This is a genomic window from Mycobacterium sp. NS-7484 (assembly GCF_001953975.1).
Lineage (GTDB): Bacteria > Actinomycetota > Actinomycetes > Mycobacteriales > Mycobacteriaceae > Mycobacterium.
Window position 1 is genome coordinate 55913 of sequence record NZ_MBEJ01000091.1, and the last position, 43829, is coordinate 99741.

A 43829-nucleotide genomic window follows, 5' to 3' on the forward strand; every position below is an offset into this window, starting at 1 on the left:
TCGGTCGTCGAGGTCATCCTGGCCTACGTCACCTACAACGCGGTGTACGCGATCTCCAGCTTCCCGGCCGGGCTGCTGGCCGACCGGATCGGGCGACTACCGGTGTTCGGGATCGGCCTGGTGTTCTTCGCGATCGGTTACGCCGGGTTGGGGCTGACCACCGACCCGCTGGTGGCCTGGCTGCTGATCGGGTTCTACGGCCTGTTCACCGGTTGCACCGACGGGGTCGGCAAGGCTTGGGTGTCGTCGCTGGTCGGTGCCGATCTGCAGGGCAGTGCACAAGGAGTTTTCCAGGGGCTCAGCGGTTTTGCCGTGCTGGGCGCCGGGGTGTGGGCCGGGCTGGCCTGGACTGCCGTTCCAGGTCAGCCCGGCCAGTTGCCGCTGTTGATCTCTGGGATCGGCGGCGCGGTGTTCGCGGCCGGGTTGCTCGGCCGCGCGATGTTCACCCGGCGGCGGTGACGTTCACGGAATCGAGCTCGAAGGGCGGTTCGCCGACGCCGACGATCGAATGCGTGCCCTGCGAGGTGCGTTCGGTGATGCGGGCGTCGACCGTGCGGGTGCCGATGCTGATCCGGACGGCTCCCGGGGCCAGCGTGTCCGGTGCATCGAGGATCGTTCCGCGCCAATGGAATCGGCCGTCGATCGGAACGAGATGACCGGCCAACCGCACGTGGACCCGGCGGTCACCGCCTCCGGCGTCGAGAATGGCGAACCCGTCGTACACCTCTTCGGTCACGCCGTCGTCGGCATCCGCGGGACCGGCCGGCAGAGCGGTGTGGCCGTCTGGGGTGCGAGGCGGCAGGAAGCCGGCCCGCCGCCACATCCGGCGACCGATGCGACCCATCAGGCCGACCTCTTCGAGGAAGGCCGCCAGCGGGGCGAAGCCGGAGATCTGCACGTCACGGCGGTGGGCGCTGGCCCGGGCCATGCGACGGGCCGCACGTGCGTCGAGACCGACCCGGGCGTACTGCACCTTGTTGGTGAACAGGTAGCGGAAGAACGGCCCGCCTGCGCCGTTGAGGTTGGCCACCCAGGCCCGCTTGTACCAGGGCATCGACGGCGTGCGCTTACGCAGCCCGTCGCGCGCGAATTGGATGTGCCGAGCTTCCTCGGTGACGTGAATACGCATGAGCCGCTGCACCATCGGCTGCAGCTCGGGGTCGTCCATCATCTGACGCTGCAGCGAGTCGAAGATCTCCTCACCGACGAGCGCGGCCACCCACAGCACCGAGCCGCGGAAGACGAACGGCAGCGAGTTGATGATGATGCGCTGGTAGAGCCGCGGGCGCACCGGCTTGGCGCCGATCTTGTCGATGGCCTTGCCGAACATCACCATGTGCCGGGTCTCGTCGCCGAGTTCGGTGAGCTCGTAGTGGGTGGAATGCGAGGTCGGATCCTGATGCATCATCTTGCGCAGCAGTGACTGGTTGAGGATGTTCTCGAACCAGATGCCCGCCGACAGCGTGTTGGCCAGCTCCTGTCGGGACAGCTCGATCTGCTCTTCACGGGACATCTTGTCCCACAACGGGGTTCCGTACAGTGACACGATCCGCGGCGGCAGGAAGAACTTGTCCGGGTCCAGCGGTGCATCCCAGTCGATGTCGACGACCGGCGCGTACGACTTGCGCACAGACCCCTTGAGCAGGCGCTCGGAAAACGCGTCCCGCGTCGCGGTGGTGGCCGAACCGGTGGATCTGACGGAAGCTGTCACCGTTGACGTCCCTTCATCATGTGCCCCCTTGGCTCGACGGTAGGTACCGACAACGCGAGATGTCAATACCCCGGGTACCGGATACTTCGAGTACCCGGTTTCGTTTCGGTTAACCTTCCAGGCGTGCGTCGTATCCACGTCATCGGAATCGGGGCCGGTGATCCGGACTTCGTGACGGCCCAGGCCATTTCCGCGCTCAACGACACCCAGGTGTTCTTCGCGATGGACAAGGGCCCGCGCCGCGGCTCGACTGATGAGCTGGTCGCGGTACGCAAGCAGATCTGCGACCGGTTCATCACCGATCCCGACGGCTACCGGTTCGTCGAACTGGTCGACCCGCCGCGCGCCGCGGCCGACGACGTTGCCGGCTATCGCCAGGTGGTGGCCGACTGGCATGCCGAGCGCGCCCGGATCTGGGCGGCAGCCATCGAAACCGAACTCGGGCCCGACGGCATCGGGGCCTTTCTGGCCTGGGGCGACCCGTCGCTGTACGACAGCACGCTGCGAATCCTGGACACAGTGGCCGCGTACGTGGATTTCGAGTACGACGTCATCCCGGGCATCACCGCCATCCAGGTGCTGACCGCCCGGCATCGCATCCCGCTCAACGACGTCGGCGAACCCGTGCTGATCACGACCGGCCGTCAATTGCGCGAGCACGGATTGACCGGAAGCGCCGTGGTGATGCTCGACGCCGACTGCTCATTTCAGCAGTGCCCGCCACAGACCCGGATCTGGTGGGGCGCCTATCTGGGCACGCCGGATGAGTTGCTCTACGCGGGAACGGTCGGCGAGATCGGCGACGAGATCGTAGCTGCGCGTGCGGACGCCAGAACCCGCCATGGCTGGATCATGGACACGTACCTGCTGCGCTCGGCAGACTGAGCGCCCATGAGCTCATTTCTGCTGCGCGCCGCATTGACCGGAGTAGCCCTCTGGGTGGTCACCCTCATCGTGCCGGGGATGAGCTTCGTCGGCGGCGACTCGACGATCTCCAGGGTCGGCATCATCTTCGTCGTCGCGGTGATCTTCGGACTGGTCAACGCGTTCATCAAGCCGATCGTGCAGATCCTGTCGATCCCGCTCTACATCCTCACCCTCGGCCTGTTCCACATCGTGATCAATGCGCTGATGTTGTGGATCACCTCGTGGATCACCGACAACACCACCGGCTGGGGCCTGCATATCGATCAGTTCTGGTGGACCGCCATCTGGGCGGCGATCGTGCTGTCGGTGGTGAGCTGGCTACTGTCGTTCGTCAAGGCCGTCGCGTAGGACCGAAACCTGTTCTCGCAGCGCCTCGGCGGTGTCGGCGGCCGCGCGCATTCCGGTGTCGGTGCCGCCGTCATGCTCAGCGGCCCAACACGCGGCCAACGTACGGTACGCGAGCTGTTCGGTAGCCACCACCGTCGGCCACATCCCTTCGGCCCCAAGGCGTTGCGTTGCCGATCCGCCGACACTCGCGTCGTAAGCGGGCAGTAACTCCATCACCCGCAGTTGCAGATCACGACGTTCGGCCCGGGCCGCCGGGGAGCTGACGTCTGCGGCCGCCAGGTGCGGCAGCGTCGCGGTGATCGCCTCCAACGTGCCGGTGATCGCCGTGGGCAGGCCGGTCGGATGGCGCAGACGTTGGGTGGCCCAGTACACCGCCAACGCCACCGCACAGCCGATCAGCGTGTCGCTGCCGCGGGTGAGCAGCAGCTCGCCGAGGTTCGCGACGCGCACGCCGCCGGAGGCGATCGTGAGCGCGGCGGGCGTGATGAACACGACGGCCAGGGTGTAGTTGCGCACCACGTACATCTCGATGACGAACTGCAGGGCACCGATCACGAGCACGAGCCATAAACCCTGCGGGTGCAGGGCCAGAATCGCCCCGGCCACGCCGAGCCCCAGCCAGGTGCCCAGTGTCCGCTCGACGCTGCGGGTCAGCGTGCGCTGCCAGTCGAAGCCCTGGTGCAGCATGAGGACAGCGGCCGCCATGGCCCAGTACGCATGCGTCATCGTCAGGGCCTGCGACATCAGCACCGCGATGACGCCCGAGATCAGCACCGCCACGCCGACCCGCGCGGCCAACTGCAGGGACACCGAACCCGGCGTCACCGCCCGGCGCAGCAAGCGCAGCACGCTCGGCCGGCCCAGCGGAACCCCTTCGGCGCCATGCTCATCGGTGACCGCGTCGGCGGGCACCGTGGCCAGGTGCCGGGCCAGGGCGGCGCCATCGGGCGGAGCGGGCACACCCATGTCAGCGGCCCTCATCGCCTCGGCGAACAACACGTGCAGGCGCCGGTTGACGACCCGCAACCGATACAGTGCCCGATCGGGCTTGGGTTGCACCGGTTGGTAGTTGACCAACGTGACCCATGCGGCGTGCAGCAACAACGCCGCTTTATGCCGGGTATCGCCCGTGGGGTTTTCGATGTAGGCCGCGACGGCGCCCGCGGCCGCGGCCACCGCGGCCTTCTCGGGACCGCGGGGCCGAACCAACGCGCCCGACATGTGGACCAACCAGGCGAACGCGCCGCCGGCCAACACCAGCGTGGCGTGATGGGCCGGGCTCAGGTGCAGTGTCGCCGGCGTACCGGTGCCGGCCGCGCAGGCCAGCACCAACATGTACGCCCCGGGCGGTCCGACGGACAGGGCATGGCAGACCAGGGTGGCCAACGCGGCGATGATCGTCACCGTCAGCACGCCCAGCCACGGCGCCGAGGACGCCCAATCGCCCAGCGCCACCGCGGCGGCAAAGCACACCGCGATCACGGCGAGATACGCGCCGCGATTCAGGTAAGGGCGACCACTGCCGTACAGCGAGGTGAATCCACCGATGGTGGCGATCAGACCGGCGGTGGTGTCACCGGCCAGCCAACCCACCAGAACCGGTACTGCCATGCAGATTCCGGCGCGCAGGGCGAACGGCCAGCGACGCGGGACACTGTTGATCACGAAGATGCCGCGCAGGGGATGAGTGGTCGCTCGGGGAGCCGGGCGGTCAGACATGTTTACAGCATGCGCGGCGTTTCGCTGACACACTGGACCCATGCCCGAACTGCCCGAAGTCGAGGCGCTAGCCGATCATCTACGCCGGCACGCCACCGGCCGCGAGGTCACCCGGATCGACGTGGCCGCGTTGTCGGTGCTCAAGACGTTCGATCCGCCGACGACGGCGCTGCACGGCCAGACCGTGACCGGGGCGAACCGCTGGGGTAAGTACCTCGGTCTCGAAGTCGGCCCCTGGCACCTGATCACGCATCTGTCGCGGGCGGGTTGGCTGCATTGGTCGGACAAGCTGTCGCCGACGCCGCTCAAGCCCTCCGGGAAGGGGCCGATCGCGCTGCGCGTACATCTGGACGAGGGGGTCGGCTTCGATCTGACCGAGGCCGGAACCCAGAAACGGCTGGCGGTGTGGGTGGTCGGCGATCCGCTCGATGTCCCGCAGATCGCCTCGCTGGGCCCGGATGCCCTGTCACTCGATGCCGCCGGACTGGAGAGCGTGCTCGCCGGGAATTCGGGCCGGATCAAGACCGTGATCACCGATCAAAAGGTGATCGCCGGCATCGGCAACGCCTACAGCGACGAGATCCTGCACGTGGCCAAGCTGTCGCCCTTCGCCACCGCGGGCAAGCTCACCGATGCCCAACTCGGTGCGCTGCACGACGCGATGATCACGGTGCTCACCGATGCGGTGTCCCGGTCGGTCGGTCAGCAGGCCGCGACGTTGAAGGGGGAGAAGAGGTCCGGCCTGCGGGTGCACGCCAGGACCGGGCTGCCGTGCCCGGTGTGCGGAGACACCGTGCGGGAGGTGTCTTTTGCCGACAAGTCGTTCCAGTACTGCCCGACGTGTCAGACCGGCGGCAAAGTGCTGGCCGACCGGCGGATGTCCCGGTTACTCAAGTAGCGGTCCGCATTTTTGACAGTTGTCTAACTCGGTTATCCTGCAGCGATGACCCGTCAGAAGATCCTCATCACCGGCGCCAGCTCTGGACTGGGCGCGGGCATGGCCCGCCAGTTCGCGGCCAAGGGCCGTGACCTGGCGCTGTGTGCTCGCCGCACCGACCGGCTCGATGAGCTCAAGGCCGAGCTGGCCGATCGGCATCCGTATATCAAGATCGCGGTCGCGGCGTTGGACGTCAACGACCACGAGGCGGTGCCGCGGGTGTTCGGTGAGTTGTCCGAGGAACTGGGCGGCATCGACCGCGTGATCGTCAACGCGGGGATCGGCAAGGGCTGGCCGCTGGGCGAGGGTAAACCGTGGGCCAACAAGGCCACCATCGAAACCAATCTGATCGCCGGACTGGTGCAGATCGAAACCGCGCTGGAGATGTTCAAAAAGTCCGGCAGCGGTCATCTGGTGCTGATCTCGTCGGTGCTGGGCAACACGGGTGTGCCCGGCGGGAAGGCCGCCTACTGCGCGAGCAAGGCCGGTATGACCTCGCTGGGCGAGTCGCTGCGCGCCGAGTACGACAAAGGGCCGATCCGGGTGACCGTCGTCGAACCGGGCTACATCGAGTCGGAGATGACGGCCAAATCGGCGACCACCATGTTGATGGTCGACAACGAGACCGGGGTGCGGGCCATGGTCGAGGCCATCGAGAAGGAAAAGGGCCGCGCCGTGGTCCCGCGTTGGCCGTGGGCGCCGTTGACCCAGGTGATGCGCTTGCTGCCACCGAAGTACACCAAGCGCTTCGCCTGAGCCGTCCGCGTTAGGTCAGGGAGCCGGAACCTGCACGCAGCCCACGCCGGGAAGGCAACCGCCGCCACCGCCGGGGCCGCCGCTACCGGTGGGTCCGCCGGGGATCGAGCCGCCGCCGCCACCGGGGCCGCCGCTACCGGTGGGTCCGCCGGGAATGGAGCCGCCGCCGCCACCGGGGCCGCCGCCGCCGGTGGGTCCGCCGGGAATGGAGCCGCCGCCACCCTCGGGACCACCGCCGCCGGTGGGTCCGCCGGGAATGGACCCGCCGCCACCTTCGGCACCGCCACCGCCGGTGGGTCCGCCGGGGACTGCGCCTTCACCACCGGTGGCCGGAGCCGGCGACGTCTCCATCGTGGTGGTGACGGTTGTGGTGGTCAGTGACGATGTCGTCGGGGCGGTGTCTTCACTCGAACCGCACCCCACAAGCAGCGGTGCCGCGGTGAGCGCCACGCCCATCCCGACTGTCATCGACCACTTTCGGAGGGATGGCCAGGTACCGCTCGTGCAGGTCGTCAAGGTGAGCCGGTTTGTTGACATCGTGGAAACTCCAGTTCGGTCGGGCCACATTTACAGATAGCGGCCCCAGGGTTCCCGCTGAAGATCATGTTGAATCATCCCGAATGATCCAAGCCACTGTCGGTCGACGCGAGGTTTGAGCCCGAAACGAACGCGGGTAGCCCACTGGCATGTCCACAAAGTTGATTTCCACGATGTTGTTCACCGGCGCTGCGGCGGGTGCCGTGGCCTTCGCCCCGGTGGCTTTCGCCGAGCCCGGACCGCCGCCGCCCGCCCCGCCGGCGCCTGGCTGCTACAACCCGGATGGCACGCCGTGTACTCCGTCGGCCGGCCCGCAGGGCGCGGGCGCCGAGGTTCCCGGTGGCCCCGGGGCTCAGGCCGGGTCTGACGGCCACGTCTCGGCCGGTGTGCCGGGCGGACCGTGGGCCGAGGCAGGGCCCGGTGGCGGCGTCGCCTGTGTGCCGGGCGGGCCGTGCCGAACCATTGATCTTCCCGGCTGAGCCGGGATGACGGTCAGACCCTAGGCCGAGCGCCCGCGCTCTTCTGCTAGACCGAGCGCCCGCGCTCTTCTGCTAGACCGAGCGCCCGCGCTCGACTCGATACCGGCGCACCAGCGCATCGGTCGACGAATCGGATTGCCGCTCAGGTGACTCCGGTTCGGTGATCACCGGCAGCAGGGCCTTGGCCTGGGTCTTGCCCAGTTCGACACCCCATTGATCGAAGGAGTCGATGCCCCAGATCACTCCCTCGGTGAACACCTGGTGTTCGTACAGGGCGATCAGCTGACCTACCACCGACGGCGTCAATCTCGTCCCCAGGATTGACGTCGTCGGTCGGTTTCCGGGCATCACCTTGTGCGGGACGACGTCAGCCGAAGTCCCTTCGGCGGCAATGTCTTCGGCGGTTTTCCCGAACGCCAGCACCTGGGTCTGGGCGAAGAAGTTGCTCATCAGCAGGTCATGCATGCTGCCGGTGCCGTCGGCCGTGGGTAGGTCGTCGGTGGGCTGGGAGAAGCCGATGAAATCGGCAGGCACCAACCGGGTGCCCTGATGCAACAGCTGATAGAAGGCATGCTGGCCGTTGGTTCCCGGCTCGCCCCAGAAGATCTCGCCGGTGTCAGTGGTCACCGGGGTGCCGTCCGACTGCACCGACTTGCCGTTGGACTCCATCGTCAACTGCTGCAGATAGGCGGCAAACCGCGACAGGTCGTTGGAGTACGGCAGCACCGCACGCGTCTGTGCGCCAAAGAAATTCGAGTACCACAGACCGATCAGGCCGAGCAGCGCCGGCGCGTTCTCGATCAGCGGTGCGGTGCGGAAGTGCTCGTCGACCAGGTGGAAGCCCGCCAGGAATTCGCCGAACCGCTCGCGGCCGATCGCCGCCATCACCGACAGCCCGATCGCCGAGTCCACCGAGTACCGCCCACCGACCCAGTCCCAGAACCCGAACATGTTGTCGGTGTCGATTCCGAACTCACTCACCAGCTTCGCGTTGGTCGACACCGCGACGAAGTGCTTGGACACCGCCTCGTCACCCAGGGCGTCGACCAACCAGCGGCGTGCGGCGGTGGCGTTGGTCAGCGTCTCCAGCGTCGAGAACGTCTTCGATGCGACGATGAAAAGCGTTGTGGCCGGGTCCAAGTCGGCCAGAGTGGCGACCAGATCGGCCGGGTCGACGTTGGAGACAAAGCGGGCGGCGATGCCGGCGTCGACGTAGTGGCGCAGCGCGTCGTACACCATCACCGGGCCCAGGTCCGATCCGCCGATGCCGATGTTGACGACGGTCTTGATGCGTTCGCCGGTGGCGCCCGTCCAGTCACCGTTGCGCAACCGGTCGGTGAATTCGCCCATCCGGGCCAGCACCTCGTGTACGTCGGCGACCACGTTCTGGCCGTCGACGGTCAGCGAGGCATCGGCAGGCAACCGCAGGGCGGTGTGCAGCACCGCGCGGTCCTCGGAGGTGTTGATGTGCGCACCGGCGAACATCGCATCGCGTCGGGCCTCCAGTCCGGCCGCGCGGGCCAGATCGGTGAGCAACTCCAACGTCCGGCGCGTGACGCGGTGCTTGCTGTAGTCGATGTAGAGATCGCCGACGGTCAGTACCAACTCGGTTCCGCGGTCGGGATCCTCGGCGAACAGATCCGTCAGGTGGACATCCCTGATCTCGTCGTAGTGCTTCGACAAGGCCTGCCAGGCCGGGGTTGCGGTGATGTCAGCACTCATTCTGTTGACCATAGTGCGGCGCTCGAATCGAAGGTGTACATGATTGATGTATGGCCTTTGAAGACTTGATTTCATCCGTGCCCACGGGACTGTGGATCGGCGGTGAGGAGCGCCAGGCCGCGTCGACGTTCAACGTGCTGGACCCGAGCGACGATCAGGTGCTGGCCACGGTCGCCGATGCCACCCCCGAGGACGCGGTCGCTGCACTGGACGCAGCGTGTGCCGTGCAGGCCGAATGGGCCGCGACCGCCCCCCGCACCCGCGGCGAGATCCTCCGTTCGGTGTTCGAGAAGATCACCGAACGGGCCGACGACATCGCCGCGTTGATGACGCTGGAGATGGGCAAGGTGCTCGCCGAGAGCAAGGGTGAGGTCACCTACGGCGCCGAGTTCTTCCGCTGGTTCTCCGAGGAGGCGGTGCGCATCGCCGGACGCTTCACCCCGGCCCCGGCCGGCACCGGCCGCATCTTGGTCACCCAGCAGGCCGTCGGCCCGTGTTACGCGATCACGCCGTGGAACTTCCCGCTCGCGATGGGCACCCGAAAGATGGGCCCGGCGTTCGCCGCCGGCTGCACGATGATCGTCAAACCCGCGCAGGAAACTCCGCTGACCATGCTGTTGCTGGCCAAGCTGATGGACGAGGCCGGCCTGCCCAAAGGCGTGCTCTCGGTGCTGCCGACCACCGACCCCAGGGCGGTCACCACCGCGCTCCTTGACGACGGCCGCCTGCGCAAGCTGACGTTCACCGGCTCGACCGGGGTGGGCAAGGCCCTGGTGAAGCAATCCGCCGACACCCTGCTGCGCACTTCGATGGAGCTCGGCGGCAACGCGCCGTTCATCGTGTTCGACGACGCCGATGTCGACGCCGCGGTCGACGGCGCGATCCTGGCCAAGATGCGCAACGGTGGCGAGGCCTGCACCGCGGCCAACCGCTTCCACGTGGCCAACTCGGTGCGCGAGGAGTTCACCGAGAAACTCGTCAAGCGGATGAGCGAGTTCACCCTCGGCAAGGGCATCGACCCGTCGTCCACGTTGGGCCCTCTGATCAATTCCAAGCAGGTCTCCACCGTCACGGAACTGGTCTCGGATGCGGTCTCGCGCGGCGCGACCGTCGCGGTCGGCGGCGTCGCCCCCGGCGGCCCGGGCAACTTCTACCCGGCCACCGTCCTCACCGATGTGCCCGCCGACGCGCGGATCCTCAAGGAGGAGGTGTTCGGTCCGGTGGCGCCGATCACCGGGTTCGACACCGAGGAAGAGGGTGTGGCCGCGGCCAACGACACCGAATACGGCTTGGCCGCTTACGTTTACACCCAGTCACTGGACCGGGCGCTGCGGGTGGCCGAGGGTATCGAGTCCGGCATGGTCGGCATCAACCGCGGCGTCATCTCCGATGCGGCCGCACCGTTCGGCGGCATCAAGGAATCCGGATTCGGCCGTGAGGGCGGGTCGGAGGGTATCGAGGAATACCTCGAGACCAAGTACATCGCGCTGACCAAGTAACCCACGCAGAATCTCCCGTCGCGCCTTCCCGATTCGGCGCCCGAGTCCCCCTAAACTCTGGGGCTCAAGGCCAAGACGGGAGGCAATGACGTTGACTGCGGCGCCAGTCCGTGCTGCCGGTCGGCGTCGGCGTGCCTCCATCCGGCGGGACATCCCCGCGCTCGACGGCATCCGCGCGATCGCCGTGGCCCTGGTATTGGCCGGCCACGGGGGAGTGCCCGGCGTGGCCGGCGGGTTCATCGGTGTCGATGTCTTCTTCGTGCTCAGCGGATTCCTGATCACCTCGCTGTTGCTCGACGAGTACCGCCGCACCGAACGCATCGACCTCAAGGGCTTCTGGATCCGGCGGGCCAAGCGTCTGCTGCCGGCGATGGTGTTGATGACGTTGGCCGTGGTGATCGCCCGCGACCTGTTCCCGTCCGACGCGGTGGCCTCACTTCGCGACGATGCGGTCGCGGCGTTCTTCTGGATGGCGAACTGGGTGTTCGTCGCCGGGAACACCGACTACTTCAGCCAGGGTGCCACCCCGTCGCCGTTGCAGCACACCTGGTCGCTCGCGGTCGAGGAGCAGTACTACGTCATCTGGCCGCTGCTGGTGCTGGCCGCGGCCCTGGCGCTGCGCCGGCGTCGCCCGCAGGCAGTGCGTGCGGCCGTCTTCGTGCTCGCGGTGCTCGGCGTCGTCGCCTCGGCGGTCGAGGCGATCCTGCTGTCCGGCGATGACAGCCTGCTCAACCGCGTCTACTTCGGTACCGACACCCGGGCCCAGGCCCTACTGGTGGGCGCGGCCGCCGCAGCGCTGCTGGTGCGGGACTGGTCGGCACTGACCGTGTCGGGCACGTTGATCCGGGCCCGGTGGCGACGGTGGGTGGCCTGGACGCTCCCGGTGCTGGGCGTGCTCGTCCTCGGTGCGGCCGCGCATCTGGCCACCGGAAGTGCCGCCGAATTCCGCCATGGCCTGCTGATCGTGGTGGCCCTGGGCGCGGTGCTCGTCGTGGCGCCGGTCGCGCTCGATCAGGACGGTTACGTGGCCCGCGCGCTGGCCTGGTATCCGCTGGTCACCCTCGGGGTCATCTCCTACGGCGTCTACCTGTGGCACTGGCCGATCTTCCTGATCCTCAACGGGGAACGCACCGGCCTGTCCGGTTGGTCCCTGTTGGCGTTGCGGTGCGCGGTGACGATCGCGGTGTCGTGGGTGTCGTGGTGGGCGATCGAGCAGCCGATCCGGCACTGGCGCCCGGAGCATGTGCCGATGTTGCGTCTGGCCGGGGCCACCGTGGCCACCGCGGCGGTGGTGACGATGACGGTCGTCCCGGTGAGTGTGCCGACCCGCCCCGCGGGCCCCGACGTGTTGGCCGCCGCCGCTTCCGAACAGGACGTCGGCGCCGAACGGGCCGTTCCGGTGGGACCGCCGCCGGCGTTGCCGCCGGGCACGCGGACCGTCGCCGTCTTCGGTGACTCGGTGGCCTGGACCCTGATGCGGTATCTGCCCAACACCCCGGGATTCCACTTCAGCGACTACACGACGATCGGCTGCGGCATTGCCCGCGGCGGGCCGTACCGGTCGGCCGGCGAGACGCTCAACCAGAAACCGGAATGCGATTCCTGGCCCGAGCGCTGGGCACAGCGGATCGAACATGACCGCCCCGAGACCGTGCTGCTGATGATCGGTCGCTGGGAGGTCGTCGACCGCACCTGGCACGGACGCTGGGCGCACATCGGCAACGACGGCTACGACGCCTACCTCAAGAGCGAGCTGCAACGCGCACTGGACATTCTCAGCTCGACCGGCGCCCGCGTGGTGGTGACCACGGCGCCCTACAACCGGCGCGGTGAGCGGTCCGACGGAACGCTGTATCCGGAGGACCAGCCGGGCCGGGTGCAGACCTGGAACACCATGCTGCGCAACGTGGCCGCGAAACGGCCGAACGTCTCGGTGCTGGATTTCAACGCCAAGCTGAACCCGGACGGCAAGTACACCGCGAAGATCGACGGGGTGCGGATGCGCAGCGACGGCGTCCATCCGACCGCCGAGGCGGTGAAGTGGCTGACGCCGTGGTTGATCGACTCGCTGAAGACGCCCGCGAAGTAAGGCTCAGTGGCCGGGTCTAATGGCCGAGGCGGCTGGGTCTAATGGCCGAGCCGGCCGCGGCCGAGCTGGAGCAACAGGATGGCCAGGTCTTTGCCCTCGGGCCCGAGCACGCTGTACCGCTCGATGACCTGCATCTCACGGTTGTGCACCAGCCGGGTCCCGCCGGACGCCATCCGGGCCTTGCCGATCTCCTTGGAGACCTCGGCGCGGCGCTGTACGGCCGCAAGGATGGTGGCATCGAGTTCGTCGATCTCGCGGCGCAGGTCATCAATGTCGGGCACGGTTCGATGGTCCCAGGCAAGCCCGTGCCAACGCAAAACTGTCCCCGCTCGGCGGTAAGTTTGAACTCAAGATGACGCTCGCTACCGAAACTGATGCACTTCTCGACGGCCTGAACCCGCAGCAACGCCAGGCGGTGCTGCACGAAGGGTCGCCGTTGTTGATCGTCGCGGGCGCCGGCTCGGGCAAGACGGCGGTGCTGACGCGCCGCATCGCCTACCTGTTGGCGGCCCGTGACGTCGGGGTGGGCCAGGTCCTGGCCATCACGTTCACCAATAAGGCCGCCGCCGAGATGCGCGAGCGCGTGGTAGGGCTCGTCGGCCCCAAGGCCCGCAACATGTGGGTCTCGACGTTCCACTCCACGTGCGTGCGGATTCTGCGCAACCAGGCCTCGTTGCTGCCCGGGCTGAACTCCAACTTCTCGATCTACGATTCCGACGATTCCCGGCGCCTGCTGATGATGATCGGCAAGGACATGGGCCTGGACACCAAGCGGTACTCGCCGCGCCTGCTGGCCAACGGCATCTCGAACCTGAAGAACGAGCTGATCGGGCCCGAGCAGGCCGCGGCCGAGGCCTCGGAAGCCGCCGAGGAGATGGCGGGCATCATCGCCCAGGTCTACGGCGAATACCAGCGCCGGCTGCGGGCGGCCAACGCGCTGGACTTCGACGACCTGATCGGTGAGACGGTCGGCATCCTGCAGGCCTTCCCGCAGATCGCGCAGTACTACCGGCGCCGGTTCCGTCACGTGCTGGTCGACGAATACCAGGACACCAACCATGCCCAGTATGTGTTGGTGCGCGAGCTGGTGGGCCATCACCTCGACGAGCACGACGGCGTGCCGCCCTCGGAGCTGTGTGTGGTGGGCGACGCGGATCAGTCCATCTACGCGTTCCGCGGCGCGACGATCCGCAACATCGAGGACTTCGAGCGCGACTACCCGGACGCGACGACGATCCTGCTGGAGCAGAACTACCGCTCCACCCAGACCATCCTGAACGCGGCCAACTCGGTGATCTCCCGCAACACCGGTCGGCGTGAGAAGCGGCTGTGGACCGAGGAGGGCGAGGGCGAGCTGATTGTCGGCTACGTGGCCGACAACGAGCATGACGAGGCCCGCTTCGTCGCCGAGGAGATCGACGCCCTGGCCGACAGCGAGGGCCTCAAATACGGTGATGTCGCGGTGTTCTACCGCACCAACAACTCCTCGCGTGCGCTGGAGGAGGTGTTCATCCGCGCCGGCATTCCCTACAAGGTCGTCGGCGGGGTGCGGTTCTACGAGCGCCGCGAGATCCGCGACATCGTGGCTTACCTGCGGGTGTTGGACAATCCGGGGGACTCGGTGAGCATGCGCCGCATCCTCAACACGCCGCGCCGCGGCATCGGGGACCGCGCCGAGGCCTGTGTGGCCGTCTACGCCGAGAACACCGGCTCCAGCTTCAACGACGCGTTGCAGGCCGCCGCCGAGGGCCGGGTCCCCATGCTCAACAGCCGCTCGGAAAAGGCGATCGCGAGCTTCGTGCAGCTGCTCGACTCGTTGCGCGGCAAGCTCGACGACGAGCTCGGCGATCTGGTCGAGGCCGTGCTGGAGCGCACCGGCTACCGCCGTGAGTTGGAAGCCTCCAGCGACCCGCAGGATCTGGCCCGGCTGGACAACCTCAACGAATTGGTCAGCGTCGCACACGAATTCAGTACTGACCTGGCCAATGCCCGGGCCCTGGCCGAAGAGGAGCCGGTCGACGAGGACATCCCGGACACCGGCGTGCTGGCCCAGTTCCTCGAGCGGGTGTCGCTGGTGGCCGATGCCGACGAGATCCCCGAGGACGGCGCGGGTGTGGTGACGATGATGACGCTGCACACCGCCAAGGGGTTGGAGTTCCCGGCCGTGTTCGTCACCGGCTGGGAGGACGGCATGTTCCCGCACATGCGGGCCCTGGGCGATCCCAACGAACTGTCCGAGGAACGCCGGCTGGCCTATGTCGGTATCACCCGGGCCCGCAAGCGGCTGTACCTGTCGCGGGCCAAGGTGCGCTCGTCGTGGGGCCAGCCGATGCTCAACCCGGAATCCCGGTTCCTGCGGGAGATCCCGGAAGACCTGATCAACTGGCGGCGCGTGGAACAGCCGTCGTCAGGACTGAGCGCCCCGGTCGGCAATGCCGGGCGATACGGCACGCCACGTCCATCGCCGTCGCGGCCGGCCGCCGCCCGCAACCGGCCGGTGATCACGTTGACCCCCGGCGACCGCGTCACCCACGACAAGTACGGGCTGGGCCGGGTCGAGGAAGTCTCGGGTGTCGGCGAATCGGCGATGTCCCTGATCGACTTCGGCAGTGCCGGCCGGGTCAAGCTCATGCACAACCACGCGCCGATCCAGAAACTCTGAGCCGTTGACTCTGCGCTGACGACGTTGGTCGCACTTCTGCGTCGCCTACGCAGAGTCAACGAGCGGCGTGATGCCAGGGCTCGTCCGCCAACACCGCCGGGGCCGGCAGGCGTGGTTCGGCCAGGGGTGGAACCGCGGTCAGCACCGGGTTCTGGTCCAGCCGTGACCCCGCGGTGCGGCCGCCGCCCCAGCCGACCATCGCCCGGTACCCGCCGAACAACCCGACGTCCCGCACCACGGTTTCGGACGCGTGGGGACTGTCGGCGCCGACGGGGGACGACACCGGGGAGACGTAGAGCGCGTCGGTGGGGCAGTAGGCCTCACACATGAAACAGGTTTGGCAGTCGGACTGGCGCGCGATCACCGGCACCCCGTCGGCCCCGCGGTCAAAGACATCGGTGGGGCACACCTTGATGCAGACGTCGCATTTGATGCATGCCGTCGAGCTGACGATCTCGATCATGCCACCGCCTCCGCCGAAACCAGCCGGGGCGCAACGGGATCCGGTGTAGTCCAGACCGTGTCCAGGCCGCCGACCAGGATGCGGTGCTCGTAGTGGTGATCGGAATCGGGCAGGTCTTCGCGGCGGTGCAGACCGCGGGTCTCGGGGCGGGCGAGGGAGGCGGCGGTGATCCACCGCGCCACGGCCACCATGGCTTGGGCCTGCCGTTGCTTGTAGATTTCCCGGGCCGGCACCGGGGCCAGGCCGTCGGCGATGTCGCGCCACACACTCTCCAGCGCCGCGGCCGATTCGACCAGCCGCTCTGCGGTTTTCAGATAGCTGCGCTGCGGCGGCAGGATATGTGCCTGGGCGGCGGCCACCACCTCGTCCACGGTCGGTGCCCCCGAACGCGACGGTCGCACCGGTGTGGCCCACCCGGCCGGATGGGCCCGTCGACCGCGGCTGAACTCGGCGGCACCGCGGCCGGCGAAGGTGCCCGAGGCGATCGCCCAGGACCCGTTGCGGCTACCGCCGCCCGACAGTGAGCCGGTGATAAGTTCGCGGGTCGCGGCATCACCGGCGGCGTACAGTCCGGGAGCTGTTGTGGCGCAGTCAGGTCCGGTCAGGCGCAGTCCACCGGTGCCCCGCACCGATCCCTCGTAGACCATCCGCACCGGGTAGGCCGTGGTGAACGGGTCGATGCCGGCCTTGTCCAGCGGGAGGAAGTAGTTCGGCTGGGCATCGCGCATGGTCTGGCGGATGTGTTCGGGTGCCCGGTCCAGCCGGGCGAAGACCCGTCGGCCCTGGGTCAACGCCCGCTGCGCGTCCTGGCGTCCGCTCAGCCCGCGCTGGGTGGTGAAGGGCCGGCCGTGCTCGTCATAGAAGCTGCCCCACTGCAGCATTCGGCCCTTGGTGTGCACACCCCATTCTGGGGCCAGCGCGTAGGCGGTGCAGAACTCCATGCCGGACAGGTGCGCCCCGTGCTCGGCGGCCATCAGCAGGCCCTCGCCGGTGTCGACGTTGGTGCCGAAGGTTCCGGACAGAAACGCCGTCCCGCCCGTGGCGAGTACGACGGCACCCGCGGCGATCTGCCATGGGCGGCCGCCGTCCTGACGGGCGATGCCGGTGGCGCCGGTGATGACGCCGTCGCGGTCGGCGGTGAGCTCGAGCGCCGGGTGATGGTCGAGGATCCGCACCCCGCTGCGATGGGCTTTGCGACGCATGCGTCGCATGTACTCCGGGCCCTGCAGGCTGCTGCGCATCTCCCGCCCGTCGGCACCGACCGGAAACGGATACCCCCATTCGGAAAGGTGTTCGAGCCGGTCCCACGAGGTGGCCAGCACCCGGGACATCCACTCCGAGTCGGTGATCCGGCCCGCGGCCAGTTCGCGTTCGCGCACGGATTCTTCCCGTCGCGGGCCAGGTGGGATCGCCCACAGGTTGTTGCCGCCCGCGGCCGTCGCTCCGCTGGTGCCGCAGTACCCCTTGTCCACGAGGATCACCCGGACCCCGGATTCGGCGGCGGAGACGGCCGCCCAGGTCGCCGCGGGCCCACCGCCGATCACCAGGACATCGGTGCTCAGTGCGTCAGTGTCAGTGGGAGCCGTCATGGCCCACCTCCTCTCGAACACCGAGTTCGGCGAGCAGGACGCGGCGTAGGTCGTCGAAGCCGTCGTCGCTGCGGGTGCGGGGGAAGGGCAATTCGACGTGCCGGTCGAGTGAGACCCGCCCACCGGAGAGCACCACCACGCGGTCGGCCAGCAGGATCGCCTCGTCGACGTCATGGGTCACGTGCAGCACCGCCATGTGTCGGCGGGCCCACAGCTCGTGCAGCAGCCCGTACATCTTGAGCCGGGTCAGCGCATCGAGCGCCCCGAACGGCTCGTCGAGCAGTAGCAGATCGGGTTCGCGCACCAGCGCCCGCGCCAGCGAAACCCGTTGCGCTTCACCACCGGACAGGGATAGTGGCCAGGCTTTGACCTTCTCGGCCAGCCCCACTTCCTCCAGCGCGGCGCGGGCCCGCGCGGTACGGCTGGGCGCGTCGGGTCCGGCGTCGGACAGGGCGAACGTCACGTTGGCCAGCGCACGCCGCCACGGTAGAAGACGTGGATTCTGGAACACCACGGCGCGAGACCGGGGTACCAAAACCGACCCGGTGACGTCGTCGTCGAGGCCGGCCAAAACGCGCAGCAGCGTGCTCTTGCCCGATCCGGACCGGCCCAGCATCGCGACGAATTCACCGTCGGCGATGTGTAATTCGAGGTCCTCGAGCACCTGCTGGTCACCGAAGGCCTTCCGCAGTCCGTGTACCTGCACCACCGGTGCGTTCACGAGACGCCTTCGAAGCCGTTGCGCCAGGACAACAGAACCCGCTCCAGGACCCGCACCAGCGTGTAGGAGAGGAGGCCGGCCACCGCGTAGATGACGATGACCAGCAGTGAGACGTCGAACTGCAGGTTGGTCTGTGCCCGCGACATCAGGTAGCCGATGCCTTCGGTGGTGTTGATCATCTCGGCGAAGATCAGGCTCAACCACGCACTGGAAAGTCCGAGCCGCAGGCCCACCAGAAAGTTCGGCATCGCGCCGGGCAGGATCACCTGGGTGATGAGCGTGGTCCGCGACGCCTCCAAGGTCTGGGCCATCTCGACCAATTGCCGGTCCACGCCCCGGATTCCGGAATAGGTGTTGATGTAGATCGCGATGGCGACCCCGGTGGTGATCAACACGATCTTGGGTCCCTCGCCGATGCCCATCCAGATGATCAGCAGCGGGGTCAGCGCGAAGTTCGGGACGGCCTTGAGGATCTGCATCGTCCAGTCGAGCAGGTCTTCACCGGTGCGGGTGAGTCCGGCCGCCACGGCCAGCAGGACGCCGATCACGATGCCCAGCAGGGTGCCGGTGAGCACCCGGACACCCGAGGCGCCGACGTGGGTGGCGAGTTGGCCGTCGCTGAGCAGCCGCCACGCGGTGGCCGCCACCTGCGCCGGTGGTGGGAACAGGTCGGTGTTGAGAAGCCCGGTGCCCGAGCCGATGGTCCAGACCGCCAGGATCAGGACCGGACTCATCAGCCGGCGCACCGGCCGGGGGGTTCGTGCCCACAAGCCTTTTCGGTGGTTGCGGTCCCCGACGACCTCGACGAGTTCAGGACTCGCCGACGGCGCCCGGACGGCCGTCGCGCTCGTCATGACTGACCCCCGGCCCACTCCCGCACCGAGTACTCGTGGTCGAACGACCCGTCGGCGTTGAGGAACGTGTAGGCGGCGTCGAGTTGGTCCACACCGACTGCGGGGAACGGCTCGGTGTTGAATTCCTCTGGGCGCGTCGACTTCTGGACGAACTGCAGATCGGTGTCGTCGGTCTGTGCGACCCACGTCAGATAGTCGTCGAAGTTCTCGGTGATGTCGCGGTTGACCGCGGTGACTGCCTGCTGCCAGGCCTCGGTGAACCCGGGGTGGGCGTCGGTGAACGAGCGCAGCGCGATGTTGGTGCCGGTGCTGCCGAACCCGTGACGCGACAGGCTGTCGATGATCGGGAAACCTTTGGACTCCAACTCGGCGGCGCTGGCGCCGGTCAGGATCGTCGCATCGATCTTCCCGGAGCTCAGCCCGGCGATGGACTCGGGTGTCGGCACGTCGCGCACGTGGATCTGGCCGGTGAGTCCGGCGGCGTCGATCAGTTGGCGGGCGGCGCGATCACGGATGGTGCCCTGTGGGGCGGTGATGTCCTTGCCGACCAGACCCTTGATGTCGGTGGGGCCCCCTTTGGCGCCCACCAGCCAGGCGTCGCCGTTCACCGAATCCAGGGACAACAGAACCACTTTCGGGTCCCGGCTGCGGGCCCGTAACGCCGGGTTGTCGCCGATGGCCGCGACGTCGACGGCGCCGGCGAACAGGGCCGAGGCGACATCGCTGCCGGACTGGAAGAACGAGTATTCGATCTTGCCGACCCCGGCCGATTTGAGCTGCTCGGTCAGGATGCCCTGGCGATCACCCCAGCCCAGCGAGCCGGCCGGGGTCCCGGTCACCGAGGTGGCCCCGACGCGCAGGGTATAGCCCGACGCCTCGTCGTCCTCACTGCTGCAGGCGACTGCGGTGGCGAGGAGGGACAGCACAAATGCGGTGCGCAGCAAGCGGTTGAACATGGGCAGCGGACCTCCGGGAGGGTCAGGAGTGAACACACGCGAATCGGACCCAGTAGACGCCTCGTCGGCAATTGCGGGCGACGGTTTGGATCAGGCTGGTTGCAACGGCGATTGACCGGCGGGTGGTCGCACAGTACGTTGGAACAACTATTTGGTACGGACGACGGAGAGCCGGATCGGTGACGACTCAACATGTGATGGAGCTTTACTACGACCCGTTCGACAACGACATCGACGACAACCCGTATCCGGTCTGGAAGCGGATGCGCAGCGAAGCGCCGTTGTACTACAACGAGAAGTACAACTTCTATGCGCTGAGCCGGTGGGACGACGTCGCGCGGGAGCTGCCCAATTGGCAGGTCTACCGGTCCGGGCGAGGCACCACTGCCGACATTCTGTTCAGCGGTATCGAGGTGCCGCCGGGCATCCTGCTGTTCGAGGATCCGCCACTGCACGACCTTCACCGTCGACTGTTGTCCCGGGTGTTCACGCCCCGGCGGATGCTGGCCGTCGAGGACCTGGTGCGTGGGTTCTGCGCCAAGGCTCTCGACCCACTGCGCGAGCAGGACGGGTTCGACTTCGTCGCCGACCTCGGGGCGTTCATGCCGATGCGAACCATCGGCTATCTGCTGGGCATCCCGGAGGAGGGTCAGGAGCAGATCCGCGCGGGCACCGACAAGAACATCGCGCTCTCCGACGACACCACCGACGTCAACGCGACCGTCTTCGCCGACGCCCTGGCGATGTTCTCCGAGTACATCGAATGGCGGTCCACCCATCCTTCCGACGACCTGATGACCGAGCTTCTCAACGCCGAGATCGACGAACCCGACGGGACCCGGCGCAAGCTGGAACGTACCGAGGTGCTGGCCTACACCGCGATGATCGCCGGCGCGGGCGGCGAAACCACCGCCCGGCTCATCGGTTTCATGGGACAGCTGCTCGGCGATCATCCCGACCAGCGACGCGAACTCGTCGCCGATCCGAGTCTGATCCCGGGTGCGGTCGAGGAGACGTTGCGTTTCGAACCGCCCTCACCGGTGCAGGCCCGGTATGTCGCCGAGGATGTCGAGCTCTACGCGCGGGCCATACCCGAAGGCTCGTACATGTTGCTGCTCAACGGATCCGCCAATCGGGACGAGACCAAGTTCACCGACCCCGACCGGTTCGACATCCACCGCAAAGGTGGGCACCTGAGCTTCGGGCAGGGTCTGCACTTCTGTCTGGGCTCGGCGCTGGCCCGGCTCGAGGCCCGCGTCGCCATCGAAGAGGTGCTCAAACGGTGGACCGATTGGGAAGTCGACTACGCCAACGCTTTTCGCGCGCGCACCTCCAGTGTGCGTGGGTGGGCGCGCATGCCGGTCACGTTCTAGGGGTACGCGTTCTTGCGGCTGCCGCCAACACCGCGGTGACCACCGGCACGGTGAGCGTGAGGACAACCACTGATGCGTTTCGGGGTGCGAAGATCGTGAGCAGGTCGGCGGCTCCGATCTCATAGAAGACCCGGCCCAGGTCGGTCCAGCCAAAGATGGCCTGCGCCACGGTGATGATGCAGCCGGCGATCACGACGTAGCTGCCCGCAGCGACTCCGAGGAAGAGCAGCACCGCGCCGACAACCAGCACCGCTGCCGCTAGGGCTGAGACCGTCAGCGGCTCGATCATCGCCAGCGCCCACGTCGCGCTCGGCGTCGTCGGCAGGAGGTCGGTCAAGTCGGCGATGTAGAGCAGGCTGGAGTCGAACTGCCTCTTGGCTTGCCACAGGTGGTAGGCGGCGATCGCCATCGCCAGAACCGCGACGAGCAAGGTGGGTGCCCGACTGCCGCCGAGCTCCACCCCCTCAGGATCGTCGGCAACGGAACGGGTTTCAGTCCCCGCGAGGGCCAAGACGACCAGCGTGATGATCGACACGCCGAACCAAACCCAACGGGTCACACCGAGTGCCCCCTGGTCCGTCCACACCAGGAAATCGCGGCCGACCCATATCGCGAATTCGATCAGCGACAACCCAATCACCGCAGCACAACCGACGATCACCAACGTACGACCCCGAGGGTTGCGCCGGCTCGACAACGCCGCGCCGGCGAACAGCGTCGCGGTGACCGCAACGAGTGCGATCAGGTTGAGGATCGAGTGGCTTACCCGCAGTGGATCGGTGCTGAAGCCGTAGCCCATGACGTACCAGGCCATGATCAGCGCGCGCAGCGTGGCGGCGATGCCCAACAGGCCGCCGATATATGAAAGGACTACCACCGCCATCGCACCGGGACGCATTGCGTCAACCTAACAGCGGCCGCAGCCGCGTCGGACACTACTTGTCGCGCGCGGCCCAGCGCCCCGTCGAGGGCAGGACTGTGAACAGGATGGCAGCCAGCGGGAGCGCCGGCATCGCATAGACGACGGGATGCAGTTGCGCTCCCGCGATGAACAAGCTGCCGAAGATCAGCAGGCCGATCACCGCGCCGACGACGACCAGCAGCCGGCCCATCCGGCGCCGCAGCAACAATGCGATGAGCCCGACGATGGTTGCTGCGGCCGAGATCGCCGCCAGGAAACCGATGGCCACACAGAACAATCGGTCGGTGCGCCACCAGCCGGCGATCAGATCGGTGGCGATGACGCCGGTGGCCCAACCACCGAGGATGGCCAGGGTGGCGGCCGCGATCGCCGTTCGGGGATCGGTGCTCGCCGACATGCGGGGGATGATCGTGGGCCGGGCGTGCGGGACGTAGCTTGTGACGGCTTCGTCGGGCAGGTCGCCGATCAGGCCGGTCTGTGGTTCCTCGCCGGCTGCGCTGGGAATGGCGCCGGTGGGATGACGGCGAATGATGCTCGTCTTGGGATCGGCGCCAACCGGTTCAGGCCGGGAAAGTGGGGCCTGCGGCTGTCGCCGGATGATGCGGGTGCGGTCGTCGTCTTCGTCGGGTTGATCGGCTGGCAGCTGGCCGTCGTCACTCACTCAGCCAACGTAGCTGCCGACGCTCAGTCCTCGCTTGGACAGCCACGGCACCGGGTCGATGCGGTTGGTCCCGTTGAGCAGCACCTCGAAATGCAGGTGCGGACCCGTGGAGTAGCCACGGTTGCCGACGGTGGCGATCTGGTCACCGGCCATCACGCGGTCGCCCACGCTGACCAGCCAGGTGTTGATGTGGCCGTAGAGCGTGACGGTGCCGTCGGAATGGCGGATCTTGACCCAGGCGCCGTAACCGGCCGTCGGACCGGCGGCGATCACCACGCCGTCGGAGACGGCGGCGATCGGGGTGCCGATGGGGCTGGCCAGGTCGATGCCGGCGTGCAGGACGCCCCAGCGGTAGCCGAAGTTCGAGGTCCAGACGTAGCCCTTGGTCGGCATGACGAACAGCGGGCGGGACAGCCGGGCCTCGCGTTCGGCGCGCTCCTGGGCGAAGGCGGCGGCCTTGGTGATCTCCTCGGCGTGCACCGGGGAGTCGGCGGTCGAGGCGACCGAGACGATCTGCATGCCGTCCACCGAGCCGGTGACCGAGGCACCTTCGATCTGGGTGCCCTCGGACGCCAGGATGGTGTCGTCGGCCTGCGTCTCGGGGGTGCTGCCGAACGAGTAGGCGCCGGCGGCGGATGCGCCCGCGGCCATCGCGGCGATCATCAGGCGGCTCTTGAGGGCGCCGGCGGGCTCCTTGCGGTGGGCACCGCCGCGGCGGCCGGAAAGATTGATGACGTCAGTGGCGGCCATACCGTCGCTCACGTCGGTGTGGCTGTCGCGGTAGGCGTGGCTGGAGGTGCGCGCTCCGCGTGACGACGAGCCGCGCTCACTGCCGGCGTCGGGACGGAACCGCGACGGCACGGCCAACCGGACCGGAACCAGATCGTCGGTGTCGTTTAGATCGTCGAGTTCGGGGGCATAGATGACGCTGGAGCCGTCATCAGAGGCGTCGTCGAAATCGTCGAACGCACTGAACGGAATGATGTCGGTGATCTCCGCGGCGTCGAGTTCGTCCGGAGACAGTGGCCTGCGCTCGCGTGCGCTCGTCGGCACTCCTCGTGGAGCTGCGGACGAACGGTGCTGCGGCAAGACTCGAGAATCCTTCTTCGTCGTGACCTGAACGTGATCTGGACCAGAGGCACGTTAACCAAATCCCAATGATGGTGGCAACTCCTGTGTGTATTCCGCGCTGGAATGTGATCCGTATCACCCGCCATCGGCGGTGAGATCTACCACATGAGCCGGAGGCGGTGCCAATCCATCACTGCGCGGTGGATAAAGTTCCCCCGGGCCCGTCAGAGGTACCGGACCGGGCAGCTTCGATGCGCGCGCTCGAAGCGAAGCAGACAGACAACGCCTATCTAGGAAGCACATGGATCTCTTCGAATATCAGGCGAAAGAGCTGTTCGCCAAGCACAACGTCCCCACAACCCCGGGCCGCGTGACCGACTCGGCCGAGGACGCCAAGGCGATCGCCACCGAAATCGGCAAGCCCGTGATGATCAAGGCACAGGTGAAGGTCGGCGGCCGCGGCAAGGCCGGCGGCGTGAAGTACGCAGCCACCCCCGAAGATGCGCTCACCCACGCGCAGAACATCCTCGGTCTCGACATCAAGGGCCACGTCGTCAAAAAGTTGCTGGTGGCCGAGGCGAGCGACATCGCCGAGGAGTACTACATCTCCTTCTTGCTCGATCGCGCCAACCGCACCTACCTCGCCATGTGCTCGGTCGAGGGCGGCATGGAGATCGAAGAGGTTGCCGCCACCAAGCCCGAGCGGCTGGCCAAGGTTCCCGTCGACGCCGTCAAGGGAGTCGATCTGGCCTTCGCGCGTGAGATCGCCGAGAAGGGCCACCTGCCCGCCGAGGTGCTCGACGCCGCCGCGGTGACGATCCAGAAGCTGTGGGAGGTGTTCGTCAAGGAGGACGCCACCCTGGTTGAGGTCAACCCGCTGGTGCGCACCCCCGACGATCAGATCCTGGCGCTGGACGGCAAGGTCACCCTCGACGCCAACGCCGACTTCCGTCAGCCCGGCCACGCCGAGTTCGAGGACAAGGACGCCACGGATCCTCTGGAGCTCAAGGCCAAGGAGAACGACCTCAACTACGTCAAGCTCGACGGCGCCGTCGGCATCATCGGAAACGGTGCGGGCCTGGTCATGTCGACGCTGGACGTCGTCGCCTACGCCGGTGAGAAGCACGGCGGCGTGAAGCCGGCCAACTTCCTCGACATCGGTGGTGGCGCCTCGGCCGAGGTGATGGCCAACGGTCTGGACGTCATCCTGAACGACAGCCAGGTCAAGAGCGTGTTCGTCAACGTGTTCGGCGGCATCACCGCGTGTGACGCGGTGGCCAACGGCATTGTGGGAGCGCTCAAGAAGCTCGGTGACGAGGCCAACAAGCCGCTCGTCGTGCGTCTCGACGGCAACAACGTCGAAGAGGGCCGCCGCATCCTGGCCGAGGCCAATCACCCGCTGGTGATCCAGGCCGAGACCATGGACGCCGGTGCCGACAAGGCCGCCGAGCTGGCGAATAAGTAAGGGAGCCAACACCAATGTCTATCTTTCTGAACAAGGACTCCAAGGTCATCGTCCAGGGCATCACCGGTGGCGAGGGCACCAAGCACACCGCGCTGATGCTCAAGGCCGGCACCCAGGTGGTCGGCGGCGTGAACGCCCGCAAGGCCGGCACCACCGTGAAGCACGTCGACAAGGACGGCAACGACGTCGAGCTGCCCGTGTTCGGCTCGGTGGCCGAGGCCATGAAGGAGACCGGCGCCGACGTGTCGATCGCCTTTGTGCCGCCGGCCTTCTCGAAGGACGCGATCATCGAGGCCATCGACGCCGAGATCCCGCTGCTGGTGGTCATCACCGAGGGAATCCCGGTGCAGGACAGCGCTTATGCGTGGGCCTACAACGTCGACAAGGGTCAGAAGACCCGCATCATCGGGCCGAACTGCCCGGGCATCATCACCCCCGGCGAGTCGCTGGTCGGCATCACGCCCAACAACATCACCGGCAAGGGCCCGATCGGTCTGGTGTCGAAGTCGGGCACGCTGACCTACCAGATGATGTACGAGCTGCGCGATCTCGGCTTCTCGACCGCCATCGGCATCGGCGGCGACCCGGTCATCGGCACCACCCACATCGACGCCATCGAGGCGTTCGAGAAGGATCCCGAGACCAAGATCATCGTGATGATCGGTGAGATCGGTGGCGACGCCGAAGAGCGTGCCGCCGACTACATCAAGGCCAACGTGACCAAGCCGGTCGTCGGCTATGTCGCGGGCTTCACCGCTCCGGAGGGCAAGACCATGGGCCACGCCGGCGCCATCGTGTCGGGCTCGTCGGGCACCGCCGCGGCCAAGAAGGAGGCCCTCGAGGCCGCCGGCGTGAAGGTCGGCAAGACGCCGTCCGAGACCGCCAAGCTGGCTCGCGAGCTGCTCAGCTAGTTCTTTCTGCGCGAGCAGACGCAGATGTCCCCGCACGCCCGGCGTGTCGGGGACATTTGCGTCTGTTCGGCAGTTAGAGGCGACCGCCCAGGTGCTGGGCGAGGAATCGTTCGACGGCGTGGTACATGTCGATCTGGTTGTCCGGGTTGAGAAATCCGTGACCTTCGTCGTCCTTGACCAGGTATTCGACCTCGACGCCGCGATTGCGTAGTGCCTCGACGAGGTTGTCGGATTCAGCCTGCACCACACGAGAATCGTTGGCGCCCTGGACAACCAGCAACGGGGTGCGGATCTGGTCGACCTTCGTGATGGGGGAGCGGGCCAACATGTCGGCTTCCTGCCCGGGATCGTTGTGATTGCCGACGTAGAGATGCCAGTTGTTGGCCAGAAACGGCCGGGCTACCGTCGGCAGCGTGCGCATGAAATTGGGCAGGCTCGAGATGCCGACGTAGTCGATGGCCGCGGCGAACACATCCGGGGTGAAGGTGACGCCGACGAGTGCGGCGTAGCCGCCGTAGGAGCCGCCGAAGATCGCCACCTTGTCGCGGTCGGCGTAGCCCTGTTTGACGGCCCAATCGACGGCGTCGATCAGGTCGTCGTGCATCTTGCCGGCGAACTCACCGATGGCGGCCTTGGTGAAGGCCTTGCCGTAGCCCGTCGAGCCGCGAAAGTTGACCTGTAGCACCGCATATCCGCGGTTGGCCAGCATCTGCACGTCAGGCTGGAAACCCCAGCAGTCCCGTGACCAGGGGCCGCCGTGCACCAGTAGCACCAGGGGCAGGTCGGTTGGTTCTACCCCGACGGGCAGGGTCAGGTACGCGTGCAGCGGCAGCCCGTCGCGTGCGGTGATGCTCACCGGCGTCATCGGTGCTAATGAATCTGAATTCAGATTCGGATATGGCCGGAACAGCAGCCGGCTCTCGCCGGTGACGTGGTCATAGAAGTAGGTGGCCCACGGATCGCGATCGTGGGTGAAGTTGACCACCCACCGCTGCCCGCTGTCGTCGGAGGAGACGCCGGCGAGGTCGCCGTCGGACAGTGCGGTCAGATTCTCCAGTACCGCAGCAAAATTCGGGTCGAGGGCATGGATCACCTGGCGTTCGCCGTAATAGCGGGCGCCGAGCAGTTCACCGGTCCGCTCGCTGAGGATCAACGGCGACGGCAGCACCATCTGGGCGGCCAGGTCGAATGTCGGGTGGCTGTCCACCTCGGTCTCCGTGCCGGTGGCCACATCGATGCGGACCAGGCGGGTGCGGTCGGTGCCGGTGTTGGCGCCCAGCCAGATGCCGGTGCCGTCGGGAGTGACGGTGATCGGTTGGATGCCTAGTGGATAGTCGCTGCCGTCGAACGTGGTGATGGTCGGCAGCGAGTTGGTCGCCGGAACCCATTGCGACAGTTCGACATCGCCGTCAGCCGTCAGTGTCGAACTGAACAGCTCTCCGGTGCGGCTCGACAGCCAGCTGAACACGTTGCCTGGATTCTGTGCGAGCAGCCTGAGTTCACCGGTGGCGACGTCGAGTTCATAGGCGTCGAGCAGTTCCGGTGTGCGGTTGTTGATCTGGACGATCGCTTTTCCCGGCCGGCCTTTCGGCAGTGCAAGGTCAACCCTGGCGCCTGGAAACGGCGTGAGATCGACCGCCGCGGCGCCGGGATCGTCCAAGTCGACGCGGTAGACGTGCCAGTTCTCGTCACCGCCGGTGTCCTGCAGATACAGCAGCCACCGCGGATCGTCCGTCCAGTGATAGATGTAGACGCTGCGGGTGTCGTCCGCGGTGACGCATCGTGGCGGAGTGTTGCCGTCGAGGTCTTCGACCCATACGTTGAGGCGGTTCTGCCACGGCGCCAGATAGGCGATCCGGGTTCCGTCCGGTGAGATTTTGGCGGCTGTGCGTTCGGGTGGGCTGAAGAAGTCCTCTACCGAAATGAGTTCGGGCAGTGCCATTGTGCTCCTATCGGGGTGTGGCCGGGCCGCCGAGACGCCCGTTGGTGGCATCGCGGATGGCGCGGTCGATCAGGGCGAGTGCTTCTTCTTGCGTGACCGTCTTTCCCTCGACGATCACCGCCACGCTGACGTCTTCGTCGACGACGCGGAAGGCGCCGGTGACGGCGGCCGCACACAGCCGGACCGTGAGGTCGTCTGTGGCGAGATGCAGCCGCTCGGCGATCACCGGGATGAAGCCCTGCTCCATCCGGTCGTGCACCATCAGATAGGCCGTGCGCAGTGCCGGCTCGGATCCCGTCATCGTGGCAATCCGCATCGCGCTCACCTCGTCCTCGACGTCTTGCGGCGACAGCGGATGTGAAACGCCGTCGGCGGCAAGGTGTTCGGCCAATGACAGGTCATGTGGCCAGCGGTTCAGGATGTCGATGAACCGGTCGGCGGATTTGGCCAGCACCGGTTCCACGCAGGATTCCTTGGCGCGGAAGTAGCGCCAGATCGTGCGCGTCGAAAGGCCTGCCGCCGCGGCGATGTCGTCACCGCTGGTACCGGCGACGCCGCGTTCCCAGAACAGTCTGCAGGCCTGCCGCGATACCGCGAGCCGGGCTTGGTCCTGCCTCGCACCCATCGCTGCCACCTCCCGAAGTTGTCACTTAGTGACAGCTCCAAGGTGTCACTAAGTGACAGGTCCGTCAAGGATTGCTGGTCAAGCCCGCTTCCAGGTTGCCGTTTTCTGCACCAGGGCGGTGCTCGCTCGTCGAGAACGACCCAGGCGTGGAAACCGGCGAACAACGGCGTGCGCGCTACTCCCGCCCGCCGGCGAGCAGACCCGCCGAGGCGAACTTCAACCCGCTGCGCAGCTCGTCGAGCTGGATCGGGTCGTCACTTTCGATGTAGCGGGTCGTGGTGGCCACCGCCATGTTGAAGAACAGCCACGCCAATGCGCGCGGGCTCAGCTCGTTGCGGTACTGGTCGCGGTAATGCGCCATGTGCACCGTCGTCATCGCCAGCAGTGTCGCGTTCAGGCCCGAGGCGTTTTCCAGCGTGCGGGCATAGTCGGGCCGATCGGCGACGTAGCGGATCAACTTCCGGTTGGCGATCGTGAAATCGATCAGGATGTCGATCGATGCCTGCATCGCCTCTTGGGGCTGTTCCAAGGTGATCGAGCGGAGCATGTCCTCGATCCGCGGCGCCTGTTCGGCAGCCAACTGCTCGATCGCCGCGTGGATGATTTCTTCCTTGTTGGCGAAGTACTGGTAGATGGATCCCTTGCTGACACCGGCTTGCCCAGCGATCGCGTTGGTGGTGATCTGCGCGGGGTCCGTTTTCTTCAGCAGCTTTCCGGTCGCGGCCACAATTTTCGCGACCATCTCACGAGAGCGCTCCTGCTTCGGGAGCCTGCGGGGCGGTGACATGCCGTTATCCATGCGTACCTCAGAACTAAAACGCGACTTGAATGCGACCTTCTGGTCAGATTACCGTCGCCTCACGCTCAAGGAGGTGCGCTGCCATGACCGCCACATCGGACGTCTCAATTCCGACCGCCGAAGAACCCAAAGAATCGGCCGACATCGAACTGGTGCCACTTGACTCGCTCACCGGCGAGCACACCGGTAGGTGGACGTTCCTGATCGTCGACGGGGCGGCGTTCATGATGCAGGCGATGCACCCCGTCATCGCCGAGATCACCGGTCGCTATTCGGCTGCGTTCCACGGAGATCCGGGCGGGCGGGCGATTCGCAGCGTCGACTCCGTACTGCGGTGGACCTACGGTGGCACCGAGGCCGTCGCCGAAGGGAACCGGGTGCGCGCACTGCACCAACCGATCACGATGAAGAGCGCCGAGACCGGCAAGCAGATCAGTGCGCTCAATCCCGAGGCGTACCAATGGGTTATCGCCACCGGCTACATCGTCAACGCCGAAGGCGGCGGCAAGCTGCTGATCGGACGCGACTTCACCGACGCGGAAAAGGACGAACTCCTGCGCGACAACCGCCGGCTGGCCCGTCTGCTGCACGTGCCGATGAACGGTTACCCGGCCACGCGCGCCGAGATGGCCGAGTACTACGAGGCGATGATCGACAAGCTGGAAGGCACGCCGCAGGCCTTGCAGTTGATCAAGGACATGCAGACCGGCAACGTCGAGCTACCGCCGGCTGTGCCGAAACTGTTGCACCCATTGGTCCGCCGTGCCCTTCGGCCCGCACTGCGGTTCAACTATCTGTCGGTGGTCGGGCTGCTCGATCCCCGGCTGCGGGCCAAGCTCGGTGTCACCTGGAGCGAGGACGAAGAGCGGCAACTCCAACGCATCTATGCCGTCATCCGTGCTGCCTATCGCATCCTCCCGGACCGGCTCACGTACTTTCCTCTGGCGTATCACGCGCGCAAACACCATGAGTGCCTGGAGAAGATGAAGCAGCGTCAGCAGAAGTCGTTCGCCTACAAGCTCTAGAAGGCCTGGTCACAGGTTTGCCGTAACTCCGCTGGCAGGCGTGGGGTGCACCGATTTCACTCTCTAAAACCCAATCGGTTAGCCTCACGAATTAACAGCTGTCAAGGAGATTGTCATGGTCGATCCGCGCACCCCTGTCATCGTCGGCGTCGGACAGTTCACCGAACGCATCGACCTCGACGGCTATCGCGGAATGTCCTCGGTCGAGTTGGCCACCGAGGCGGCCAGGGCAGCATTGCGCGATACCGGTGCTGATACCACCGCCGTCGCGCAGGCCATCGACACCGTGGCAGGCACGCGGCAGTTCGAGATCTCCGGCCCGCAGACGTCCACGCTAGGGATTTCCAACAACTACCCGCGTTCCGTCGCGCACAACGTCGGCGCCGAGCCGGCCCGTGCCATCCTCGAAGTGATCGGCGGTCAGAGCCCCCAGCACCTCGTCACGGAGTTCGCCGGAGCGATCGCTGCCGGCGCAAACGACGTGGTGCTGCTGTTCGGCTCGGAGAACACGTCGACGCTGCGGTACTTCTCCAAGCGGGACGACAAACCGGATCACTCCGAGACCATCGAGGGTCAGCTCGAAGACCGCGGCTACGGCTACGACGGCATTTTCGACGAGTACACGATCAAGCACGGGCTGATCGGTGCCCCGGTGCAGTACGGGCTGTTGGAGAATGCGCGCCGGGCCCGGCTGGGCCTGTCGGTGGCGGACTACCGCCAGGCGATGGCCGAGCTGTTCGCGCCGTTCTCCAAAGTGGCTGCGAAGAACCCATATTCGTCGGCGCCGGTGGAGCGCTCCGCCGAAGAGATCGCCACCGTCACCGAGAGCAACCGGATGATCTGTGACCCGTATCCGCGCATGATGGTGGCGCGCGATCAGGTCAACCAGGGTGCGGCGGTACTGCTGATGTCGGTGGAGTCCGCGCGGAAACTCGGTGTTCCCGAGGAGAAGTGGGTGTACCTGCGCGGGCATGCCGACATGAAGGAAATCAAGCTGCTCGAGCGCGCCGAGTTGGGGTACACCGCGACTGCGGCGATCGCCGTCAAGGAGGCTCTGCGCGTCGCCGGCATCACGCTCGACGACATCGCGGCATTCGATCTCTACAGCTGCTTCCCGTTCCCGGTGTTCAACTTCTGTGACGGCACGGGCTTGGCCGCCGATGACGAGCGCGGGCTGACGCTGACCGGCGGCCTGCCCTTCTTCGGTGGCCCGGGCAACAACTACTCGATGCACGGCATCGCCGAAGCCGTCAACGAAATGCGGGACAAGCCTGGACAATTCGCGCTCATCGGCGCCAACGGCGGCATTGCCAGCAAGTACTCGGTGGGCATCTACTCCACTGCGCCCGCCGATTGGCTGGCTGACAACAGTGCGGCCCTGCAGGACGAATTCAATACGCAGCAGCGGGTGGCGATCACCGAAAAGGCCGACGGGCCAGGCAGAATCGAGACCTACACGGTGCGTTACGACTGGACGCCACGCACCGGCATCATCATCGGCCGCTTGGACGCCGACGGCAGCCGATTCCTGGCCACCACGACCGACGAAGCCTTGCTGGAACTGCTCACCGAGGGTGAGCCGTTGGCCGCAAAGATCGTCGTGACGTCGGACGACAAGCGAAACACCGCGACACTGGCATAGCCGTCGGGGAGCGGTACTAGGGCTGGAAACCTGATATCACAGGCGATATCGGATTTCGAGGTGACATGTCGCCCGGAGGAACCGACACGCCGACTGACCACAAGATCAACGCCATGGTCGTTCCCCTCGAACTTTACGACCATGGCGTTGATCTCGGCGATCAGGCCAGCGGCAGAACTAGACCAGCGAGGCCAACTTGCCCGCCAGCCGCTCCACGTACGCGGCCACCTCGGCCTCGGACTTGTCGGGCAGGCCGAACAGCACCTCGGTGACGCCCAGTTCACGCCAGTGCGCGAGCTTCTCGGCATCCGGCTTGAAATCGAGCGCCACGATCTGGGGTGCCCCGGAGCGCCCGGCCGCGGCCCAGGTGTCCTGCAGCAGCTTGACGGGCTCGTCGATGTTGAAGTCGCGTGGTGTGGTGATCCAGCCATCGGCCGACTTCGAGATCCACTTGAAGTTCTTCTCGGTCCCGGCCGCGCCGACCAACACCGGGATGTGGGACTGCACGGGCTTGGGCCAGGCCCACGATGGCCCGAAGTTCACGAATTCGCCTTCGTAGGAGGCTTCTTCCTCAGTCCACAGTGCGCGCATGGCTTCGAGGTACTCGCGCAGCATGGTGCGACGGCGACCCGGGGGGACGTTGTGGTCGGCGAGTTCGTCGGTGTTCCAGCCGAATCCGACGCCCAACGACACCCGCCCGCCGGACAGATGGTCAAGGGTGGCGATGGATTTGGCCAGGGTGATCGGGTCGTGTTCGACGGGCAGCGCGACAGCCGTCGACAACCGCACCCGCGAGGTCACCGCGCACGCCGTGCCCAGCGAGACCCACGGATCAAGCGTGCGCATGTAGCGGTCATCGGGCAGCGACTCGTCACCGGTGGTGGGGTGAGCGGCCTCGCGCTTGATCGGGATATGTGTGTGCTCGGGCACGTAGAACGTGGTGAAGCCGTGATCGTCGGCGAGTTTGGCGGCCTTGGCCGGGGCGATGCCGCGGTCACTGGTGAAGAGAACGAGCCCATAGTCCATGCCCAGAATTAGAACGTGTTTCAGTCCCAGTAGCAAGACGGTCCGTCTCGTAAGGCCGGCCGACGGGAGACAACTTCACCGCGAGTGATACCCGCGACGTGCGCCGATGCGTTTGCTGGGATCACCGGCATGACGACTGAACGCATCGCCGACCACGTCAAGTTCGCCTATTGGGTGCCCAATGTCAGCGGCGGCCTGGTGACCAGCGACATCGAGCAGCGCACCGACTGGAATTACGAATACAACAAGAAGCTGGCCCAGACCGCGGAGAACAACGGGTTCGAGTACGCGCTGAGCCAGGTGCGCTATGAGGCCAGCTATGGCGCGGAATACCAGCACGAATCCACCAGCTTCAGCCTGGCGCTGCTGCTGGCCACCGAGCGGCTCAAGGTGATCGCCGCCGTTCACCCCGGCTTGTGGCAGCCGGCGGTGCTGGCCAAGCTGGGCGCCACCGCCGATCACTTGAGCAATGGCCGGTTCGCGGTCAACGTCGTGTCGGGCTGGTTCAAGGACGAATTCACCCACCTGGGCGAGCCCTGGCTGGAGCATGACGAGCGCTACCGCCGCAGTGCGGAGTTCCTGCAGGTGTTGCGCAAGATCTGGACCGAGGACGACGTCGATTTTCGCGGCGATTTCTACCGCATCCACGACTTCACCCTCAAGCCCAAGCCGCTCAACACCCCTGAGCGGCCCAACCCCGAACTGTTCCAGGGTGGCAATTCGACGGCGGCGCGGCGCAACGGCGGGTACTACGCCGATTGGTATTTCTCCAACGGCAAAGACTTCGACGGCCTCACCGAGCAGGTCGTCGAGGTGCGTGATCATGCTCGCAATGCCGACCGCGAAGTGAAGTTCGGCCTGAACGGCTTCATCATCGCCCGCGACACCGAGAAAGAGGCCAAGGCGACGCTCAAAGAAATCATCGCCAAGGCCAACAAGCCTGCCGTCGAAGGTTTCCACAACGCCGTGCAACAGGCCGGCAACTCCACCGGTGACAAGAAGGGCATGTGGGCCGATTCCAGTTTCGAGGACCTGGTGCAATACAACGACGGCTTCCGCACCCAGTTGATCGGTACCCCCGAGCAGATCGCCGAACGCATTGCCGCATATCGCAAACGCGGCGTCGACCTCATCTTGGGCGGATTCCTGCATTTTCAAGAGGAAATCGAGTACTTCGGCGCCAAGGTGCTGCCGCTCGTCCGCGAGATCGAGGCAGCTGAAACCGATTCCGTGGATGCACCCGTCCTGGTATCAGCTTGAGACCGCTCCGACACCGAGCACGCGCGCCGCGCACCCAGGTGGGTGCGCTAGCGTGGAAGCTCGAATCGCTCACGTGGTCGGTATTCATGCCTGCGTGACACGTCGCGAAGCTCGATAGCACAGGAGAGGTCATGACCTACCCGCCCAGTAACCCCGGATACCCCCCGCAGTCGGGGTCCCAATTCGATGCGACTCAGCAGTTCGCCAAGGCCTCCCCAGCGCAGATCCCGGCGGCCCCGGCTGCACCGGCCGCGCCTGGTGAGAACAACCTGCCCCAGATTCTGCTGGGCGTGGTGGCCGCCGTCGGCCTGATCGCCTACTTCGTCAGCTTCGCCTTCGAGATCCAGGCCGTGATCGGTTCGCTGATCATCGTGGTTCCGCTGTTGGCCGGCCTCGTGGCCGGCGTCAGCGTGCTGCCGAAACAGAAGAACCGTGTTGCGCCGGCGGCCGTGCTGGCCACGTTGGGCCTGCTGCTCGCGATCTCTCTCTCGGTGGCCGCGGGCGCGGACGCCGACTGGACGATTTGGGTTCTGCTCGTCCTCACGCTGATCCAGGCGGGCGCCGCCATCACCGCGCTGCTGTTCGACGCCGGCGTCATCACGCCGCCCGCCCCCAAGCCGACCTTCGATCAGCAGCCGCAGTACGGCCAGTACGGCGGCCCGTCGCAGTACTACGGCCAGCAGCACCAGCCGCAGGGCGGCCAGCCCTACCAGCAGGCCCAGCCGCAGCGTCCCGGTTACCCGTCGCAGTACGGCGGTTACTCCGGCGCCCCGAACACCGGTGGTTTCCCGGTGCAGGCGCCGCAGGGCCAGCAGGGGCAGCAGCCCAGCGGCCCGCCAACCCCGCCGACGGGTTACCCGACTTACGGGCAGCCTCAGTCGCCCGCGTCGGCGCCCACCACGTCGGTGCCGGCGCAGCCGCAGGCACAGCAGTCCTCTTCACAGCAATCTGGCCCTGCGCCGTCGTAAGCTGATCGGCGCGTGCGCTTCAGTGCGCACGCGCGATCATTGCGAGGAGCAGCCCAGCAAGTGAGTAACCGGCCAGTCGGCACCCGCCAGGCACGTGAGTTGCTCCGGGTCGCATTCGGGCCGTCCGTCGTAGCGCTCGTGGTCATCGCCGCGGTCGTGCTGCTGCAACTGCTGATCGCCAACAGCGATATGACGGGCGCCTTCGGCGCCATCGCCAGCATGTGGCTGGGCGTGCACCAGGTGCCGGTGTCCATCGGCGGCAGTGAGCTCGGCGTGATGCCATTGCTGCCGGTGCTCGCGATGATCTGGGGCACTGCCCGTATCACCGCCGCGGCCACCTTGCCGAACTCGTCCTGGCTCGTCACCCGCTGGGTGGTGGCCTCGGCGTTGGGTGGGCCGATTCTGATCGCGGCCCTGCTGTTGGCCGTCATCCACGACGCGGCCTCGGTGATCAGCGAATTGCAAACCCCGAGTGCCCTTCGCGCCTTCGGCAGCGTGCTCATCGTGCATGCGATCGGCGCACTCGTCGGCGTCGGCTCGAAGGTGGGCCGGCGCACCCTGTCCGCGTTACGCCTGCCGGCATGGCTGCCGGACGCGATCCGCGCCGCCGTGGCCGGGGTGCTCGCGCTGTTCGGACTGTCCGGCGCGGTGACAGCGGTGTCGTTGATCGTGCACTGGGCCACGATGCACGACCTGTTCGCCATCACCGACAGCCTGTTCGGTCAGCTCAGCCTGACGCTGCTGTCGATCCTCTACATCCCCAACGTGATCGTGGGCACCTCGGCGATCGCGGTGGGCTCCAGCGCCCACGTGGGGTTGGCCACGTTCAGTTCGTTCACCGTGTTCGGCGGCGACATCCCCGCGGTGCCGGTGTTGGCCGCGGTGCCCTCGCCGCCGTTGGGGCCGATCTGGGTTGCGTTGCTGATCGTCGGTGCGGCGTCGGCGGTTGCGGTGGGCCAGCAGTGTGCGCGACGCCCGCTTCCGATCGGCGCTGCGACGGCCAAGTTGGTGGTGGCCTCGGGGTTGGCCGCGGTGACGATGGCGCTTGCCGCCTATGCCGGTGGGGGACGGCTGGGCAACTTCGGTGACGTCGGAGTCGATCAGTCGACGTTCGCGCCGGCGGTGTTCCTGTGGTTCGTCGGGATCGGCGGGCTGACGGTGGCCATGTCCGGTGGGCTGACCCGCAAGCCGAGGCCCGTGGCCGCGCCGCGACCGGAGCCCGAGCCCGAGCTGGTCGATGAACCCGAGCCCGAAGCCGACGAGTACGTCGACGCGGAGCCCGAACCGGCGCCTGACGAGCCGCTGGTGTCGTGGACGGCCGACGAACCCCCGGCCGAAGCCGAGGAGCCACTGGACGTGGAGGAAATCGTCTACGAGCCCAGGCCGCAGACCTACGACGACGTCGATGACGATCCCGAGGACCACTTCTTCGTCGACGACATCTCCGACGACCGAGCGACCGGCGATCAGCCGCGTCGCACGGGCGACTAGGCTGCTCGCGTGCAGCAACCGCTACGAGTGCCTCCGAGCGCACCGGCACGGCTGGTAGTGCTGGCTTCGGGGACAGGGTCGTTGCTCGCCTCGCTACTGGCTGCCGCCGTCGACGACTATCCGGCCCGCGTCGTTGCCGTCGGCACCGACCGCACCTGTGCTGCGTTGGACATCGCTGCGGCGGCCGGAGTGCCGTCCTACACCGCGCGACTCGGCGACTACCCGGACCGCGGCGCCTGGGATGCCGCGCTCACCGAGGTCACCGCCGAGCATCAGCCCGACCTGGTCGTCTCGGCCGGGTTCATGAAAATTCTGGGCGGCCAATTCCTTTCCCGTTTCCCGGGGCGGGTGGTCAACACCCATCCCGCGTTGCTGCCCGCGTTTCCGGGGGCGCATGCGGTGCCCGAGGCGTTGGCGTACGGCGTGCGGGTGACGGGCTGCACGGTGCATCTTGTGGACTCTGGGATGGATACCGGGCCGATTCTGGCCCAGCACGCCATCGAGGTGCTCGATGATGACACCGAAGAGGCATTGCACGAGCGCATCAAGGTGGTCGAACGGCGACTGCTGGTGGATGTGCTGGCCGCGCTGGCAACCCGCGGCGTGACCTGGACTGGTCGAAAGGCGACCTTCGGATGTTGAGGAGACAACGGTGAGCGAGAAAAAACCGATCCGGCGAGCGCTGATCAGTGTCTATGACAAGACCGGTCTGGCCGATCTGGCCCGAGGCCTGCACGAGGCGGGCGTAGCCATCGTCTCCACCGGGTCGACCGCGAAAACCATTGCCGCCACCGGTGTTCCGGTCACCCCGGTCGAGGATGTGACGGGTTTCCCGGAGGTGCTCGACGGCCGGGTCAAGACCCTGCACCCGCGCGTCCATGCCGGGTTGTTGGCCGACACCCGCAAGCCCGAACATGTTGCGGCCCTGGCCGAACTGGAGGTCGAGGCATTCGAGTTGGTGGTGGTGAACCTCTACCCGTTCTCCGAGACCGTGGAGTCCGGGGCGTCGGTGGACGAGTGTGTCGAGCAGATCGACATCGGCGGACCGTCGATGGTGCGCGCCGCCGCCAAGAACCATCCGAGTGTGGCCGTGGTGGTCGATCCGCTGGGCTACGACGGGGTGCTGGCCGCGGTGCGGGCCGGCGGCTTCACCTTGGCTGAACGGAAGATCCTGGCCTCGTTGGCTTTCCGGCACACCGCTGAGTACGACGTGGCGGTGGCGTCGTGGATGGGGTCGACGCTGGCGCCCGAAGAGCCGGCCCAGAAGCTGCCGCAGTGGTACGGCGGCACCTGGCATCGCAGCGCCGTGCTGCGTTACGGCGAGAACCCGCACCAGCAGGCTGCGGTGTATCGCGACGATTCCGCGTGGCCCGGACTGGCCCAGGCCGAGCAGCTGCACGGCAAGGAGATGTCCTACAACAACTACACCGATGCCGATGCGGCGTGGCGGGCAGCGTTCGACCACGAAGAGATCTGCGTGGCAATTATCAAGCACGCCAACCCATGTGGCATCGCGATCTCCTCGGAGTCCGTCGCCGATGCCCACCGCAAGGCCCACGAGTGCGACCCGCTCAGCGCGTTCGGTGGCGTGATCGCCTCCAACACCGAAGTCAGCGTCGAGATGGCCGAGACCGTCGCCGACATCTTCACCGAGGTCATCATCGCCCCGGCGTATGAGGCCGGGGCCGTGGAAGTGTTGGCCCGCAAGAAGAACATTCGCATCCTGGTGGCCTCCGAGCCTCTGGTCGGCGGTATCGAGCTACGCCAGATCAGTGGCGGGGTGCTCGTGCAGCAGCGCGACGCCCTCGACGCGGCCGGCGATGATCCGGCCAACTGGACACTAGCCACCGGTGAGCCGGCCGATGAGCAGACGCTTTCCGACCTCGTGTTCGCCTGGCGGTCGTGCCGGGCGGTGAAGTCCAACGCGATCGTGGTCGCCAAGGACGGCGCCACTGTCGGCGTCGGTATGGGACAGGTCAATCGTGTCGACGCCGCGGGACTGGCCGTGCAGCGGGCAGGCGATCGCGTGGTCGGTTCTGTCGCGGCTTCTGATGCGTTCTTCCCGTTCCCCGACGGGTTGCAGACGCTGACCAACGCCGGCGTGAAAGCCATCGTGCACCCCGGCGGGTCAGTGCGCGACGACGAGGTGACGGCTGCCGCCGAAGCTGCCGGCATCACGTTGTACCTCACTGGTGCACGGCATTTCGCTCACTAGGTTTGGGTGGTTTCTGCCGCGGGGTCGTGGCGGGCGTGGCGTTGGCGGGCTTAGGCGGGCTTTCTCGCCGTTTTCTACCTGAGGGTCGCGGTCGTTCGCGGTTGACGACCCTGGGGTAGAAACCGGTGCGCGGCGTTGGCGGGCTTTCTCGCCGTTTTCTACCTGGGGGTCGCGGTTGCTCGCGATTGACGGCCCTGGGGTAGAAACCGGTGCGTGGGCTTGGCGGGCTTTCTCGCCGTTTTCTACCTGGGGGTCGCGGTTGCTCGCGGTTGACGACCCTGGGGTAGAAACCGGTGCGTGGGCTTGGCGGGCTTTCTCGTTTTCTACCTGGGGGTCGCGGTCGCTCGCGGTTGGCGACCCTGCCGTAGAAACCGGCGCATGGGCTTGGCGGGCTTAATCCCCAGCGCGCATTTCATCCCCAGGTTCAGCTGAGCGTGGGCGGGGATGCCATCAATCCGTCGGTCATGACGCTGATCGTCAGTTCATGAGCATCCCTTTCATCGGACCTGAGGCGCTCGCGGAGGGCAGTCTCACTCGTGCGCAGCTGCGATGGCGATACACCTCGGCGCACCCACGCGTCTACTTGCCGAACGGTGCCACCCGAAACCTGAAGGCCAACACCATGGCCGCATGGCTGTGGAGCGGCCGACGCGGGATTATCGCCGGGCGAGCAGCAGCAGCGCTACACGGTGCGAAGTGGGTCGACGACGACGTTCCGATCGAACTGATCACCGAGCATGGACGTCGGCGCCCCGGCATCATCGTGCGAGAGGAACGCATAGGGCCCGACGAGGTTTGTCAGATCGGCGATTTCAGTGTCACCACACCCGTGCGGACGGCGCTTGATCTCGCCCGGTTCCTTCCTCGTGATGACGCGGTCGCTCATCTCGACGCGTTGGCCATCGCGACGGACATCAAGGCCGACCAGGTGCTCGAATCAGCTGCCCGATATCGCGGGTTGCGCGGAATACGAAGCGCTCGAACGGCACTCGACTTGATGGATGCCGGTGGGCAATCCCCGAGGGAGACCTGGCTACGACTACTTCTCATCGACGCGGGTTTTCGTCGTCCGCGCACGCAGATTCAGGTGAGCGACGACTTCACCGAGGCATTCATCGACATGGGATACGACGACGTCAAAATTGGGCTTGACTACGAAGGTAAACACCACGCCACGGACCGTCGAACCGTTGTGCATGACATCGGCCGCAACGAATTCATTGAACGCGAAGGCTGGATTGACATCCGCGTGGTGTTGGAACACAGCAGGGCCTTTATCCTTCACCGGGTTCGAGAGGCCTTCGCGCGGCGCGGTGCTTCGCCGTTTGCTGCCTAGGGGTTGCTGAATCACGCGGTTGGCGACCCTGGGGTAGAAATCGGCGCAAGGGTGTGGCGGGCACTTCGTCGTTTTCGACTTAGGGGTTGCTGGACCACGCATTTGACGACCCTGCAGTGGAAAGCGGCGCAAAGGCGTGGCGGGCACTTCGCCGTTTTCGACCTAGGGGTTGCTGAACCACGCGGTTGGCGACCCTGCGGCAGAAATCGGCGCAAGCGCAAAGCCCAAGCACACCCAAACTACGCACTCACCTCATCCTCGGCCTCGGCAGTCGCATAGGCGATGAACGAGGTGATCTCCTCGACCGCGCGGCGGGCATCGGGATTGACGTCGAAGCTGAGCTGGAACATGTGCATTGCCCTGTCCCACACTTGAACCCACACGGGCACACCGGCGGCCTGCAGCTTGTCGGCCAAGGCGAAGGCGTCGTTGAGCAGCATCTCGTGGGTGCCGACTTGCAGCAGGAATGGCCCTAGCCCGTGCAGATCTGCTTCGGGTGGCATCACAGGTGTGGGCCGGGTGCCGTTGACGGTGGCGAACACGTCATAGATGAACTTGACCGTCATGAACGGGAACATCACATCGCGATGTTCTTGCAGGGCACGGTATTTGAGGTCCATGTCGGAGGACGTCAGTGGTGAGAGCATGACCTGCCCGGCGGGCACCGGCAGCCCGGCGTCGCGAGCGGCCAGGGCCGTGTTGGCGGCCATCAATCCACCGGCTGAATCCCCGGCCAGCACAATCCGATCCGCCGAGAACCCGAGCGACAGCGCCAGACGGTAGCCGTCAAGACCATCGGCCACGGCGTCGTCGATGTCAGCCTGGGGAGCCAGTCGATAGCCGACATTGAGCACGCGTGCCCCGGTGGCGGCAGACAGTTTCGAGACGAAACGTCGGTGCGAGTTCAGCCCGAGGGTCACCAGTGCCGAGCCGTGCATATAGAGGATCACCAGATCGGAGTCGCGGGCCTCGGGGGCGATCACCCATTCGGCCGGGCAATTGGGCAGCGCCACCGGCGTCACCGTGGTGCCCGGCAGGGGCTTGATGTACCGCAGCGGCCGGTCGATGACGTCGAGGTGAGCCCGCTGCAGCATCCCGGGGGCGACGCGGTTGACGGCCATGCCGATCACGGTCAGCAGCCCGAGCAAGGGCCGCAGGGTCAGTGCGCTTGCCCAGCCGAGTGCTCTGGACTGCAGGGATGCGGGACCGAAGTGCACGGTGGTCGGCCGGCTACGCCAATCGAGCGAATTCACGGTACCGAGGGTACTGGGTACCTGGCGCGGCCGGTCGGCCCACCCTGTCGATCAGATGAAGCCGAAGGCCGGGAAGCCGTAGAACTCTTCCTCGCCCGGGTACACCGGCGGCGTCGCGTCGATCTGGACGTTGCCTTCGGAGGCGCAATCGGTGGTCTGCCCACCGGCTATCGAGCTGCCACCGGTCACCTCGCACTGCGGCAGCAAGGACGGCTCGGCCGCCGCGGTCGGCGCGCCCAACATCGCGACCGTGATGCCGAACCCAGCGGCACTGAGGACCAAGAGGTTACGCATTGACGACATGGCGAGTCGTTCCTTTCATCCGGGCCGACGTTGCGTCGACCCCGCACGCAATGGAGTGGCGCAAGTTATTGTTGCGGCAAACATAGACCATCGCTTGCAATCGGGCCGGATGATCGAGGAGTCACATGAAACTTGTCACACGTTCACGCAGCTGTGCCGTCGCCGTGCTGGGCGCCGGGGCGGTGCTCTTGGGAACCTCGGCCACCGCCGCTGCCGAACCGCCGAACTGCACCACTGCCGACGTGACGGCGGTGATGGCAGGAGTCTCGACGAACATGACCGCGTACTTGTTCACCCACCCCGACGTGAACGCGTTCTTCACCGGGCTGCAGGGACAGGGCAAGTCGGCGACCGCTCAGAAGACCAAGGCATACCTCAACGACAATCCGCAGGTGCGCGCCGAGCTCGACGCCATCCGTGCCCCCGCGGTCGATCTGCGCAACCGCTGCAACATCCCGCTGGACGCCGAGATCTCCGGCGTGCTCTAGGCCATCGGCGATCCAAACGAGTTGGAGCCGGCCACCATTGGTGGCCGGCTCTTCTCGTCGCCGCAAGTGGTCCCCGCTCAGGGCAGGGTGACGGTCGCCTGGGCCTCGATCGCCTTGTTGACGTCGGTCAGTGCGTTCTTGTCGCGTTCGAGGGCGTCGGCGTTGATCTGCAGGACGTAGACGTTGCCCGGCGCCGGGATCACCACGGTCGTCTGGGTGATCGCGCGACGCTGGTTGCCCTTGGCATACGTGCCGCCCAGATGGACCGTGGGGAAGCCGCTGATGCTCCCGCGGGTGACTTCGCCGTTCGGCTTGTAGTCCGCGAGGTTCTGCAGTTCGTTGGGCGCGTACTCGAGCAGCTTGTTCGGGTCGGCGGCACCCGCGAGCTTGGAGATCAGCGAGATGACCGACGGCGGATCGGTCGGGCTGACCGGGTCGTTGACGATCGCCGAGTACGCCCAGTTCGGGGTGCGGGGTCCGGCGTCGACCCATCCCGGCGGCGTCGGCATGGTGAACACGGGGGCGCCCGGATCACCGCGGTGCACCGGCGTTTCCACGAAGCCGCCCTGCTTGATGTAGTCGGCGATGGTGAAGGCGTGCCCCGGCGGTTTCGGCGACGTCGAGGTTTCTTCTGTGCCGGTGTCGGTGGCCACCGCCGATGTGGTCTCGCCGCCACCGCCGTTGTCGTCGCCACCGGAGGTCACCGCGAGGGTGATGCCGCCGACCAGCAGTACGACGGCACCGATCACCCCGGCCGCCACGATGATGTTGCGTCGATTGCCGGGCTTCTTGGGGACTGGATTCCGCGGCAGGGGAGGCGGACCGAAGTTGGTCTGCGGCGGCACAGGCGGCGGTCCGCCGAGATTCTGCATGCCGCCAGGGCCACTCGCGACGGGTTTGCCCGACGAGACCTCGTTGCCGGCCCACGACGAGGTGAACACCGGCGGTTCCGACGGCTGCTGCACCGGCCGCGGGCCCGACGGTGACAGCGGCGTGACGGGCGGCGGGGGCGAGGGCCGGTTGTGGATCTCGATGGACTATGTCGACGGGCATGACGCCGCCCGGCTGCTGCCCGCCCAGTACC

The 43829-nt window shown here is 66.6% G+C and carries 41 protein-coding genes and 1 pseudogene (1 of these 42 cut by a window edge); 22 read left to right on the forward strand and 20 right to left on the reverse strand.

From position 1 onward, the window contains the following. Positions 1-459: the 3' end of an MFS transporter gene (locus A5733_RS16730; protein ID WP_076240915.1), read on the forward strand. Its footprint begins 726 nt before the window's first position; 459 of the gene's 1185 nt are visible here — the last part of the coding sequence; its start codon lies off the left edge, out of view; the stop codon is at positions 457-459. On the opposite strand, the gene A5733_RS16735 is transcribed toward A5733_RS16730, so the two are convergent. Then, positions 443-1711 carry a diiron oxygenase gene (locus A5733_RS16735; RefSeq protein ID WP_076240916.1) on the reverse strand — a complete coding sequence of 423 codons (1269 nt, stop codon included), beginning with the start codon at positions 1709-1711 and terminating at the stop codon, positions 443-445. The genes A5733_RS16730 and A5733_RS16735 overlap by 17 nt on opposite strands. 123 nt (positions 1712-1834) lie before the next feature. On the opposite strand from A5733_RS16735, the gene cobF reads away from it, so the two are divergent. After that, on the forward strand, positions 1835-2596 hold the full coding sequence (gene cobF, locus A5733_RS16740) for a precorrin-6A synthase (deacetylating) (RefSeq protein WP_076240917.1): 762 nt from the start codon (positions 1835-1837) through the stop codon (positions 2594-2596). A gap of 6 nt (positions 2597-2602) precedes the next feature. Next, complete coding sequence (locus A5733_RS16745; RefSeq protein WP_067771116.1) at positions 2603-2986, forward strand: phage holin family protein; 384 nt, start codon at positions 2603-2605, stop codon at positions 2984-2986. Here A5733_RS16745 and A5733_RS16750 read toward each other — a convergent pair. Then, a complete protein-coding gene (locus A5733_RS16750) occupies positions 2957-4705 on the reverse strand; it encodes an FUSC family protein (RefSeq protein ID WP_083666245.1) in 1749 nt (582 codons plus the stop codon). The genes A5733_RS16745 and A5733_RS16750 overlap by 30 nt on opposite strands. A gap of 40 nt (positions 4706-4745) precedes the next feature. Here A5733_RS16750 and A5733_RS27965 point away from each other — a divergent pair. The 3 genes and pseudogenes from A5733_RS27965 to A5733_RS16760 form a co-directional block, all read left to right on the forward strand. Then, positions 4746-4991: pseudogene (locus A5733_RS27965) on the forward strand (DNA-formamidopyrimidine glycosylase family protein); the annotation flags it as partial. A gap of 123 nt (positions 4992-5114) precedes the next feature. After that, the gene (locus A5733_RS27970) at positions 5115-5603 is read left to right on the forward strand and encodes a zinc finger domain-containing protein (RefSeq protein ID WP_233152712.1); all 489 of its coding nucleotides are present in this window, start codon (positions 5115-5117) and stop codon (positions 5601-5603) included. Positions 5604-5648: 45 nt separating this feature from the next. Further along, positions 5649-6398, forward strand: a complete 750-nt coding sequence (locus tag A5733_RS16760; RefSeq protein ID WP_067771121.1) for an SDR family oxidoreductase — start codon at positions 5649-5651, stop codon at positions 6396-6398. 15 nt (positions 6399-6413) lie between these two features. Here the strand turns inward: A5733_RS16760 and A5733_RS16765 are convergent, their stop codons facing one another. Next, on the reverse strand, positions 6414-6866 hold the full coding sequence (locus tag A5733_RS16765; RefSeq protein ID WP_083666247.1) for a hypothetical protein: 453 nt from the start codon (positions 6864-6866) through the stop codon (positions 6414-6416). A 218-nt stretch (positions 6867-7084) separates the two neighbouring features. On the opposite strand from A5733_RS16765, the gene A5733_RS16770 reads away from it, so the two are divergent. Beyond that, positions 7085-7414: a hypothetical protein gene (locus tag A5733_RS16770; protein ID WP_067771125.1), complete on the forward strand. Its 330-nt coding sequence runs from the start codon at positions 7085-7087 to the stop codon at positions 7412-7414. Positions 7415-7486: 72 nt separating this feature from the next. Here A5733_RS16770 and pgi read toward each other — a convergent pair whose 3' ends face one another. After that, complete coding sequence (gene pgi, locus A5733_RS16775; protein WP_076240921.1) at positions 7487-9136, reverse strand: glucose-6-phosphate isomerase; 1650 nt, start codon at positions 9134-9136, stop codon at positions 7487-7489. Positions 9137-9186: 50 nt separating this feature from the next. Here pgi and A5733_RS16780 point away from each other — a divergent pair, with 50 nt between their 5' ends. After that, positions 9187-10635, forward strand: coding sequence for an NAD-dependent succinate-semialdehyde dehydrogenase (locus A5733_RS16780; RefSeq protein WP_076240922.1), 1449 nt, complete (start codon positions 9187-9189; stop codon positions 10633-10635). An 85-nt stretch (positions 10636-10720) separates the two neighbouring features. Beyond that, positions 10721-12724: an acyltransferase family protein gene (locus A5733_RS16785; protein WP_198938840.1), complete on the forward strand. Its 2004-nt coding sequence runs from the start codon at positions 10721-10723 to the stop codon at positions 12722-12724. 38 nt (positions 12725-12762) lie between these two features. On the opposite strand, the gene A5733_RS16790 is transcribed toward A5733_RS16785, so the two are convergent. Beyond that, the gene (locus tag A5733_RS16790) at positions 12763-13041 is read right to left on the reverse strand and encodes a chorismate mutase (RefSeq protein ID WP_067771130.1); all 279 of its coding nucleotides are present in this window, start codon (positions 13039-13041) and stop codon (positions 12763-12765) included. A gap of 35 nt (positions 13042-13076) precedes the next feature. Here A5733_RS16790 and pcrA point away from each other — a divergent pair, with 35 nt between their 5' ends. Next, positions 13077-15386, forward strand: coding sequence for a DNA helicase PcrA (gene pcrA / locus A5733_RS16795; RefSeq protein WP_076240923.1), 2310 nt, complete (start codon positions 13077-13079; stop codon positions 15384-15386). 55 nt (positions 15387-15441) lie between these two features. Here the strand turns inward: pcrA and A5733_RS16800 are convergent, their stop codons facing one another. From A5733_RS16800 to A5733_RS16820, 5 genes are read right to left on the reverse strand one after another with little or no spacing between them, the layout of a single operon-like run. Continuing rightward, on the reverse strand, positions 15442-15849 hold the full coding sequence (locus A5733_RS16800) for a ferredoxin family protein (protein WP_067771134.1): 408 nt from the start codon (positions 15847-15849) through the stop codon (positions 15442-15444). Further along, positions 15846-17438, reverse strand: coding sequence for an FAD-binding protein (locus A5733_RS16805; RefSeq protein ID WP_076240924.1), 1593 nt, complete (start codon positions 17436-17438; stop codon positions 15846-15848). The genes A5733_RS16800 and A5733_RS16805 overlap by 4 nt, the downstream gene beginning before the upstream one ends. Next, positions 17422-18159, reverse strand: coding sequence for an ABC transporter ATP-binding protein (locus tag A5733_RS16810; protein ID WP_076240925.1), 738 nt, complete (start codon positions 18157-18159; stop codon positions 17422-17424). Before A5733_RS16810 ends, A5733_RS16805 begins: the two co-directional genes overlap by 17 nt. Then, on the reverse strand, positions 18156-19013 hold the full coding sequence (locus A5733_RS16815; protein ID WP_067771139.1) for an ABC transporter permease: 858 nt from the start codon (positions 19011-19013) through the stop codon (positions 18156-18158). The genes A5733_RS16810 and A5733_RS16815 overlap by 4 nt, the downstream gene beginning before the upstream one ends. Next, complete coding sequence (locus tag A5733_RS16820; protein WP_076240926.1) at positions 19010-19969, reverse strand: ABC transporter substrate-binding protein; 960 nt, start codon at positions 19967-19969, stop codon at positions 19010-19012. Before A5733_RS16820 ends, A5733_RS16815 begins: the two co-directional genes overlap by 4 nt. A gap of 197 nt (positions 19970-20166) precedes the next feature. Between A5733_RS16820 and A5733_RS16825 the strand changes: the two genes are divergently transcribed. Continuing rightward, positions 20167-21342 (forward strand): cytochrome P450, encoded by a 1176-nt coding sequence (locus A5733_RS16825; protein ID WP_076240927.1) that lies wholly within the window; start codon positions 20167-20169, stop codon positions 21340-21342. On the opposite strand, the gene A5733_RS16830 is transcribed toward A5733_RS16825, so the two are convergent. From A5733_RS16830 to A5733_RS16840, 3 genes are read right to left on the reverse strand one after another with little or no spacing between them, the layout of a single operon-like run. After that, positions 21332-22240, reverse strand: a complete 909-nt coding sequence (locus tag A5733_RS16830; protein ID WP_076240928.1) for a hypothetical protein — start codon at positions 22238-22240, stop codon at positions 21332-21334. The two genes, A5733_RS16825 and A5733_RS16830, sit on opposite strands and share 11 nt — an antisense overlap. Positions 22241-22277: 37 nt before the next feature. Next, positions 22278-22925 (reverse strand): hypothetical protein, encoded by a 648-nt coding sequence (locus A5733_RS16835; RefSeq protein WP_076240929.1) that lies wholly within the window; start codon positions 22923-22925, stop codon positions 22278-22280. Then, a complete protein-coding gene (locus A5733_RS16840) occupies positions 22926-24014 on the reverse strand; it encodes a M23 family metallopeptidase (protein ID WP_076240930.1) in 1089 nt (362 codons plus the stop codon). Between the two features lie 283 nt (positions 24015-24297). Between A5733_RS16840 and sucC the strand changes: the two genes are divergently transcribed. Together sucC and sucD are read left to right on the forward strand one after the other, a co-directional pair. Then, positions 24298-25461: an ADP-forming succinate--CoA ligase subunit beta gene (gene sucC, locus A5733_RS16845; protein ID WP_067771149.1), complete on the forward strand. Its 1164-nt coding sequence runs from the start codon at positions 24298-24300 to the stop codon at positions 25459-25461. Positions 25462-25475: 14 nt separating this feature from the next. Continuing rightward, the gene (sucD, locus tag A5733_RS16850) at positions 25476-26372 is read left to right on the forward strand and encodes a succinate--CoA ligase subunit alpha (protein WP_076240931.1); all 897 of its coding nucleotides are present in this window, start codon (positions 25476-25478) and stop codon (positions 26370-26372) included. A 73-nt stretch (positions 26373-26445) separates the two neighbouring features. Here the strand turns inward: sucD and A5733_RS16855 are convergent, their stop codons facing one another. The 3 genes from A5733_RS16855 to A5733_RS16865 all read right to left on the reverse strand — a co-directional run bounded on the left by A5733_RS16855 (position 26446) and on the right by A5733_RS16865 (position 29681). Further along, positions 26446-28314, reverse strand: a complete 1869-nt coding sequence (locus tag A5733_RS16855) for a S9 family peptidase (protein WP_076240932.1) — start codon at positions 28312-28314, stop codon at positions 26446-26448. Positions 28315-28321: 7 nt separating this feature from the next. Beyond that, positions 28322-28939, reverse strand: a complete 618-nt coding sequence (locus A5733_RS16860; RefSeq protein WP_076240933.1) for a TetR/AcrR family transcriptional regulator — start codon at positions 28937-28939, stop codon at positions 28322-28324. A 175-nt stretch (positions 28940-29114) separates the two neighbouring features. Beyond that, positions 29115-29681 (reverse strand): TetR/AcrR family transcriptional regulator, encoded by a 567-nt coding sequence (locus A5733_RS16865; protein WP_076240934.1) that lies wholly within the window; start codon positions 29679-29681, stop codon positions 29115-29117. A 140-nt stretch (positions 29682-29821) separates the two neighbouring features. Between A5733_RS16865 and A5733_RS16870 the strand changes: the two genes are divergently transcribed. Together A5733_RS16870 and A5733_RS16875 are read left to right on the forward strand one after the other, a co-directional pair. Further along, positions 29822-30763, forward strand: a complete 942-nt coding sequence (locus tag A5733_RS16870) for an oxygenase MpaB family protein (protein ID WP_076240935.1) — start codon at positions 29822-29824, stop codon at positions 30761-30763. Positions 30764-30878: 115 nt separating this feature from the next. After that, positions 30879-32405, forward strand: a complete 1527-nt coding sequence (locus A5733_RS16875; protein ID WP_076240936.1) for an acetyl-CoA acetyltransferase — start codon at positions 30879-30881, stop codon at positions 32403-32405. A gap of 177 nt (positions 32406-32582) precedes the next feature. On the opposite strand, the gene A5733_RS16880 is transcribed toward A5733_RS16875, so the two are convergent. Further along, complete coding sequence (locus A5733_RS16880) at positions 32583-33431, reverse strand: LLM class F420-dependent oxidoreductase (RefSeq protein ID WP_076240937.1); 849 nt, start codon at positions 33429-33431, stop codon at positions 32583-32585. Positions 33432-33560: 129 nt separating this feature from the next. Between A5733_RS16880 and sfnG the strand changes: the two genes are divergently transcribed. The 6 genes from sfnG (at position 33561) to A5733_RS16910 (ending at position 40701) form a co-directional block, all read left to right on the forward strand. Next, the gene (gene sfnG / locus A5733_RS16885) at positions 33561-34691 is read left to right on the forward strand and encodes a dimethylsulfone monooxygenase SfnG (protein ID WP_076240938.1); all 1131 of its coding nucleotides are present in this window, start codon (positions 33561-33563) and stop codon (positions 34689-34691) included. Between the two features lie 131 nt (positions 34692-34822). Next, a complete protein-coding gene (locus A5733_RS16890) occupies positions 34823-35659 on the forward strand; it encodes a DUF5336 domain-containing protein (RefSeq protein ID WP_067771161.1) in 837 nt (278 codons plus the stop codon). Positions 35660-35719: 60 nt separating this feature from the next. Beyond that, positions 35720-37150: a DUF6350 family protein gene (locus A5733_RS16895; RefSeq protein ID WP_076240939.1), complete on the forward strand. Its 1431-nt coding sequence runs from the start codon at positions 35720-35722 to the stop codon at positions 37148-37150. A gap of 9 nt (positions 37151-37159) precedes the next feature. After that, complete coding sequence (gene purN / locus A5733_RS16900; RefSeq protein WP_076240940.1) at positions 37160-37792, forward strand: phosphoribosylglycinamide formyltransferase; 633 nt, start codon at positions 37160-37162, stop codon at positions 37790-37792. 10 nt (positions 37793-37802) lie between these two features. Further along, complete coding sequence (purH, locus tag A5733_RS16905; RefSeq protein WP_067771165.1) at positions 37803-39365, forward strand: bifunctional phosphoribosylaminoimidazolecarboxamide formyltransferase/IMP cyclohydrolase; 1563 nt, start codon at positions 37803-37805, stop codon at positions 39363-39365. A 484-nt stretch (positions 39366-39849) separates the two neighbouring features. Further along, positions 39850-40701 carry a hypothetical protein gene (locus A5733_RS16910; protein ID WP_076240941.1) on the forward strand — a complete coding sequence of 284 codons (852 nt, stop codon included), beginning with the start codon at positions 39850-39852 and terminating at the stop codon, positions 40699-40701. Between the two features lie 239 nt (positions 40702-40940). Here A5733_RS16910 and A5733_RS16915 read toward each other — a convergent pair whose 3' ends face one another. Both A5733_RS16915 and A5733_RS16920 read right to left on the reverse strand, forming a co-directional pair. Then, entirely contained in the window at positions 40941-41954 is a 1014-nt protein-coding gene (locus A5733_RS16915; RefSeq protein ID WP_076240942.1) for an alpha/beta hydrolase, read from the reverse strand. Between the two features lie 51 nt (positions 41955-42005). Further along, entirely contained in the window at positions 42006-42257 is a 252-nt protein-coding gene (locus tag A5733_RS16920) for a hypothetical protein (protein WP_067771171.1), read from the reverse strand. 125 nt (positions 42258-42382) lie between these two features. Here A5733_RS16920 and A5733_RS16925 point away from each other — a divergent pair, with 125 nt between their 5' ends. Then, positions 42383-42745, forward strand: coding sequence for a heme-binding protein (locus A5733_RS16925; protein WP_067771172.1), 363 nt, complete (start codon positions 42383-42385; stop codon positions 42743-42745). A 77-nt stretch (positions 42746-42822) separates the two neighbouring features. On the opposite strand, the gene A5733_RS16930 is transcribed toward A5733_RS16925, so the two are convergent. Further along, entirely contained in the window at positions 42823-43710 is an 888-nt protein-coding gene (locus A5733_RS16930; RefSeq protein WP_233152711.1) for an LpqN/LpqT family lipoprotein, read from the reverse strand. Positions 43711-43829 lie beyond the last annotated feature (119 nt).

What these genes read in the sequence shown, in the direction of transcription:
- A5733_RS16910 (WP_076240941.1), top strand. Translation starts at nt 39,850, where the DNA reads ATGAGCATCCCTTTCATCGGACCTGAGGCGCTCGCGGAGGGCAGTCTC.
- A5733_RS16760 (WP_067771121.1), top strand. Translation starts at nt 5,649, where the DNA reads ATGACCCGTCAGAAGATCCTCATCACCGGCGCCAGCTCTGGACTGGGC.
- A5733_RS16860 (WP_076240933.1), bottom strand. Translation starts at nt 28,939, where the DNA reads ATGGGTGCGAGGCAGGACCAAGCCCGGCTCGCGGTATCGCGGCAGGCC.
- A5733_RS16820 (WP_076240926.1), bottom strand. Translation starts at nt 19,969, where the DNA reads ATGTTCAACCGCTTGCTGCGCACCGCATTTGTGCTGTCCCTCCTCGCC.
- A5733_RS16920 (WP_067771171.1), bottom strand. Translation starts at nt 42,257, where the DNA reads ATGTCGTCAATGCGTAACCTCTTGGTCCTCAGTGCCGCTGGGTTCGGC.
- A5733_RS16780 (WP_076240922.1), top strand. Translation starts at nt 9,187, where the DNA reads ATGGCCTTTGAAGACTTGATTTCATCCGTGCCCACGGGACTGTGGATC.
- A5733_RS16865 (WP_076240934.1), bottom strand. Translation starts at nt 29,681, where the DNA reads ATGGTCGCGAAAATTGTGGCCGCGACCGGAAAGCTGCTGAAGAAAACG.
- A5733_RS16880 (WP_076240937.1), bottom strand. Translation starts at nt 33,431, where the DNA reads ATGGACTATGGGCTCGTTCTCTTCACCAGTGACCGCGGCATCGCCCCG.
- A5733_RS16825 (WP_076240927.1), top strand. Translation starts at nt 20,167, where the DNA reads ATGGAGCTTTACTACGACCCGTTCGACAACGACATCGACGACAACCCG.
- A5733_RS16750 (WP_083666245.1), bottom strand. Translation starts at nt 4,705, where the DNA reads ATGTCTGACCGCCCGGCTCCCCGAGCGACCACTCATCCCCTGCGCGGC.
- A5733_RS16805 (WP_076240924.1), bottom strand. Translation starts at nt 17,438, where the DNA reads ATGACGGCTCCCACTGACACTGACGCACTGAGCACCGATGTCCTGGTG.
- sucD (WP_076240931.1), top strand. Translation starts at nt 25,476, where the DNA reads ATGTCTATCTTTCTGAACAAGGACTCCAAGGTCATCGTCCAGGGCATC.
- A5733_RS16890 (WP_067771161.1), top strand. Translation starts at nt 34,823, where the DNA reads ATGACCTACCCGCCCAGTAACCCCGGATACCCCCCGCAGTCGGGGTCC.
- pgi (WP_076240921.1), bottom strand. Translation starts at nt 9,136, where the DNA reads ATGAGTGCTGACATCACCGCAACCCCGGCCTGGCAGGCCTTGTCGAAG.
- A5733_RS16875 (WP_076240936.1), top strand. Translation starts at nt 30,879, where the DNA reads ATGGTCGATCCGCGCACCCCTGTCATCGTCGGCGTCGGACAGTTCACC.
- pcrA (WP_076240923.1), top strand. Translation starts at nt 13,077, where the DNA reads ATGACGCTCGCTACCGAAACTGATGCACTTCTCGACGGCCTGAACCCG.
- A5733_RS16800 (WP_067771134.1), bottom strand. Translation starts at nt 15,849, where the DNA reads ATGATCGAGATCGTCAGCTCGACGGCATGCATCAAATGCGACGTCTGC.
- A5733_RS16815 (WP_067771139.1), bottom strand. Translation starts at nt 19,013, where the DNA reads ATGACGAGCGCGACGGCCGTCCGGGCGCCGTCGGCGAGTCCTGAACTC.
- A5733_RS16870 (WP_076240935.1), top strand. Translation starts at nt 29,822, where the DNA reads ATGACCGCCACATCGGACGTCTCAATTCCGACCGCCGAAGAACCCAAA.
- A5733_RS16855 (WP_076240932.1), bottom strand. Translation starts at nt 28,314, where the DNA reads ATGGCACTGCCCGAACTCATTTCGGTAGAGGACTTCTTCAGCCCACCC.
- sfnG (WP_076240938.1), top strand. Translation starts at nt 33,561, where the DNA reads ATGACGACTGAACGCATCGCCGACCACGTCAAGTTCGCCTATTGGGTG.
- A5733_RS16745 (WP_067771116.1), top strand. Translation starts at nt 2,603, where the DNA reads ATGAGCTCATTTCTGCTGCGCGCCGCATTGACCGGAGTAGCCCTCTGG.
- A5733_RS16925 (WP_067771172.1), top strand. Translation starts at nt 42,383, where the DNA reads ATGAAACTTGTCACACGTTCACGCAGCTGTGCCGTCGCCGTGCTGGGC.
- A5733_RS16785 (WP_198938840.1), top strand. Translation starts at nt 10,721, where the DNA reads ATGACGTTGACTGCGGCGCCAGTCCGTGCTGCCGGTCGGCGTCGGCGT.
- A5733_RS16770 (WP_067771125.1), top strand. Translation starts at nt 7,085, where the DNA reads ATGTCCACAAAGTTGATTTCCACGATGTTGTTCACCGGCGCTGCGGCG.
- A5733_RS16830 (WP_076240928.1), bottom strand. Translation starts at nt 22,240, where the DNA reads ATGCGTCCCGGTGCGATGGCGGTGGTAGTCCTTTCATATATCGGCGGC.
- sucC (WP_067771149.1), top strand. Translation starts at nt 24,298, where the DNA reads ATGGATCTCTTCGAATATCAGGCGAAAGAGCTGTTCGCCAAGCACAAC.
- A5733_RS16765 (WP_083666247.1), bottom strand. Translation starts at nt 6,866, where the DNA reads ATGACAGTCGGGATGGGCGTGGCGCTCACCGCGGCACCGCTGCTTGTG.